This is a genomic window from Arthrobacter sp. Soil736 (assembly GCF_001428005.1).
Taxonomy (GTDB): domain Bacteria; phylum Actinomycetota; class Actinomycetes; order Actinomycetales; family Micrococcaceae; genus Arthrobacter.
Map to the genome: position 1 here is coordinate 60,011 of NZ_LMSB01000019.1, position 42,409 is coordinate 102,419.

At 65.8% G+C, this 42,409-nt stretch carries 38 protein-coding genes and 1 pseudogene; 8 read left to right on the forward strand and 31 right to left on the reverse strand.

Features of this window, described 5'->3' with window-relative positions:
* The 3 genes and pseudogenes from ASG92_RS29810 to ASG92_RS12530 all read left to right on the forward strand — a co-directional run.
* Positions 1 to 365 (forward strand): annotated as a pseudogene (locus tag ASG92_RS29810) (lipoyl synthase); the annotation flags it as partial.
* An 89-nt stretch (positions 366 to 454) separates the two neighbouring features.
* Entirely contained in the window at positions 455 to 1,201 is a 747-nt protein-coding gene (locus ASG92_RS12525) for a DUF4191 domain-containing protein (RefSeq protein WP_056628691.1), read from the forward strand.
* A gap of 107 nt (positions 1,202 to 1,308) precedes the next feature.
* Positions 1,309 to 1,713, forward strand: coding sequence for a DUF3817 domain-containing protein (locus ASG92_RS12530; protein ID WP_056628694.1), 405 nt, complete (start codon positions 1,309 to 1,311; stop codon positions 1,711 to 1,713).
* Positions 1,714 to 1,803: 90 nt separating this feature from the next.
* Here the strand turns inward: ASG92_RS12530 and ASG92_RS12535 are convergent, their stop codons facing one another.
* On the reverse strand, positions 1,804 to 2,241 hold the full coding sequence (locus tag ASG92_RS12535) for an RDD family protein (protein ID WP_056628696.1): 438 nt from the start codon (positions 2,239 to 2,241) through the stop codon (positions 1,804 to 1,806).
* Between the two features lie 272 nt (positions 2,242 to 2,513).
* Here ASG92_RS12535 and glnA (ASG92_RS12540) point away from each other — a divergent pair, with 272 nt between their 5' ends.
* Complete coding sequence (glnA, locus tag ASG92_RS12540) at positions 2,514 to 3,938, forward strand: type I glutamate--ammonia ligase (protein ID WP_056628699.1); 1,425 nt, start codon at positions 2,514 to 2,516, stop codon at positions 3,936 to 3,938.
* Positions 3,939 to 4,229: 291 nt separating this feature from the next.
* Here the strand turns inward: glnA (ASG92_RS12540) and ASG92_RS12545 are convergent, their stop codons facing one another.
* The 4 genes from ASG92_RS12545 to glnA (ASG92_RS12560) all read right to left on the reverse strand — a co-directional run bounded on the left by ASG92_RS12545 (position 4,230) and on the right by glnA (ASG92_RS12560) (position 9,684).
* Positions 4,230 to 4,745, reverse strand: a complete 516-nt coding sequence (locus tag ASG92_RS12545) for a GNAT family N-acetyltransferase (RefSeq protein WP_056628701.1) — start codon at positions 4,743 to 4,745, stop codon at positions 4,230 to 4,232.
* A gap of 73 nt (positions 4,746 to 4,818) precedes the next feature.
* Positions 4,819 to 5,247 carry a VOC family protein gene (locus tag ASG92_RS12550; protein WP_056628704.1) on the reverse strand — a complete coding sequence of 143 codons (429 nt, stop codon included), beginning with the start codon at positions 5,245 to 5,247 and terminating at the stop codon, positions 4,819 to 4,821.
* A gap of 75 nt (positions 5,248 to 5,322) precedes the next feature.
* The gene (locus ASG92_RS12555) at positions 5,323 to 8,334 is read right to left on the reverse strand and encodes a bifunctional [glutamine synthetase] adenylyltransferase/[glutamine synthetase]-adenylyl-L-tyrosine phosphorylase (protein ID WP_056628707.1); all 3,012 of its coding nucleotides are present in this window, start codon (positions 8,332 to 8,334) and stop codon (positions 5,323 to 5,325) included.
* 9 nt (positions 8,335 to 8,343) lie between these two features.
* Positions 8,344 to 9,684: a type I glutamate--ammonia ligase gene (gene glnA, locus ASG92_RS12560; RefSeq protein WP_056628710.1), complete on the reverse strand. Its 1,341-nt coding sequence runs from the start codon at positions 9,682 to 9,684 to the stop codon at positions 8,344 to 8,346.
* Between the two features lie 266 nt (positions 9,685 to 9,950).
* Between glnA (ASG92_RS12560) and panB the strand changes: the two genes are divergently transcribed.
* Positions 9,951 to 10,856, forward strand: a complete 906-nt coding sequence (gene panB / locus ASG92_RS12565; protein WP_056628714.1) for a 3-methyl-2-oxobutanoate hydroxymethyltransferase — start codon at positions 9,951 to 9,953, stop codon at positions 10,854 to 10,856.
* 27 nt (positions 10,857 to 10,883) lie between these two features.
* Here panB and ASG92_RS28315 read toward each other — a convergent pair whose 3' ends face one another.
* Positions 10,884 to 11,048 carry an SPOR domain-containing protein gene (locus ASG92_RS28315; RefSeq protein ID WP_157372206.1) on the reverse strand — a complete coding sequence of 55 codons (165 nt, stop codon included), beginning with the start codon at positions 11,046 to 11,048 and terminating at the stop codon, positions 10,884 to 10,886.
* Between the two features lie 125 nt (positions 11,049 to 11,173).
* On the opposite strand from ASG92_RS28315, the gene map reads away from it, so the two are divergent.
* Positions 11,174 to 12,052 carry a type I methionyl aminopeptidase gene (map, locus tag ASG92_RS12570; RefSeq protein WP_056628716.1) on the forward strand — a complete coding sequence of 293 codons (879 nt, stop codon included), beginning with the start codon at positions 11,174 to 11,176 and terminating at the stop codon, positions 12,050 to 12,052.
* 82 nt (positions 12,053 to 12,134) lie between these two features.
* On the forward strand, positions 12,135 to 12,938 hold the full coding sequence (ppgK, locus tag ASG92_RS12575; protein ID WP_056628717.1) for a polyphosphate--glucose phosphotransferase: 804 nt from the start codon (positions 12,135 to 12,137) through the stop codon (positions 12,936 to 12,938).
* 142 nt (positions 12,939 to 13,080) lie between these two features.
* Here ppgK and nrdR read toward each other — a convergent pair whose 3' ends face one another.
* The 3 genes from nrdR to ASG92_RS12590 all read right to left on the reverse strand — a co-directional run bounded on the left by nrdR (position 13,081) and on the right by ASG92_RS12590 (position 15,735).
* Complete coding sequence (gene nrdR, locus ASG92_RS12580) at positions 13,081 to 13,593, reverse strand: transcriptional regulator NrdR (protein ID WP_082579484.1); 513 nt, start codon at positions 13,591 to 13,593, stop codon at positions 13,081 to 13,083.
* A 120-nt stretch (positions 13,594 to 13,713) separates the two neighbouring features.
* Complete coding sequence (hisD, locus tag ASG92_RS12585) at positions 13,714 to 15,090, reverse strand: histidinol dehydrogenase (protein ID WP_056628724.1); 1,377 nt, start codon at positions 15,088 to 15,090, stop codon at positions 13,714 to 13,716.
* An 81-nt stretch (positions 15,091 to 15,171) separates the two neighbouring features.
* Entirely contained in the window at positions 15,172 to 15,735 is a 564-nt protein-coding gene (locus tag ASG92_RS12590; protein WP_056628727.1) for a hypothetical protein, read from the reverse strand.
* Positions 15,736 to 15,915: 180 nt separating this feature from the next.
* On the opposite strand from ASG92_RS12590, the gene ASG92_RS12595 reads away from it, so the two are divergent.
* Positions 15,916 to 16,374, forward strand: a complete 459-nt coding sequence (locus ASG92_RS12595) for a flavin reductase family protein (RefSeq protein WP_200951958.1) — start codon at positions 15,916 to 15,918, stop codon at positions 16,372 to 16,374.
* A gap of 79 nt (positions 16,375 to 16,453) precedes the next feature.
* Here ASG92_RS12595 and dnaE read toward each other — a convergent pair whose 3' ends face one another.
* The 22 genes from dnaE to ASG92_RS12705 all read right to left on the reverse strand — a co-directional run bounded on the left by dnaE (position 16,454) and on the right by ASG92_RS12705 (position 42,081).
* Positions 16,454 to 20,011: a DNA polymerase III subunit alpha gene (gene dnaE / locus ASG92_RS12600; RefSeq protein ID WP_056628733.1), complete on the reverse strand. Its 3,558-nt coding sequence runs from the start codon at positions 20,009 to 20,011 to the stop codon at positions 16,454 to 16,456.
* An 80-nt stretch (positions 20,012 to 20,091) separates the two neighbouring features.
* Positions 20,092 to 21,018 carry an RluA family pseudouridine synthase gene (locus ASG92_RS12605; protein ID WP_056628736.1) on the reverse strand — a complete coding sequence of 309 codons (927 nt, stop codon included), beginning with the start codon at positions 21,016 to 21,018 and terminating at the stop codon, positions 20,092 to 20,094.
* Positions 21,011 to 21,583 carry a signal peptidase II gene (lspA, locus tag ASG92_RS12610; protein WP_056628740.1) on the reverse strand — a complete coding sequence of 191 codons (573 nt, stop codon included), beginning with the start codon at positions 21,581 to 21,583 and terminating at the stop codon, positions 21,011 to 21,013. The genes ASG92_RS12605 and lspA overlap by 8 nt, the downstream gene beginning before the upstream one ends.
* Before the next feature lie 82 nt (positions 21,584 to 21,665).
* Positions 21,666 to 22,352 (reverse strand): DivIVA domain-containing protein, encoded by a 687-nt coding sequence (locus tag ASG92_RS12615; protein ID WP_056628742.1) that lies wholly within the window; start codon positions 22,350 to 22,352, stop codon positions 21,666 to 21,668.
* Between the two features lie 172 nt (positions 22,353 to 22,524).
* A complete protein-coding gene (locus tag ASG92_RS12620; RefSeq protein WP_056628744.1) occupies positions 22,525 to 22,812 on the reverse strand; it encodes a YggT family protein in 288 nt (95 codons plus the stop codon).
* 128 nt (positions 22,813 to 22,940) lie between these two features.
* Positions 22,941 to 23,471 (reverse strand): cell division protein SepF, encoded by a 531-nt coding sequence (sepF, locus tag ASG92_RS12625; protein ID WP_056628747.1) that lies wholly within the window; start codon positions 23,469 to 23,471, stop codon positions 22,941 to 22,943.
* A gap of 89 nt (positions 23,472 to 23,560) precedes the next feature.
* A complete protein-coding gene (locus ASG92_RS12630; protein ID WP_056628750.1) occupies positions 23,561 to 24,301 on the reverse strand; it encodes a YggS family pyridoxal phosphate-dependent enzyme in 741 nt (246 codons plus the stop codon).
* Entirely contained in the window at positions 24,294 to 24,983 is a 690-nt protein-coding gene (locus ASG92_RS12635) for a polyphenol oxidase family protein (protein WP_056628753.1), read from the reverse strand. The genes ASG92_RS12630 and ASG92_RS12635 overlap by 8 nt, the downstream gene beginning before the upstream one ends.
* A gap of 69 nt (positions 24,984 to 25,052) precedes the next feature.
* Positions 25,053 to 26,285, reverse strand: a complete 1,233-nt coding sequence (gene ftsZ, locus ASG92_RS12640; protein ID WP_056628757.1) for a cell division protein FtsZ — start codon at positions 26,283 to 26,285, stop codon at positions 25,053 to 25,055.
* Between the two features lie 187 nt (positions 26,286 to 26,472).
* Positions 26,473 to 27,447, reverse strand: a complete 975-nt coding sequence (locus ASG92_RS12645) for an FtsQ-type POTRA domain-containing protein (RefSeq protein WP_056628760.1) — start codon at positions 27,445 to 27,447, stop codon at positions 26,473 to 26,475.
* The gene (gene murC / locus ASG92_RS12650; RefSeq protein ID WP_056628762.1) at positions 27,440 to 28,819 is read right to left on the reverse strand and encodes a UDP-N-acetylmuramate--L-alanine ligase; all 1,380 of its coding nucleotides are present in this window, start codon (positions 28,817 to 28,819) and stop codon (positions 27,440 to 27,442) included. The genes ASG92_RS12645 and murC overlap by 8 nt, the downstream gene beginning before the upstream one ends.
* Entirely contained in the window at positions 28,816 to 29,916 is a 1,101-nt protein-coding gene (gene murG, locus ASG92_RS12655; protein ID WP_056628765.1) for an undecaprenyldiphospho-muramoylpentapeptide beta-N-acetylglucosaminyltransferase, read from the reverse strand. Before murG ends, murC begins: the two co-directional genes overlap by 4 nt.
* Positions 29,917 to 29,926: 10 nt before the next feature.
* Positions 29,927 to 31,267: a putative lipid II flippase FtsW gene (gene ftsW / locus ASG92_RS12660; protein ID WP_056628768.1), complete on the reverse strand. Its 1,341-nt coding sequence runs from the start codon at positions 31,265 to 31,267 to the stop codon at positions 29,927 to 29,929.
* A 2-nt stretch (positions 31,268 to 31,269) separates the two neighbouring features.
* A complete protein-coding gene (murD, locus tag ASG92_RS12665; RefSeq protein ID WP_056628771.1) occupies positions 31,270 to 32,859 on the reverse strand; it encodes a UDP-N-acetylmuramoyl-L-alanine--D-glutamate ligase in 1,590 nt (529 codons plus the stop codon).
* Positions 32,841 to 33,950 (reverse strand): phospho-N-acetylmuramoyl-pentapeptide-transferase, encoded by a 1,110-nt coding sequence (mraY, locus tag ASG92_RS12670; protein ID WP_056628775.1) that lies wholly within the window; start codon positions 33,948 to 33,950, stop codon positions 32,841 to 32,843. Before mraY ends, murD begins: the two co-directional genes overlap by 19 nt.
* The gene (gene murF, locus ASG92_RS12675; RefSeq protein WP_056628778.1) at positions 33,947 to 35,416 is read right to left on the reverse strand and encodes a UDP-N-acetylmuramoyl-tripeptide--D-alanyl-D-alanine ligase; all 1,470 of its coding nucleotides are present in this window, start codon (positions 35,414 to 35,416) and stop codon (positions 33,947 to 33,949) included. Before murF ends, mraY begins: the two co-directional genes overlap by 4 nt.
* A 6-nt stretch (positions 35,417 to 35,422) precedes the next feature.
* Positions 35,423 to 37,090, reverse strand: a complete 1,668-nt coding sequence (locus tag ASG92_RS12680; RefSeq protein ID WP_056628781.1) for a UDP-N-acetylmuramoyl-L-alanyl-D-glutamate--2,6-diaminopimelate ligase — start codon at positions 37,088 to 37,090, stop codon at positions 35,423 to 35,425.
* An 84-nt stretch (positions 37,091 to 37,174) separates the two neighbouring features.
* Positions 37,175 to 38,977, reverse strand: a complete 1,803-nt coding sequence (locus tag ASG92_RS12685) for a penicillin-binding protein 2 (RefSeq protein WP_056628801.1) — start codon at positions 38,975 to 38,977, stop codon at positions 37,175 to 37,177.
* Between the two features lie 50 nt (positions 38,978 to 39,027).
* On the reverse strand, positions 39,028 to 39,678 hold the full coding sequence (locus ASG92_RS12690) for a hypothetical protein (RefSeq protein WP_056628783.1): 651 nt from the start codon (positions 39,676 to 39,678) through the stop codon (positions 39,028 to 39,030).
* The gene (gene rsmH / locus ASG92_RS12695; protein ID WP_056628787.1) at positions 39,675 to 40,673 is read right to left on the reverse strand and encodes a 16S rRNA (cytosine(1402)-N(4))-methyltransferase RsmH; all 999 of its coding nucleotides are present in this window, start codon (positions 40,671 to 40,673) and stop codon (positions 39,675 to 39,677) included. Before rsmH ends, ASG92_RS12690 begins: the two co-directional genes overlap by 4 nt.
* A 165-nt stretch (positions 40,674 to 40,838) precedes the next feature.
* Positions 40,839 to 41,267: a division/cell wall cluster transcriptional repressor MraZ gene (mraZ, locus tag ASG92_RS12700; RefSeq protein WP_056628790.1), complete on the reverse strand. Its 429-nt coding sequence runs from the start codon at positions 41,265 to 41,267 to the stop codon at positions 40,839 to 40,841.
* 442 nt (positions 41,268 to 41,709) lie between these two features.
* Complete coding sequence (locus ASG92_RS12705) at positions 41,710 to 42,081, reverse strand: DUF3040 domain-containing protein (RefSeq protein ID WP_056628792.1); 372 nt, start codon at positions 42,079 to 42,081, stop codon at positions 41,710 to 41,712.
* Positions 42,082 to 42,409 lie beyond the last annotated feature (328 nt).

Sequence of the window (42,409 nt, forward strand, 5' to 3'; positions counted from 1 at the left end):
AGTCCAACCTGATCCTGGGCATGGGCGAGACCCGCGAGGAGATCTCCGCGGCGCTGCGGGACCTGCACGAGGCCGGCTGCGACCTGATCACCATCACCCAGTACCTGCGCCCGTCCGAGCGCCACCTCCCGGTGGACCGCTGGGTCAAGCCGCAGGAATTCGTCGACCTCCAGCAGGAAGCGGACGAGATCGGATTCCTCGGCGTCATGTCCGGACCGCTCGTGCGGTCCTCCTACCGTGCCGGCCGCCTCTGGGCCACCGCCATGCGCAAGAAGGGCTGGGAAATCCCGGCCGAACTCGCGCACATCGAAAGCTCCGGCAGCACCCGCCAGGAAGCCAGCTCACTGCTCGCAGCGCACTCCTAAAGAAACATATCTTTTCCTTGGCCGGGGGCCGGGGCCGGATCCCTCCGGCGTCCGGCCCTTTGTCGTAAATCACGTAGAATTAAGGCACTATGGCGAAATCCCCTGATTCCAGCAACTCACCGGCAGCTGACGCTCCCAAGCGCGGCCTCTTCTCGCGCAAGCCCAAAGAGGCAAAGGTCAAAAAGCCCAGCCGGCTCAAGCAGATCGGCGAAGTCTTCAACATGACCCGCCGCCACGATCCGATGGTTCCGTGGCTAATGCTGCTGGCGTTCCTGGGCGTCGTCGCCGTAAGCCTCATCATTGGCCTGGTGCTGGAAAACTGGATCACCGCCCTGATCATCGGCATCCCGCTCGGCTTCCTGGCCGCCACCCTGATCCTGTCACGGCGGGCTGAGCGTGCTGCGTTCGCCCAGATCGAGAACCAGCCGGGAGCATCGGGCGCCGCCCTGAGCACGCTGAAGCGGGGCTGGATCACTGAGGAACAGCCGGTTGCCGTCAACCCGCGCACGCAGGACGCGGTCTTCCGCGCCATCGGCCGTCCCGGCGTCGTCCTCGTCTCCGAGGGACCGACGCACCGCGTGAGGCCCCTGGTGGAAGCCGAACGGAAGAAGCTCGTCCGGATCCTGCCCAACGTCACGATCCACATCATTGAGAGCGGCCGCGGAGAGGGCCAGGTCCCGATTAGTCAGGTCGCGAAAAAGATGAACAAGCTGAACAACGAGCTCACCAAGACCGAGGTCAGCGCCGTTTCGAAGCGCATCTCGTCTTTGGGCGGCCGGCTTCCGATCCCCAAGGGCATCGATCCCTACAAGGCCCGCCCACAGCGCGGACGCTAACCCACACCTGAACCGCCCCGGCGGCCGCCGCACCAGCGCCGGCCCCGGGGCGCTTTTGTCAGGATTGCCAAGCCCGCCCAGCGACACCAACTGAAGCCGGAGCCTCTGTGAAATACCCGTCACCGCCTGCCATCATCCGCGTCTTCCGGCTTCTGGCCGTGGCCGAAGCCTTCAGCTGGGGTGCCCTGCTGACCGGAATGTACTTCAAGTGGGTCGCCCGGACCACCGAACTCGGCGTGGAAATTGCCGGGCCCGTGCACGGCGCACTGTTCATCGGCTACGGCATGGCCGCCTTGGTCCTGTGGCGGCTGCAGCGCTGGCCGTTCGCCGTGGCGCTGTTCGCCGGACTATCGGCCGTCGTCCCCTTTGTGACCGTGCTGTTTGAACGCTGGGCGGACCGCCGGGGCCACCTCTCTGCAGCCGATGCGCCTGCCTCTGATGTGACCGCGGCCCGAAAGCGCGGAGAGACTCCGGCTCAGGAACGGGCCGTGGAGGAGACAGCGGCCCGTTAGTCGGCGGGCCGAGCAGGAGCCGAGGCCCGGACCAGGGCCGGGACCAACAGGGCAGGCATGCAAGGGCCAGGGCCTTGCATCAGAGCTTTGTCACATCCGTACCAGCATGGTGTTCATGGCTTTGTCATGCAGCCCGCGCTGGTCGGGATCGAAAATTACCGCCGGAACCACCAGGCAGAGCAGCAGCGTGCGGACGAGCGCCGCGACGGGCCCGGCCGGCGTGCCGCCCAGCCGCACCACGTGGATGCCCAATACCCTGTGTCCGATGCTGTAGCCCAGCGTGCCGATCAGCAGGATCTGCTCGGCGGCGAAGACCCCGAGCGTGGCCCAGGAGTTGCCGGCGAAGAAAAAGTTGCTGATCAGCAGCGCTATGGTCCAGTCGATGGTGATCGCCAGGATTCTGCGTCCCGCCCGGGCGATGGACCCGGGGCCCGATTCGGGCAGGCCAAGGCGCTCCCCCGGGTACTTCGAAATGCCGGAAGTGTCCGGCCCACTGAGCCAGGAGCCGATGTCTCTGCGATCTACCATCGTCCCAGTTTAGCGAGCCGCCCGTCCGCCACGGACGCTCACACTGTGGATGCGGATGGACCACAGTGTGGACTCCGTATAGCGTTTACATATCAGGCGGTTCTGTAACCTGCCGGAAACAAAGCGGACACGGCCGGGAAATCCCGTGTCCCTAGGGTGGTAACAGTTGCTAGCGAGCTGGGAGCGGGGGCACTTTTGTGTTTTCGCCCCTTCTGATTGCGCTGGGCCACATGGCTTTCCAGCCAGTTATTACATATGCGTAAGGAGCATAGATGTTCAAGACTGCGGACGAAGTCCTCAAGTTCATCAAAGACGAAGATATTAAGTTCGTCGATATCCGCTTCACCGATCTTCCTGGCGTTCAGCAGCACTTCAACGTGCCCGCCAAGAGCGTGGACGCAGATTTCTTCGTCAACGGCCAGCTCTTCGACGGATCGTCCATCCGCGGCTTCCAGGGCATCGCAGAATCCGACATGCAGCTCATTCCGGATGTCACCACGGCGTTCCTGGACACGTTCCGTATGGAGAAGACGCTCGCGCTGAACTTCTCCATCGTGAACCCCCGCACCGGTGACCCTTACCACCGCGACCCCCGCGGCGTGGCCGAGAAGGCTGAGGCCTACCTCGCATCCACCGGCATCGCCGACACCGCATTCTTCGCACCCGAGGCCGAGTTCTTCGTGTTCGACAACGTCCAGTACCAGTCCTCCCCGCAGGGCAGCTTCTACAAGATTGACTCCGAAGAAGCCGCCTGGAACACCGGCCGCGAGGAAGAAGGCGGAAACCTCGGTTACAAGACGCCCATCAAGGGCGGCTACTTCCCGGTTTCTCCCACCGACAAGCAGGCCGACCTGCGAGACGCCATGTGTGTTGCCCTGGATGAGGCCGGCCTTGAGGTCGAACGCAGCCACCACGAAGTCGGTTCCGCCGGCCAGGCTGAGATCAACTACAAGTTCACCACCCTGACCCACGCTGCCGATGACCTGCAGAAGTTCAAGTACGTCGTCAAGAACACGGCCGACGCCTGGGGCAAGTCGGTCACGTTCATGCCGAAGCCGGTCTTCGGCGACAACGGCTCGGGCATGCACTGCCACCAGTCGCTGTGGAACGGCGGCGATCCGCTGTTCTACGACGAAAAGGGCTACGCGGGCCTGTCCGACACGGCCCGCTGGTACATCGGCGGCCTGCTGAAGCACTCCTCGGCCGTGCTGGCGTTCACCAACCCGACGGTCAACTCCTACCGCCGCCTGGTCAAGGGCTTCGAAGCCCCGGTCAACATGGTTTACTCGCAGGGCAACCGCTCCGCCGGTATCCGCATCCCCATCACCGGTTCCAACCCGAAGGCCAAGCGCATCGAGTTCCGCGCTCCGGACCCCTCCTCAAACCCGTACCTGGCGTTCGCTGCCCAGCTGATGGCCGGCATTGACGGCATCCGCAACCGCATCGAGCCCCCGGCTCCGATCGACAAGGACCTCTACGAGCTCCCCGCCGAGGAAGCCAAGGACATCCCCAAGGCTCCCGGCACGCTTGAGGAAGCCCTGGAAGCACTGGCCGAGGACAACGAGTTCCTCCAGGCCGGCGGCGTGTTCACCCAGGACCTGATCGACACCTGGATCGAGTACAAGTACGAGAACGAGATCCGCCCGCTGTCCCTGCGCCCGAACCCGTACGAGTTCGAGCTCTACTACGGCGTCTAGTCAGACCCCGACGCTAAACCCGGTTTAGCCACAGAAAGTCCGCCCGGGCTGCCAGCATCCGCAACGGCAGCCCGGGCGGACTTCTCTTTTTAACGCCGAAAGCTGGCTCCAGGCGTGCTGAGACCGTGGAGCCAGCCTTTTCCGGCGAGTGTCCCCGAGATGAAGACTCTTTCAAGCCTTCCCCCCAACAAGGTTTGAAGAACACTGCCAAGACACAGACTAGGCACGCAGCGGGCACCGTGCAATGGTTTCGGAGGCCCGCCTTCAACCGGTGTTGACGGACGCGCGGGCTCAGAAGGCGGCGTACATGATCCTCTGCGGCCCGGCGTCGCCGCCCAGATATGTGCCGGCATCCTCAAATCCTGCTTTGAGGTAGGCGGCTTGCCCTGCACTGTTGCGTTCGTTGACGGAAAGTACGACGCCGGCCTGGCCGCTTCCCGTTCTCGCCGTCAGTCTTGCGGCGGCCGCCACCGCCGCGGCAGCCGCCGCTGTCCCCAAGCCTGCGCCCTGCCGGCGCCGGTCAATCAGGAATCCCCGGAGCAGCCACACGGAATCGTCGTCCGGCCATCCGGCAAGCCGGGCGGCTCCCGACTGGAGCGTCAGCACCCCCACTGCTTCCCCGCCCGCTTCAATGACGTAGGGCCTGCGGGATTCTTCCTCAAGCCCCACCAGCATCATGCGCAGAGGATCGCCCACGAAATCCTCCTGGCCGGGCCCCACTTCCATCCCGGCCACTTCGCCGAGATGGATGGACCGGGCATCAGCATCTAGGTCCCGGAGGGAGATCAGCCATACCGTGGAAAGCATGACCTCAGCCTACCCGCGCGGCGCTGCCTCGATCCCGCTGGCGGCACCGCCTCTATCCGGCTGGCGGCCGTCTCTATCCGGCTGGCGGCGCCGGGGCGTCCGCCGGAGGTCCGGCCGGATCCATCCACATCACTTCCCACAGGTGGCCATCCGGGTCCTGGAAGCTGTGGCTGTACATGAAGCCGTAGTCCTGGACGGGCTGGGACTCCGTACCCCCTGCGGCGATCGCCTTCCGGTACATGTCGTCGACGCCCTCACGGCTGTCCACGGAGAAGGCCATGATCGCTTCGGTGCTGCTGTTGGCGTCCACAATGCTCTTGGACGTGAATGTCTTGAAGAAACCCTCGACGAGGAGCATGACGTAGGCGTCGTCGTTGATGATCATGCAGGTGGCATTCTCATCGGTGAAATCCGGGTTGAACGAGAACCCCAGGGACGTGAAGAATTCGACGGACCTGTCGAGGTCCCTAACGGGCAGATTCATGAAGATTTGGGTAGCCATGCGCCCCAACCTAGCACTTGGCCTACAAGGTGTCAGCCCTCCCCGGCCGCCGGAATTCCTTCCTGCGCCGGGCACCTACGGGCCGTAAAAAACCTTCTCAAAGACGCCCCGTGCGCGCCGGCTGACCCGCAGGTAGTCTTCCTCGAAAGCCGTGGCCATCCCCTCCTCGTATCCGCACCACCGGGCAACCGCCTCCAGGTCGCGCCGGGAGGAGGGCAACAGGTCCGATGCACGGCCCGTCCAGATCACATTCGCGGAGCGGATCCGGCTGGCCAGACGCCACGCGTCCGCGAGCAGCCCGGCGTCGCCGGCGTCGAGCAGCCCCAGTGATGCTGCGGCGTGGAGCGCTTCGAGCGTTGACGTCGTGCGCAGCTCGGGGTGTTTTCCGGCATGCCGGATCTGCAGGAGCTGAACCAGCCATTCGACGTCGCTGAGCCCGCCGCGGCCGAGCTTGAGGTGCCGGGCGGGATCCGCGCCGCGCGGCAGCCGTTCGGATTCCACCCGTGCCTTGATCCGCCGGATTTCACGGACGTCAGCTTCGGAGAGTGATTCCGGGTACCGGATCGGGTCGATCAGCCTGAGGAAATCCGCGGCAAGCTGGTCGTCGCCGGCGATCGGCCGGGCACGCAGGAGTGCCTGCGCTTCCCAGACCAGTGACCATCGCCGGTAGTACTCGGCGTACGACTCCAGCGACCTCACCATGGCGCCGCTCTTGCCCTCGGGACGCAGGTCGGCGTCGACTGCAAGCACCCGTTCGGCCATGATCGCCGGTTTAAGCGGCTGGGTCAGCAGGCTCGACAGATGCCCCACGATCTTCGCGGCCTGCTGCTGGGCTTCGTCGTCCGAGGCGCCCGGCAGGGCGCGGTGGACGTACAGGACATCGGCGTCGGAACCGTAGCCGATCTCGCGGCCGCCCTGCCGGCCCATGGCCACCACGAGTACGGACGTCTTCAGCGGGCCGGATGCAGCGACGATGTTCTCGGCTGCTCGCAAGGCCCCAAGGATGGCCGCCTTGTCGGTCTCGGCGAGGGCGTCCCCCACCTGGTCCTGGGCGAGCAGCCCGGCGCTGTCGGCTATGGCGATGCGCAGGATTTCCCGTCGGCGGATCAGCCGGATAAGCCTCATGGCGTTCTCCGGATCCGCGTGCCGGGACATCTTGGACGCAATTTCCTGCCACTGCGCCTCGAAGCTGAGCGGCGTCAGTTCCTTGTCCGTCCCCAGCCACGCCACGGATTCCGGTGACACCTCAAGAAGGTCGGCAATCAGCCGTGAGTTGGACAGCATGTGGCACAGCCGCTCCGCCGCCGCCGCGGAATCCCGCAGCATGCCCAGATACCAGTGCGTGGTGCCCAGCGCTTCACTGACCCGGCGGAAGGCGAGCAGACCGGCGTCGGGATCCACGCCTTCGGCGAGCCAGCCCAAAAGGATGGGCAGCAGCTGCCTTTGCAGGGCGGCGCGCCGGCTGACGCCCGCGGTGAGCGCCTCGATGTGCCGCATGGCGCCCTGCGGATCGCGGTAGCCCAGCGCCGCGAGCCTGCCCTGCGCGGCCTCAGGCGTCAGGCGGGCGTCCTCGCTGCTGAGCTTGGCGGCCGTGTTCAGGAGCGGGCGGTAGAAGATCCGGTCGTGGAGCTCCCGGACCGACCGCTTCGTTTTCTGCCAGGTCGCCATGAGCGCGTCCGGGTGGGGCCGGTCAAGGGAGAACGGCCCCAGCACCGCCTTGGCCAGGGCCCGGAGCGAGTCCTCCTTGACCGGCATGAGGTGCGTCCGGCGCAGCTGAAACAGCTGGATGCGGTGCTCGAGCAGGCGCAGGTAGCGGTAGGCGTGATCGAACTCGGCTGCGTCTGCGCGGCCGATGTAGCCGCCGGTGGACAGGGCGGCGATCGCCGACGTGGTGTCGCGGCGCCGCAGCGTCTCGTCGGACTTCCCGTGGACCAGCTGGAGGAGCTGCACCGTGAATTCGACGTCCCGCAGCCCGCCCCTGCCGAGCTTGATCTGGCGCTGTTCCTCCGCCGCGGGAATGTGTTCAGTGACGCGCCGGCGCATGGCCTGCACGGACTCGACGAACCCCTCCCGGCTCGCCGAGGTCCAGACCAGCGGCGCGACCGCGTCCTCATACCGCTTGCCAAGATCGGCGTCGCCCGCGATGGTCCGTGCCTTGAGCAAAGCCTGGAATTCCCAGCTCTCCGCCCAGCGCGCGTAGTAGCTCTGGTGCGAAGCGAGCGTCCGGACCAGGGGCCCGGACTTTCCCTCGGGCCGGAGGTTGGCGTCCACTTCCCACAGGCCCGGTTCCCGCGCCGGCGACGAAATGGCGCGCGAGATGCCCGAAGCCAAGGCCGTGCCGATGGTGTTCGCGCGGGCGTCGTCCAGCTGCCCCGTTTCCACGACGTAGATGACATCGACGTCGGAGATATAGTTCAGTTCGCGGGCACCGCACTTGCCCATGCCGATCACGGCCAGGGCGACGTCGGCGACCTCGGCAGCGTCGAACTGCCCGGCCGCCTCGGCCCGGGAGACAGCGAGGGCGGCTTCGATGGCCGCCCCGGCCAGATCGGCGAGCTCGGCTCCGACGGCCGGCATGAAGTCCAGCGGATCGGCGGCGCAAAGGTCCTTGACGGCCAGGTCCACCACGCCCCGGCGGTACGCCGTCCGCAACGCCTCGTAGGCTTCGGGGCCAGAGATACCCGCCACCGGCCGTGAGGCCTTCGGGTCTGCGCGCACCGCCCTGAGCAGCTGGGCCCGCAACTGGTCCGGCGCCGCCTGCAGCGGCTCCGGGCTGGCAGTCACATCGAAGGCGTCCAGATGCTCCGGATGGCGGATGAGGAATTCACCGAGCGCCTCGCTGGCACCGAGGACACGGTAGAGCGGCTCGCTCGTATCAGTGTCCGCCGCCGCCAGCTTTCTCAGGTCCGGGTGCTTCTCGATGAGCCGGACCAGGGACTGCAGGGCGGCATCCGGGTTCGCGGCCAACTGGAGCCCCGCGAAGAGCACGTCCTGGTCAATGCCCTCCAGCTCGCGGGCAGCCAGGAACCTTTCGCCCTTTTCCAGGTCGCTGAAGCCGGCCGATATGAGACGGCGGGCGAGGCTCACCGCGATCGCCTAAAGGATGGCGAGGTTGCGCTGCAGCTCATAGGGCGTCACCTGGAGGCGGTAGTCCTGCCACTCGGCCCGCTTGTTGCGCAGGAAGTGTTCAAAGACCTGCTCGCCGAGGATCTGCGGCATGAGTTCAGAGTCCTCCATGGCGCGGATGGCGTCATGCAGGCTCGCAGGGAGGGGATCGTGGCCCATGGCCCGACGCTCCGCCGAGCTCAGCGACCAGATGTCATCCTCCGCCGCGGCGGGGAGCTGATAGCCTTCCTCGATTCCCTTCAGTCCGGCACCCAGGAGCACCGCGTAGGCGAGGTAGGGGTTGGCCGCCGAGTCGATGCCGCGGTACTCGATGCGTGCGGACTGCCCCTTGCCCGGCTTGTACAGCGGGACACGGACCAGGGCCGAGCGGTTGTTGTGGCCCCAGCTCAGGTAGCTGGGTGCCTCTCCCCCGCCCCAAAGGCGCTTGTACGAGTTCACGAACTGGTTGGTCACGGCGGTGAATTCCGGTGCGTGCTTGAGGATGCCGGCGATGAACTGGCGGGCGGTCTCCGAGAGCTGGAACTCGGAACCGGCCTCATAGAACGCGTTGGTGTCGCCCTCAAAGAGCGAGAAGTGCGTGTGCATGCCGGAGCCCGGGTGCGCCGTGAACGGCTTGGGCATGAAGGTGGCGTAGGTGCCCTGCTGGAGCGCCACTTCCTTGATGACGGTCCGGAACGTCATGATGTTGTCCGCCGTCTGGAGTGCGTCCGCGTAGCGAAGATCGATTTCGTTCTGTCCCGGTCCGGCCTCGTGATGGCTGAACTCCACGGAGATGCCCACGGACTCGAGCATGGTCACCGCGGTGCGGCGGAAGTCCTGTGCCACGCCGCCGGGGACGTGGTCGAAGTAGCCGCCCTCATCCACCGGAATCGGTGAACCGTCGGGACCGGGCTCCTGGGACTTGAGGAGGTAGAACTCGATTTCCGGGTGCGTGTAGCACGTGAAGCCCATGTCCGCGGCCTTCGCCAGGGTGCGCTTGAGGACGTTGCGGGGGTCGGCGGCTGACGGCTCGCCGTCGGGCGTCAGGATGTCGCAGAACATCCGGGACGTCTGCTCCGTCTCGCCGCGCCACGGCAGGATCTGGAACGTGGAGGGATCCGGCTGGGCCAGCATGTCCGACTCGAAGACACGGGCCAGTCCTTCGATGGCGGAGCCGTCGAAGCCCAGGCCCTCCTCGAAGGCACCCTCAACTTCTGCCGGCGCCAGGGCCACAGACTTGAGTGAACCCACGACGTCGGTGAACCACAGACGCACGAACCGTACGTCACGCTCTTCGATCGTGCGCAGGACAAACTCTTGCTGGCGGTCCATGAAGGCCTCTTCTCCGGGTCAACGTCCATGCCCCGGGTCCGTTGATGACGAAGCCGTGGCAGCTCACGAATCACTTTACTAAGCATTTCCGCATGATGCTGGCGCAGCTGCCCCGCGTAACACAGCGTTAACACGACGGGCGGGCCGGACCAGTGGCCGGCAGGACCCGGCGAGGCGCGTGCGGACGGCCGGGTTGTGATGCGAATCACCCGCGCGCCCCTGCCGCCCGGTGGCTAGGACCGCGGGTATCGCATTACGCTCTTGCCATGGCCTCAAGCAGCAGTTCCGACTCAAGCATGTCCGCGGAAGTACCGGCACCTTACGGCAACGGCCCCGCGGGGGCTGCGGCGCCGCCGTCGGAAACTCCCAAGAAGGCCGTGTCCCGAATCCGCACGCACCACCTGCAGCAGGCAAAAACCAACGGTGAACGATTCGCCATGCTGACCGCCTACGAGCAGTACTCGGCCGAGATCTTCGACCAGGCCGGCATCGAGGTCCTGCTGGTGGGCGATTCGGCGTCGAACAATGTGTTCGGCAACGAGACCAGCCTCCCCGTCACCGTCGATGAGCTGCTGCCGCTGTGCCGCGCCGTCTCGCGTTCGGCCAAACGGGCGCTTGTGGTGGCGGACCTTCCTTTCGGCAGCTACGAGGTATCCCCGCAGCAGGGAGTTGCCACGGGCGTCCGTTTCCTCAAGGAGGGCCTGGCGCACGCTGTCAAGATCGAGGGCGGCAAGTTCTACGCCGAAACGGTCAGGGCCATGGTGCAGGCGGGCATTCCCGTCATGGCGCACATCGGCTTCACCCCGCAGAGCGAGCACTCCCTCGGCGGCTACCGCGTGCAGGGCCGCGGCGATGACGCGGCGCGGCTGATCGAGGATGCGGTGGCCCTCGCCGACGCCGGCGCATTCTGCGTACTCATGGAAATGGTTCCCGCCGAGACGGCAGCGGCCGTCGACGCGGCAGTGCAGGTGCCCACGATCGGCATCGGGGCCGGCAACATGACCACCGGCCAGGTCCTGGTCTGGCAGGACATGGCGGGGCTGCGCGGCGGCAAGATGGCCAAGTTCGTCAAGCAGTACGCGGATCTGCGGACACTACTGGGCGATGCCGCCAAGGCGTACGGCGACGACGTCCGCTCGGGCCAGTTCCCGGGTCCGGAGCACTCCTTCTAGGACACGTCCGCGGTCAGTCCTCGCTGGTCAGTCCTCGTCGCCCTTTTCCCAGGCTTCGTTGCGTGCCTTGACCTTCTCGAGGGCGTGTTCCGCTTCCTGCCGGGTCTTGTAGGGGCCAATCAGCTGGCTCCAGTCGGACATCGCGTCTTCTTCGACCTCGTGGGTATTCACGTTGTACCAGTACTCGGGCATCGACGTTCCTCGCTTCCGGTTGGCAGCCGGCCCCGCCGACGTGATCCACGTAACGTAACCCGCAACGGGGCCGGGATGCCGCATAAATTTACATGGCATTCTGCGGTGCCTTATATGATCAATCTATGCCTTCCTTAGCCTCGACCGCACCCACCGGCACGCTCACCCCGGGATCTGTCAGCCCGCAGCGGCCCGTACCCGCGTCGATCCCGCGGCCCGAGTACGTCGGCAAGCCCGGCCCGGCCAAATTCACCGGCTCCGAGGTGAAATCGGCCGAAACCATTGAGAAGATCCGCCTCGCCAGCCGGATAGCGGCGCAGGCGATCGTGGAAGTGGGAAAGCACATCGCGCCGGGCGTCACCACTGACGAACTGGACCGGATCGGCCACGAGTTCCTTCTGGACCACAACGCCTATCCCTCCACGCTCGGGTACCGCGGCTTCCCGAAGTCCCTGTGCTCCTCGCTCAACGAAGTCATCTGCCACGGAATTCCGGACAGCACGGTGCTTCAGGACGGTGACATCCTCAACATCGACATCACGGCGTTCATCGGCGGTGTGCACGGCGACACCAATTACACCTTCCTCGTCGGAGACGTGGATGAGGAATCGCGCCTGCTCGTGGAGCGGACGAAGGAATCCCTCAACCGGGCCATCAAGGCGGCCGCTCCCGGGAGGCAGATCAACGTGATCGGCCGCGCCATCGAGTCCTATGCCAAGCGCTTCGGCTACGGCGTGGTCCGCGATTTCACCGGGCACGGCGTCGGAGAGGCGTTCCACACCGGCCTCATCATTCCGCATTACGACGCCGCTCCGGCCTACAACACCGTGATCGAAGCGGGCATGGTGTTCACCATTGAGCCCATGCTGACCCTCGGCACCATCGAATGGGACATGTGGGCGGACGACTGGACGGTGGTCACCAAGGACCGCAAGCGCACCGCGCAGTTCGAACACACGCTCCTGGTCACCGAATCGGGCGCCGAAATCCTGACTCTTCCCTAACCTCTGCGGGCCGCCCCGGCCGCAATCCGGCAAGCCACCCTTGCCCTCCCAAGCCCCCTACCCTGCCACGAACGGAATTCCATTGGCCAAGAAGGACGAAAAGACCCGCAAGAACCCGCCGCTGATTGGCGTCGACATCGGCGGAACCGGAATCAAGGGCGGCATCGTCGACCTGAAGAAGGGCAAGCTGATCGGCGACCGTTTCCGGCTGGCCACGCCCCAGCCGGCAACTCCGGCAGCGGTCGCGGAAGTAGTGGCGCAGGTGGTCGAAGAACTGTCGTCGCGCCCTGATGCCCCCGACGCTGACAGCCCGGTTGGTGTGACGTTCCCCGGCATCATCCAGCACGGCGTGGTCCACTCCGCCGCCAACGTGGACAAGAGCTGGATCGACACCGACATCGACGCGCTGCTGACAGCCCGCCTGGGCCGTCCGGTGGAAGTTATCAACGACGCCGACGCCGCTGGCCTCGCGGAAGCCCGCTACGGCGCAGGCGCGGGAATTGGCGGCACGGTCCTGGTCATCACGCTCGGCACCGGCATTGGCTCGGCGTTCATCTTCAACGGCCAACTGGTACCCAACGCTGAACTCGGCCACCTCGAGATCGACGGCTTCGACGCCGAAACCAAGGCCTCCGCCGTGGCTCGGGAACGGGACGGCCTCAGCTGGGAAGAGTACAGCGTGCTCCTCCAGCGCTACTTCTCCCACGTGGAGTTCCTCTTCTCCCCCGAGCTGTTCATCGTCGGGGGAGGCATCTCCAAGCGTGCGGACGAATACCTGCCGCACATGAAGCTGCGCACGCCGATCGTTCCCGCCGTGTTGAAGAACGAGGCCGGGATCGTGGGCGCCGCCATCGAAATTGCACTGCAACACGACCTGGCGAAGTAGCTCCGGACAGGGCCGGTAGCGGAGGCTGCAACAGCACCCGACCGGCTACGCGGAAGGCGGCAGACACAATGTCTGCCGCCTTCGTTTGTCCTACTGGAGCCGGTGGCGGCCGCGGCTTCCCCTCCGCTGCCGCCACCGGAGCTTAGAGCGGGCTCTTTTCGGAGCTCTTGCCTTCGGAACGCTTGGCTTCGGCGCCCTTGGCTTCCACTTCGGCCTCGTGGCGAAGCAGCGCAATGGCGGACTCGAAGTCTTCCAGCGACTCGAAGGCCTGATAAACGCTGGCGAAGCGGAGATACGCCACCTTATCCAGCTTCTGCAGCGGGCCGAGGATGATCAGGCCCACCTCGTGGGCGTCGATCTCCGCCGCGCCGGAGGCCCGGATGTTTTCTTCGACTTCCTGCGCCAGCATGGCGAGGTCGTCCTCGCTGACCGGCCGGCCCTGGCAGGCCTTGCGAACGCCGTTGATGACCTTGCTGCGGCTAAAGGGCTCGCCCACGCCGGAACGCTTGATCACCGAGAGACTGGTTGTTTCGACCGTGGTAAACCGGCGCCCGCACTCGGGGCATTGCCGGCGGCGGCGGATGGCGGAGCCGTCATCGGCCATCCGGCTGTCCACCACGCGGGAGTCGGGGTTACGGCAAAACGGACAGTACACGCTGTTCCTTCCCCGGTGCGTAATGGCGCTCCCGGCTTCAGAGGTGCCGGAGTTTGTTCCGGATCCAGTTTACGGCTACATGTAGCTGAATAACAAGCCTGTAATTACTACATCTAGTGGTTAGCGACCGTTCCTGAAGCGGGCTGTCACGGCGTCTCCGTGTGCCGGGAGGTCTTCCGCGCCGGACAGGCTCACGATGTGTCCGGTGACCTGTTCCAAAGCGGACTCCGTGTAGTTGATGACCTGGATGGCCCGCAGGAACGTGGTCACGTTGAGCCCCGACGAAAATGCCGCAGTTCCGCTGGTGGGCAGGACGTGGTTGGAGCCGGCGCAGTAATCGCCGAGGCTGACGGGGCTGTAGTCCCCAACGAAGATGGCGCCGGCATTGCGGATCCGCGATGCCACCGCAGCGGCGTCCGCCGTCATGATCTCAAGGTGTTCTGCAGCGTAGGCATCACAGGCCGCAATCCCCTGCTCGAGGTCGTCCACGAGGACGACGCCGGACTGCGGCCCGGACAGGGCTTCGCGCACGCGCTGGCCGTGCTTGGTGGAGGCTGCCTGAAGCTCGAGTTCCTCCCGCACGTCCGCGGCAAGCCGGAGGGAATCCGTGATCAGGACGGACGCGGCCTTCGGATCGTGTTCGGCCTGGCTGATCAGGTCCGCGGCCACGAAGGCGGCCCGGGCTGTCGAATCCGCCAGAATGGCAATTTCCGTGGTGCCCGCCTCGGAATCGATGCCCACGACGCCCTTGACGAGCCTCTTGGCCGTGGCCACGAAGATGTTCCCGGGTCCGGTCACGACGTCCACCGGCTCCAGCGCCGGCTCGCCGTCCCCGCCGGGAACTCCGTAGGCGAACGCGGCGATGGCCTGGGCCCCGCCGATCGCGTACACCTCGCCGATGCCCAGCAGCGCGGCGGCGGCCAGGATGGTGGGGTGCGGGAGCCCGCCGAAGTCCTTCTGCGGCGGCGACGCGAGTGCGATGGACTCCACGCCTGCAGCCAGGGCAGGAACCACGTTCATGATGACCGACGACGGGTAGACGGCTAGGCCGCCCGGCACGTACAGGCCCACGCGGGCCACCGGAACCCACTTTTGGCTCACCACGGCGCCGTCACCGAGGGAGACGTCGACGTCGGCCGGCCTCTGGCCGTCCGCGAACCGCCGGGCGCGGCTGATGGACTCCTCAAGCGCTGAGCGCACGGCCGGGTCCAGGCCGTCCAGGGCTGACTGGAGCGCCTCCGCCGGAACGCGCGGATGCGCCTGCTCCACGCCGTCGAACGCTTGTGCAAATTCAGCGAGGGCGGCAAAGCCGCGCTGGCGGACGGCGGAAATGATGTCCGTGACTTTCTGCTCTGCGTCGGCCATCGTCTGGTGCCGTGCCCGCGGCACGGCCTCGCGGAGTTCCGCGAGGCTCAGTCGCCGGCCGCGCAGGTCAACGGTGCGGAATTCGACGGCGGGGGATGTCGGGCGTACGGAGCTGTCCGGAGAAGTGGTCACCCGTTCATTTTACGCGCCGCGGCACCGGCCCCTGCGGTGTTACGGGATGCGGTCCGGTCAGCGCGCCGGACGGCGGCGCTGTCAGTAGTCGTGCCCTGCGTCTTGCCCTGCGGCCGGGTCCTTGGACTTGCCCAGCAGGCTGATCACGCGCAGGGCGAAAAAGCCGGCCGCGACGGCCGCCGGCCAGAGCAGCAGGACGGTGTGGGACCTCAGCGAGAATGCGACGCTGGCATTGGCCGACGTGTCCTGGGGCTGCCCCAGCCAGAGGCCCGCCAGCACTCCGATCTGCCAGGCGAGGACGGCTGCCGCCCCGCCGGCGGCCACCGACAACACCAGCATCCGGCGCGTTCCGCCGTCCTTGCGACCGGCCAGCAGCACGGCCACGAGGCTGCCGGCGAAGACGAACAGCCCGGCCAGGACCAGGTCCCGCGGGAGCCAGCCCTCGCTGTTGGTCCCGGATGCCAGCTCGGCGTTGCCGGAGAGTAGGTTCATTCCGCCCGGCGCCAGGAGCCACCACAGCAGCCCGGCCGGGATGCCCGCTCCGATGATGCCCGCGACCCACGGCCAGCTCCGCCGGACGCTTTCCGGGGCGCCATCCGGCTGGTGGTGGTGGCGGACCGGAGGCGCGGTTGCAGGCTGTGTCATGAAGAAACGTTAACAAATGTTGGTCCGCGTTGCGGAAACCGGACTGCGCTGCGGCCGAATGATGCAACACCCGGGAAGCCCAATAGTCTTGTAGTAGAGACACAACCACCGACAGGTTCAGCAGGGAGATCGATCACAGTGGCCTCAGATGACGGCGCCTTCGAGGGCACGTTCAAGGAAATGTTCCGCCGCCACGCAGCGGGCGTGGCCATTATCACGGTGAACTACGACGGCGTGCCCTACGGGTTCACCGCAACCTCGGTGGCATCCCTGTCCGCCAAGCCGCCGCGCTTCACTTTCAACATGGCCCGCAGCTCGAGCTCATGGCCGGCCGTTGCCAACACCACGTACATCGGCGTCCACATGCTGGGGCTGGACAACCAGGAGCTGGCTGACCGCTTTGCGCGCACCAAGGAGAGGTTCGCCGGGGACCACTGGGCCCTCGGGCCCTACGATGTGCCCGTACTCAAGGATGTGGCCGGGTGGCTGATCGGAAAGATCCAGATGCGGCTGTCCTTCGAAAACAACGCCGTGGTGGTAGTGGAAGTCGTGGAGGGGGAAGTGGGCGAGGACGGCTCACCGCTGCTCTACCACTCCGGAGCCTACGGGCAGCCGGTTCCGCTCGATTACGAAATCTAGGCAGGCGCCCTGGCACGCCCGCGGCCCCAGGGCCCGGGGCGCCGGCACGGCGCCCCGGACACCCTGCAGGCCGGACGGCTCAGGCGTCCAGGCAGGCAGGACCGAGCAGCACTTTGAGGTCGCCGAAGAGGGACGGGTTGGGGTTGACCCGCAGGTGCACGGGCAGGCCCATGACCTCGACGCGGGTGTCGCCCTGCAGGTGGACCCGAACCTCCGAGTTTCCCCGGTGGTTGCGCAGCACGTCCCCGAGTTCGGTGACCACGGCCTCCGTGGCCTTGTGCGTGGGCATCGTGATCACGACCGGCCCGTTGGTGCCTTCGCTGAGGTCCGGCACGGAAAGTTCCATGCAGTTCAAGGCGATGGCGCCGTCGTCGCGGCGCTGGAGGCGGCCCTTGACCACCACAATCAGGTCCTCGGCGAGGACCGACGCGATGGGGCCGTACACCTGGCCGAAGAACATCACTTCCATGGAACCGCCGAGGTCCTCGATCTCCGCCCGGGCGTACGCGTTGCCGCTGGCCTTGGCGATCCGTCGGCTGAGCGAGGTGATCATGCCCGCAATGGTGACGATCGCGCCGTCGTGCGGGCCGTCCTCGGCGATGATCGAGGTGATGGACTGGTCGGCGTGCTGGCTCAGGAGCCCTTCCAGCCCCTGCAGCGGGTGGTCGGAGACGTAAAGCCCGAGCATGTCGCGTTCGAACGAAAGCTTGTCCTTCTTCTCCCACTCGGGAAGGTCGGGAATCTCGATGCTCAGTGACGCTTCGGATTCGGCTTCTTCGAAGCCGGCGAAGAGGTCGAACTGCCCGATGGCCTCGTTGCGTTTGAGCGTGATCACGGAGTCGATGGCCTCTTCGTGGATCATGGCCAGGGCCCGCCGGTGGTGGTTCAGGGAGTCGAACGCGCCTGCTTTGATCAGGGATTCGATGGTGCGCTTGTTGCAGACCACCGCGGGGACCTTCATGAGGTAGTCCTTGAAGGACGTGTAGGCGCCTTCTTTTTCGCGGGCCGCCACCATGGCTTCGACGGCGTTCACGCCGACGTTGCGGATGGCGCCCATGCCGAAGCGGATGTCGTTGCCAACAGGGGTGAAGTTGAGGGCTGACTCATTGACGTCGGGCGGCAGCACCGTGATGCCCATCCGCCGGCACTCGTTGAGGTAGATCGCCGACTTGTCCTTGTCATCGCCGACCGAAGTCAGCAAAGCGGCCATGTACTCCGGCGCATAGTGCGCCTTCAGGTACGCGGTCCAGTAGGAGATCACGCCGTAGGCGGCCGAGTGCGCCTTGTTGAAGGCGTAGTCGGAGAACGGGAGCAGAATGTCCCAGAGGGTCTTGACCGCGGCCATCGAATAGCCGTTGTCCTGCATGCCCTGGGAGAAGCCGGCGAACTGCTTGTCCAGCTCGGATTTCTTCTTCTTGCCCATCGCGCGGCGCAGGATGTCGGCCTGGCCGAGGGTGTAACCGGCGAGCTTCTGCGCCACGGCCATGACCTGCTCCTGGTACACGATCAGGCCGTATGTCCCGCCGAGGATTTCGGAGAGCGGTTCCTCGAGCTCCGGGTGGATCGGGATGACTTCCTGGATCTTGTTCTTGCGCAGCGCGTAGTCGGTGTGCGCGTTGGCGCCCATCGGGCCGGGCCTGTACAGGGCCAGAACAGCGGAGATGTCTTCGAAGTTGTCAGGCTTCATGAGCTTGAGCAGCGACCGCATGGGTCCGCCGTCGAGCTGGAAAACGCCCAGCGTGTCGCCCCGGGCCAGCAGCTCGTAGGACGCCGCGTCGTCCAGGGCCAGGGTCTCAAGATCCAGGTCCACGCCGCGGTTCATTTTGATGTTTTCCAGGGCGTCGGAAATGATCGTGAGGTTCCGCAGCCCGAGGAAGTCCATCTTTATCAGGCCAAGGCCTTCGGACGTCGGATAGTCGAACTGGGTGATGACCTGGCCGTCCTGGAAGCGGCGCATGATCGGAATCACGTCGATGATGGGGTCCGAAGACATGATGACACCGGCGGCGTGCACGCCCCATTGCCGCTTCAGGCCCTCGATGCCCAGTGCGGTCTCGAAAACCTTGGCGGCCTCGGGGTCGGTGCTGATCAGCTGGCGGAAGTCACCGGCTTCGCTGTAGCGCTTGGCTTCCTTATTCTGGATGTCGGCCAGCGGAATGTCCTTGGCCATCACGGCCGGCGGCAGCGCCTTGGTCAGCTGCTCGCCCATGCTGAACGGGTAGCCCAGCACGCGCGAAGAGTCTTTGAGGGCCTGCTTGGTCTTGATGGTGCCGTACGTGACGATCATCGCCACACGTTCGTCGCCGTATTTGCGCGTGACGTAGTCGATCACTTCGGAGCGGCGCCGGTCATCGAAGTCGACGTCGAAGTCAGGCATGGAGACGCGGTCCGGGTTGAGGAAGCGCTCAAAGATCAGGCCGTGGTGCAGCGGATCAAGGTCGGTGATGCGCATGGCATACGCCACCATGGAACCTGCACCCGAGCCACGTCCGGGACCCACCCGGATGCCGTTGTTCTTGGCCCAGTTGATGAAGTCGGCCACCACCAGGAAGTAGCCGGGGAAGCCCATCGAGGTGATGACTTCCAGCTCATAGTCGGCCTGCTTGCGGACCTTGTCCGGGATGCCCTGGGGATAGCGGTAATGAAGTCCCTTGTCGACTTCCTTGACCAGCCAGGACGTTTCGTCCTCCCCCTCCGGGCAGGGGAACCGGGGCATGTAGTTCGCGCCGGTGTTGAACGAAACTTCGCAGCGCTCGGCGATCAGTAGCGTGTTGTCGCACGCCTCCGGGTGGTCGCGGAAGAGTTCACGCATTTCCTGCGGTGACTTCAGGTAGTAGCCGCTGCCGGAAAACGCGAAGCGGGAGCCGCCGTTGTCGTAGGTCGGCTCCAGGAGGGTGGAACCCGACTGGATGGCCAGCAGGGCCTCGTGCGCCTTCGCGTCGTGCTCGTGCGTGTAGTGCAGGTCGTTGGTGGCCACCAAAGGCAGGTTCAGGTCCTTGGCCAGGCGCAGCAGATCGCCGGTGACCCGCCGTTCGATGTCCAGGCCGTGGTCCATGAGCTCGCAGAAGTAGTTCTCCGCGCCGAAGATGTCGCGGAACTCTGCGGCAGCCTCAAGCGCTTCGCGGTACTGGCCGAGCCGCAGCCGGGTCTGGACCTCACCGGAGGGGCAGCCGGTGGTGGCGATGAGCCCTTCCGAGTAGGTGTTCAGCAGCTCCCGGTCCAGCCGGGGCCATTTGCCGAAGACCGAGTCCAATGAGGCGATCGAAGAGGCACGGAACAGGTTCCGCATGCCCACGTTGTTGTAGCTCAGCAGGGTCATGTGGGTGTAGGAGCCGCCGCCGGAGACGTCGTCCTTGCGCTGGCTTTCCTCGCCCCAGCGGACCCGGCTCTTGTCACCGCGGGCGGTCCCGGGAGTCACGTAGGCTTCGACGCCGATGATCGGTTTGATGCCCTTGTCTGTGGCCTTGCGCCAGAAATCAAACGCGCCGAACAGATAGCCGTGGTCCGTCGTGGCCAGGGCGGGCATCCCCAGGCGTTCGGTTTCGTCGAACAGCTCCCCCAGGCGGGCCGCACCATCCAGCATGGAGTATTCGGTATGGGTGTGCAGGTGGACGAACGAGTCATTGCTGGAAGTCACCGGACCATTCTAGTGCCGCCCGCAGACATTCACCGCGACCACGCCGCCCGTCCGGGGACGGGCAGGCGGCCGCCGGGCGTTCAGGCCTTGCCGGACTCCAGGACTTCGAGCGCGTACGCCAGGTCCTCGGGGTAGTCGCTGGTGACCGTCACGCGCTCCCCCGTCCGCGGGTGGTCGAAGCCGAGTTGGCGTGCGTGCAGCCATTGGCGGGTGAGGCCGAGCGTGGCGGCCAGCCGGGGGTCGGCCCCGTAGGTCAGGTCGCCGGCACACGGGTGCCGGAGCGCGGCGAAGTGGACCCTGATCTGGTGGGTCCGGCCCGTCTCCAGGTGCACTTCCACGAGGCTCGCTTTCCCGAACGCCTCAAGGACCTCGTAGTGCGTGACCGACGGGCGGCCGTCCTCGATGACGGCGAACCGCCAGTCGTGGCCCGGATGCCGGCCGATGGGTGCGTCGATGGTTCCCTGCAGGGGGTCCGGGAGGCCCTGGACAACGGCGTGATAGACCTTGTCCACGGTGCGCTCCTTGAAGGCCCGTTTGAGGGCCGTGTACGCCTGTTCCGATTTGGCCACCACCATGACGCCGGATGTTCCGACGTCGAGCCGGTGGACGATGCCCGCCCGCTCCGGGGAGCCGGACGTCGAGATGCGGTAACCGGCGCCGGCAAGTCCGCCGACGACCGTCGGCCCCACCCAGCCGGGAGACGGATGGGCCGCGACCCCTACCGGCTTGTCGACAACCACGAAGTCGTCGTCGTCCAGCAGAATCTTCAGGCCTTCCACTACTTCCTCCACTACTTCCAGGGGATCCCGCCGCTCCGGGACCGTCACGTGCAGCACGGCGCCGGACGTGAGTTTGGCGGACTTCCCCACAGGTTTGCCGCCGCTGAGAACGTTCCCTTCGGCGATCAGCGTGGCCGCGAGAGACCGCGACATGCCCATCAGCTTGGCCAGGCCGGCGTCCACCCGGCTGCCGTCAAGCTCGTCGGGCACTACGAGGCGCTCAGACATCCTTGGCTCCGTCCCGCTTGGCCACCAGGTGGTGCGACCCGTCCAGGGCAATGCCCCGCAGCGTCAGGAGGCAGATGATGACCACCGACGAGACAACAGCCGAGTCTGCAATGTTGAAGATCGCGAAGTTGGGCAGCTGAATGAAGTCGACGACATGCCCCATGGCGAAGGACGGCTCCCGGAAGAGGCGGTCGGTCAGGTTGCCCAGCGCGCCGCCCAGCAGGAGGCCCAGGGCCAGCGCCCACCAGGCCGAACCGAGCTTGCGGAGCTGGAACAGGATGGCGACGGCCACGGCGACCATGATGATCGTAAACACCCAGGTCACGTTCTCGCCGATGGAAAAGGCGGCCCCGGAGTTCCGGATGAAGTACCAGTGCAGCACCGGCGGGAGCACGGGGATCCGTTCGCCTTCGACCATGTTGCTGGTGACCCACAGCTTGGTCAGCTGATCGAAGATGTACGCGAACGCCGCGAAGCCCGCGAACAGGAACAACAGCACGGCGCGCCGTGGCCGCGGTGAAGATGGGGCTGGGTGCGCTGCGTCAGCGGCAAGTTCGTCAGTCATGGTGCTTTCATTCGGGAACCGTTGTTAATCACAAAAGCCGGTGGCCGAGGAATCCTCAGCCACCGGCTTTCAAGAATACGTGCTAAACGGCAGCGCTGCTTTCGCCGACCTCAGGGGCAGCGACAGAACCGCGGGCGTCCAGGTCGCGCAGCTGGCCCTCGATGTAGGCCTTCAGGCGTGAGCGGTAGTCGCGCTCGAAGCCGCGGAGCTGCTCCACCTTGCGCTCCAGGACGGACCGCTGCTGCTCCAGGGCGCCGAGGATCTTGCGGGACTTCTCCTGGGCATCGTTGACGAGGCTGCTTGCCTCGATCTGTGCTTCGGCGATGATTTTGTCGCGCTGGTCCTGGCCGTCCGCAACGTGGCGGTCGTGCATCTGCTGCGCCATGGCCAGCAGGCCGGCGGCCGACTCGGAGGCGTTCTGGCCCGCGGCGGCGGGAACCTGTGCGGGGACGGCCTGCTCGGCTTCCTTCTTCTTGGCCAGTTCAGCGGCCTTGGCCTCAGCTTCGGCCTTGGCACGCGATTCGTCCTTGTCCGACTTGGCGGGCGCCGGGACCTTTTCAACCACGGGTGCGACCGCTGCGGCGGCTGCGGGCGATCCCGAACTGACCTCGGCGAGCTTCTTGCGAAGTTCGTCGTTCTCCTGGTTCAGGCGCCGCAGTTCGACGACGATTTCGTCCAGGAAGTCATCAACTTCGTCCTGGTCGTAGCCTTCGCGGAACTTGGTCGGCTGAAAGCGCTTGTTGACAACGTCTTCTGGCGTCAAAGCCATCTGGTCACCTCGTTGGTCTAGTTAGTCAGTAGGCCTTCCGGCCGTCAAAACTACGGTACCTAAATATGGTCTGGTTCCTCTAATTCAACACGGTGATGTCAAACCGGAGATTCTCCGCGCGGGCGGCGCTCCAGTTCAGGAACGGCCGTTGCGCTGCAAGCTGATATGAAAATTATGCGAATGTCTTGGTGAAGGCCATGGCCACGCTGAGGGCGATGAACAGCACCAGGAAACCAAGGTCAAGCGAGACGCCCCCGAGCCGCAGCGGCGGAATGAGCCGCCGCAGGACCTTCAGGGGCGGGTCCGTGACGGAGTACACCGCGTGGGCCGCCACCAGGGCAATGCCGCGGGGACGCCATTCGCGGGCGAACATCTGGACCCAGTCAAAGACCAGCCGGACAATCAGGGCCACGAAGATAAACAGCAGCACGATATAGACGAGCCCGAATACTATTCCCATGAGCTAACCAATATCTCCATGATTCATTCCGGATACCGCGGTGTCCTGTGGATCTTGCCTGTTTGTGCTCCCACTATTTCAGCACGGATGCCAGGCAGGTGTCCCTGCCTGGCATCCGGAGAGCCTTCTTAGCTTTGGTTGAAGAAGCTGGCGGTGGTCTCGCTGGCCTTCTTGTCGTCTCCGATGACCTCGATGTACGACGGCGACAGCAGGAAGACCTTGTTGGTCACGCGCTCAATGCTTCCGCGCAGGCCAAAAACCAGGCCGGCGGAGAAGTCAACGAGGCGCTTGGCGTCGGCCTCACCCATATCGGTGACGTTCATGATGACGGGGATGCCGTCCCGGAAGCTTTCACCGATAAGTTTGGCGTCGTTGTAGGACCGCGGGTGGATCGTGGTGATCTGCCGCAGGCCGGTCGTCTCTTCGCGGCTCGAAGCCGCTCGCTTGATGGGTGTCACGGGTGCGCGGTATTCCTCTTCGGCAGCTGGTGGCACTTCACGGACGACCTCGCGGACCGGCGCCGGTGCGCGGCGTTCCTGACGGTCATGCTCCATTGAGTGGTCCTCGTCTTTTTGCTGGGTGGAAAGCTCAGACTCGTACTGTTCATCGCCATCGGCGAGCCCAAGATAGATCATTGTCTTGCGCAGAGCGCCGGCCATGGTCGACTCCTAATCGTGTCCGTAAGCGGGCCGCCCAAAGGTCCTGACAGCATTGGAAATGCCCGCCATTCACTTCCAATACTCAGACGCTACCGCACGGCAGGGCGCGAACCGAGAATATCCGAGCCAATTCTGAGGTGTGTCGCACCGAACCGCACGGCCGCTTCGAGGTCCTGGCTCATGCCGGCGGAAATCCCCGTCGCCGCGGGGTAATCGTCCCTCAGCCGTGCTGAAATCGCCGACAGTTTCTGAAACGCCCGGTCCGGATCGGCACCCAGGGGCGCAACCGCCATGAGGCCGGCCAGCCGAAGGCCGCCGGCTTCTTCCAGCTGTTCGGCCAGCAGCGGAACGTCAGCCGGGGCTGCACCGCCCCGGTGGGCACCGGCGTCGTCCTCAAGGCTCACCTGGATAAAGCAATCGAGGCTGCCCCGCCCGGACCTTTCCTGTTCGGCTGCCATGGCCCTTTCAAGCGCCGCCACGAGCTGCGGCCGGTCCACCGAGTGGACGGCATGGGCATACCGGACCACGGTCTTGGCTTTTTTGCTCTGGAGCTGGCCGACGAAGTGCCACCTGAGGTCCAGCTCCACGAGCATGGACGCCTTCTCCGATGCCTCCTGGTCGCGGTTCTCGCCGAAGTCAGTCACTCCGAGCCCGGCCAGCCGGCGCACGTCCTCGGCGGGGTGGAACTTGCTGACAACGATCAGCCGCGGAGGATCATCGTTGCGGTCCGCTGCCGCCGTCGCCTGGGAGATCCGCCGCCTGACGGCCTCCAGACGTTGCCGGAGCTGGTCCGTCCGCGGATCGTCCCGCACCTGGTCCGCCTCAGTCATGTGCCCAGACCAGCCCGGCGAACCGCCCCGATTGGGTATCCCTGCGGTAGCTGAACAGGGTGTCGTTTTCGAGGGTGCACGGGCCCCGGTATTCGATGGGCACCCCCAGTGATTCGAGCTGGCTCGCGGCGCCAGCGGGCAGGTCGAGTGCCGGCGTCCCCCAGGATGTGGTGGACCAGGCGGAAGGCACGACGGCGGCAACGTCCGCGCGCAGCTCCGGCGGCACCTCGTAGCACCGTCCGCACACGGACGGCCCGAGCCAGGCACGGACTTCCGTGGCCCCCGCGGCGCGCATCTGCTCCACGGCGGCCGGGATGACCCCGGCGGAAACCCCCGGACGTCCCGCGTGGACGACGCCCAGCACGTGGCCGGCAGCACCGGCGCCTACGAGAACGAGGGGAATGCAGTCAGCCACCATGACAGCCAGCGGCAGGCTGCGGGACACCATGGCATCCGCCGTCGGCGCCTCACAGCTGGCGTCAACGACGGAGACATGGTTTCCATGCACCTGGTTCATGTACTGGAACCGGCGGGGCGCGATGCCCGCCGCGTGCTCCAGCTCCACCCGGCGGCGAAGGACCGACGGTGCGTCGTCGCCCACGTGCAATGCGAGATTGCCCGCCCCGGTGTCCGTGAACCCCACAGACACACCGGGCAGGACTTCAGCACGCCACAAAAACAATCAGAACACCGACAATCAGGAGAGCAACAGGCAGAGGACGGGGGGACGGCAGTGCCGTCCGGCGGCCTCCTACTTCAGGAAGTCCGGGACATCGAGGTCGTCCGAGCGGCTGCCGGACAGGTCAGGCTCAACAACCGACGGAAGGTCGACGTCGAATCCCGAGTCCGCGGGGACCGCTGACTGACGGTGCTGGCCCCAGTTGCTCAGGCCGGCCGCGCCGACTCCGGCGTGCACGGGGTGGACATGGACCTGCTGGCTGTTCGACGGCGCCTGGCTGGCCGGTGCGCTGGCCGGCACTGCCGGGCGCTGCGGGGCCGACTGCGGCAGCGACTGGTCCATGGACGGCGACGTGGCCTTGACGTCGTCGAATCCGGCGGCGATCACCGTAACCCGCGCCTCGTCGCCCAGGGCGTCGTCGATCACGGCACCGAAGATGATGTTGGCCTCGGGGTGGGCTACTTCCTGCACCAGGCGGGCTGCTTCGTTGATCTCGAACAGGCCCAGATCGGAACCGCCCTGGATGGAAAGCAGGACGCCGTGGGCACCGTCAATGGAAGCTTCCAGCAGCGGCGAGGCGATGGCCAACTCGGCGGCCTTGACCGCCCGGTCTTCGCCCCGCGCCGAACCGATGCCCATGAGTGCGGATCCCGCACCCTGCATGACCGACTTCACGTCGGCAAAGTCGAGGTTGATCAGGCCCGGCGTAGTGATCAGATCCGTGATGCCCTGGACACCGGACAGCAGGACCTGGTCCGCGGAGCGGAACGCATCCAGGACGGAGACGTTGCGGTCACTGATGGACAGCAGGCGGTCGTTGGGGATGACGATCAGGGTGTCCACTTCGTCGCGCAAGGCGTCAATGCCTGCCTCGGCGGAGCCCGCGCGGCGCCTGCCTTCGAAAGTGAACGGGCGCGTCACAACGCCGATGGTCAGCGCCCCGAGGGAGCGGGCGATACGGGCAACAACCGGCGCGCCGCCCGTTCCCGTTCCGCCGCCCTCGCCGGCAGTCACGAACACCATGTCGGCTCCGCGGAGGACTTCCTCGATCTCGTCGGCGTGATCCTCGGCCGCCTGCTTGCCGACCTCGGGGTTCGCCCCGGCACCAAGGCCGCGCGTCAGTTCGCGTCCGACGTCAAGCTTCACGTCGGCATCGCTCATCAGCAGGGCCTGGGCATCGGTGTTAATGGCGATGAATTCGACACCGCGGAGACCCACCTCGATCATGCGGTTGACTGCGTTCACGCCACCGCCGCCGATGCCGACGACCTTGATGACGGCCAAGTAATTCTGCGGAGCTGCCACGTTACGTGTCCCTTGTTCGTGTCCTATTGCGAAAACTGATGGAGTCGAGCTTGAAGTTCCGAACCTTAACCTTCGAGTTGAAGGTTATAGTTATGTCAAGTAACTCATCTGTGACGCTATTTCCTATGCTTCGTACATTCAATAACCGCCGCCGCGTGTCGTGCTAATCACCGCGAAATAGAGCGGTTCAGCGCGTCACCGGATGCCGCGGCACACTGACGTCGTAGATGTTGACGGGATTTGCCGGATCGGCCGGAACCTTGAGGAGGGCCTCCAGCACGCGTGCCTTCAGCTCCCTCTCCCCCGCATTGCCCCAAATGATCGTTTGGCCGTCCACGAGCTTCAGTTCCACGGCGTCCACCGACTTGGCCGAAGCGTTGGAGAGCCTGGCAAGGACAGTGGCGGGAAGCGCGCCAAGAACCGCGGTGGTCGCCTGGAACAGATCCTTGCCGATCGTGCCGGCTCCGCCGTCGATGACCGGCAGCTTCACCGATTCCGGATCGGCCGTGGCGCCGAGCCGCACGCCGTCCACATCCACGAGCAGGTACTCTTTGCCGCGCTTGACCAGTGCCACAGGCACCCGCTCATGCACCTGGACCACGAGGACGGAAGGCGGGTGCGCCTGGGTGGTCACCGATTTGATCTGGACGAGCGGCTTCAGCAGTGCGTTGACGTCCTCATCGCTCACCTGCGGCAGCGGCGTACCCAGAAGCGGTTTGAGTGCCGCCTGGATCTGGACCGGTTTGAGCAGCTTGGTGCCGCTGACCGTCACCGTCCGGACGGCGAGCACCGGGGAGTAGACCGCGGCCAGCAGCAGGCCCGCAACAAGGGCGGCAACGATGCACGACGCCACGATGATATTGCGCCTGAGGCGTTTGCCCTTGGGCTCGGGAAAGGCGAGAACGTTGCCCGGTTCGGCTTTGCCGCCGGACGCCTGCCCGGCCGCCTGCTTCCCGGACGCCTGCCCCGCCGCCTGCTTCCCGGACGCCTCCCCCACCGCCTGCTTCCCAGGCGCCTGCCCGGCCGGCTGAGCGGATGGCTGCACGGGTGCGCTCTTGGACGCCGAGATCACGCCCGGCTGCGTCGCCTCGCGCGATTCCGGCGCCTTGTCCCGGCTCCCCGGCCGCACGGGCTTGTAGGTGGGGCGGCGGCTGCTAGCCACTGAGGGACTCCACGATGAGGGGCCCGTAGGCGGTCACGTCCCCGGCCCCCGCGGTGAGGATGATGTCCCCCGGCTGCGCGGCGGAGGTGACAGCCTCCACGGCCGGGGCGCCGGCTTCGACCAGGCGCCCGCCGGGACCCAGGTGTTGGGCGATGAGTGCGCTGCTCACACCGGGGATGGGATCTTCCCGGGCAGGGTAGATGTCCAGCACCAGGGCGGTGTCGGCTGCGTTGAGGGCGTCGGCGAAGTCCGCGGCGAATTCCCTCGTCCTGGAGAACAGGTGCGGCTGGAAGAGCACGTGGACCTTGTGGGTGCCGGCAACAGAGCGGGCGGCCGCAAGTGCCGCGCGGACCTCCGTGGGGTGGTGGGCGTAGTCGTCGTAGACCCGCACTCCCCTGCCCTCTCCCTTGAACTCAAACCGCCGGGACGCACCGGAGAAACCTGCCAGGGCCGCGGCGGCGGAGCCTGCCTCGACGCCCAGTTCAAGTGCCACGGCCATCGCCGCCGCAGCGTTGAGCGCGTTGTGCCGCCCCGGCACCTGCAGGGTGAGGGGAAACTGCCCGGCCGCCGTCGAAATCGCGACGTCGCCGGGGCCGCCGTCGTGCAGCCTGAGGTCGGCGGCATCAGAGGTGCCGTAAAGGACAACACGGGTGTTTCCGCGTTCACGTGTGCGGAGGGCCAGCGCCAGCGCTCCGGCGTCGTCCGCGCACGCCACCAGCACGCCTTCCGGGGGCAGCAGGGCCGTGAAGCGGTCGAACGATTCGTACACTGCCTCGGCCGTGCCGTAATGGTCCAGGTGGTCCGGTTCAACGTTCGTGACGACGGCGATCCGCGGGCGGTAGTTCAGGAACGACCCGTCGGATTCGTCGGCCTCAGCCACGAACACGTTGGTACTGCCGTTCGCGGCGTTGACGCCGAGCGCCGGGACGTTGGCGCCGATGGCGAAGGAGGGATCCAGGCCGGCGCCCTGCAGCAGCACGGTGATCATGGACGTCGTGGTGGACTTCCCGTGCGTGCCGGCCACGGTGACCACGAGGTCGTCGGCCATGGTGGCCGCCAGGGCCTCGGAGCGGTGCAGGACCGGAAGCCCGGCAGCCCTCGCGGCGGCAAGTTCGGGGTTGTCAGCGCGAATGGCGGAACCTGCCACGACGGTCTGGGCGTCGCCCAGGTTCGCCGCGGCGTACCCGACCGAAACTTTCGCTCCGGCTGCCGCGAGGTCTGCCATCACCGGCAGGTCCTTGGCATCGGATCCGCTCACCGGCACGCCGCGGGCCACCATAATCCTGGCCACGGCGGACATGCCCACCCCGCCGATCCCGATGAAGTGCACGCGGCCAAGCGCGTCCTGGCGAAGTGGGCCGTTGCTGGTCATTTGGATACCGCTTCCAGTACAAGATCGGCCATGAGCCGATCGGCATTCCTGATGCCGAGGTTTTCGGAGTTCGCCGCCATGGAGCCGAGCCTGGCCCGGTCCGTGAGCAGCGGAATGAGCTGGGTCCGGACCCAGTCGGGGGTGAAGTCCCGGTCCGCCACCATCAGGGCGCCCCCGGCCTTCACGAGTCCGTCCGCGTTCAGTGCCTGCTCGCCGTTGCCGATGGGCAGCGGCACGAAGACTGCAGGAACGCCGACGGCGGCCACCTCGCTCACCGTGGCCGCTCCGGCCCGGGCGAGCAGCAGGTCCGCCGCGGCGTAGACCGTTTCCATGCCGTCCACGTATTCGCGCTGCCGGTAGCCGTCGGCCTGCAGGGGATTGCCTCCGCTGTCCTCAACCGACTTTCCACGTCCGGTGATGTGGAGCGTCTGAATTCCTGCGTCCGCCAAGGCCTGGAGGGAGGCGGCCACCGTCCGGTTGATGCTTTGGGCTCCGGACGAGCCGCCGGTCACGATCAGCACCGGCTTGTCCGGCTGCAGGCCCAGGGCGCCGATGGCGTTGTCGCGCGCGGTGGCCCGGACCAGCGCGGAGATTTCACGGCGCATCGGCATGCCGACATGCCGGGCGTTCTTCAGCGGCGTGCCGGCGAAGGCCACGGCCACGTGCCTGCTCAGCCGCGCACCCACCCTGTTGGCCAGGCCGGGCCGGGTGTTGGCTTCGTGGATGACGATCGGAATCCTGCGCCTCCAGGCGGCCAGGTACATCGGCGTGCAGACGTAACCCCCGACTCCAACGAGGACGTCCGCCTTGGCGTCATCGAGGATGCGTCCGGCCTGCTTCACGGCACCGGCCAGGCGGCCGGGCAGGCGCAGGAGGTCCACGGAGGGCCGGCGCGGAAACGGGACACGGTCAATGGTGGCGAGCTCCAGGCCCGCGGCCGGAACCAGCCGGGTCTCCATGCCGGCGGAGGTTCCCACGGCCAGCAGCCGGGCATCGGGACGCGCATCACGGATGGCGGCGGCGATGGCCAGTAGCGGATTTATATGGCCTGCCGTTCCGCCGCCGGCGAGGACCACGGACAATGACTCGGTTTTCATCAGGTGCTGTTTACGCTTTCGTACGGGGTTTCTTGCGTCCGGGCTTCCGGAGCGGGCCGAGCAGTTTCCGGGGCCGAAGGTTGGGCGCCATCTGGACCCGGGCCAGTGACAACACTACGCCGATTGCGCAGAGCGACATGAGCAGGGCCGATCCGCCGTAGGAAATGAACGGCAGCGGAACACCAATCACCGGGACCAGGCCTGTGACCACTGCCATGTTGACCGTTGCCTGGCCCAGCAGCCACACCATGATGGTGCCTGCGAGGACCCGGTGGAACAGGTCCTCCTGCGCCACCACCACACGGTAGATCGCGGCGCCCAGGATGGCGAAGAGAATCAGTACGACGACGGTCCCCACCAGCCCGAGTTCCTCGCCGATGATGGCGAAGATGAAGTCGTTGTGGGCTTCGGGGATCCAGCTGTACTTCTGCCGGCTCTGCCCGAGCCCGACGCCGAACCAGCCGCCGGAGGCCAGCCCGTACAGGCCGTTGGTTGACTGGTAGTTGGCGTCGGTGCCGTCACCGCAGGACTGTCCCGTCCACCACGAGGTAATGCGGCACATGCGGTTTGAGCTGGTCATGGCCATGACCGCCGTCGCTGCCATGCCGGCGATCGCCGCGAAGCCGAACAGGTACAGCCGCACGCCGGCGAAAAACAGGGCCGCGGCCATGATCATCATGATGATCATGCCGGTGCCAAGGTCGTTGCCGGCAAGAACCAGTCCGATGACGCCCAGCGCGAGCGGGACCACCGGGATGACGGCATGCTGCCAACGCTGGAGCAGCCGCGATTTTTTGGCCAGCACCGTGGCCATCCACAGCGCCAGGGCAAGCTTGGCCGCCTCGGACGGCTGCAGGGTGAAGAACGGGCCCACCTCGATCCAGTTCTTGTTGCCGTTGACGCTGGTGCCGATCAACAGGACCAGCCCGAGCAGGCCGTACGCCAGGATGATGCCCGGCCACGCAAGGCGCTTCAGCCAGACCACGTTGATCCGGGACAGCATGAACATCAGGAAGATGCCGATCCCCGCGAACAGCCCCTGCTTGAGGGCAGCCGTGTAGGGCGACTCCCCCGCCGCGATGGCCTCCACGCTGGATGCCGAGAGCACCATCATGATGCCGATGGCCGTCAGGGCGAGGGTGGTGCCAAGGATGAGGTAGTACGTTGAGCCGTTGCGCGACTTCCCGGTTCCCTCAAGGGCTGACCAGAAAGTGCGGTACCAGCGCAGCAGCCCGGCAACCGCAGGAGGCTTCGGCCCCGGGTCTTTGCCGGCGGTCTTCACGGCAGCCCCACGAGCCGTGTCCGCGGTTCGCGCTCTGGCGGCCGCGGGACGTGTGGGCGTGCTGACCATTCTTACTCCTTGCCGGTCTGGGCCTGCCCTTCCACGAGCTCGCGGACTGCTTCGATGAAGGCGTCGCCACGGTGAGCATAGGAAGAGAACTGATCCATGGAAGCAGCCGCCGGGGCCATGAGCACAGTGTCACCCGAGGTGGCAAGCTGCGCCGCCGAAGCGACGGCCCGTGCCATCACTTCCTCACCGGTCTCTGGCGAAGCCGGCGCGGCGTCATGTCCGGTTCCGGCAGGCTGCACCATTTCAGTGTGGCCCGTGGCCGGCCGTATGACGGGGACATCGGGAGCGTGTCGCTGCAGGGAGTCTTCCAGTGCCGCCGTGTCGGTGCCGATGAGCACCACGCCCTTGAGCCGGCCGGAGTTGTCGCGCACGAGTTCGTCGTAGTTGACGCCCTTGGACAGGCCGCCGGCGATCCAGACCACCGGGTCGAAGGCGGACAGTGATGCGGCTGCGGCGTGCGGATTGGTGGCTTTTGAGTCGTTGATCCAGAGCACGCCGTTCTGCTTGGCCACGGGCTGGATGCGGTGGCTTCCCGGAATGTAGGCCCTCAGCCCCTGCCTGACATGCTCGGGCTTGAGCCCGTAGGCCCGCACCAGCCCGGCGGCCGCCAGCGCGTTGGCCACCATGTGGCGCGGAGCCACCGGTCCGAGATCCGACATCGACGCCAGCTCGGCAGCGCTGTCCTTGCGCTCGGCGATGAACGCCCGGTCCACCAGCAGGCCCTCGACGACGCCCAGCATGCTGATGGCCGGGGTGAGGGTGGTGAAGCCGACGGCGCGGCAGCCTTCCACGACATCCGCGTTCTCCACCATGCGTTCGGTTTCGATCTGCTCGGCGTTGTAGATGCAGGCTTTCTGGGTGTGTTCGTAAATCTTTGCCTTGTCGGCGAGGTACGACGTGTACGAGCCGTGCCAGTCCACGTGGTCCTCGGCCACGTTGAGGCAGACACTCGCCACGGCGGACACGGATTCGCACCAGTGCAGCTGGAAGCTGGAAAGCTCCACCGCCAGGACGTCGTATTCGACCGGATCCCGAAGGGCGTCGAGGATGGGGGTGCCCACGTTTCCGACGGCCAGGGCCTTGAGCCCGGCTGCGCGCAGCATCGATTCGGTCAGGCCGACCGTCGTCGTCTTTCCGTTCGTGCCGGTGATGGTCAGCCAGTCAGCCGTCTTGCGGCCCTCGCGGACGCGCAGGCGCCAGGCGAGCTCGACGTCGCCCCACACCGGGATGTGCGCGCGCTTGGCGGCCGCCAGCAGGGCCTGGTCCGGCCGCCAGCCCGGCGACGTCACGATCAGGTCCGGCTTCATTCCGTCGATCTTCGGCACGGAGCGGACGGCGCTTTCGCCCAGCAGAACATCCACGGCTCCGACGATCCTGAGGGTATCCGCCTTGGCGTTGGCGATGTCGGTGGCGGAGGCATCCACCACCACCACACGGGCTCCCAGCTCAATCAGTGTGTCCGCAGCAGCGAAGCCTGAGACGCCGATTCCGGTGACCACCACGCGAAGTCCGGCCCAGTCGGAGTCCCAGCTGACGAGGTCTTTGAGCCTGTCGGCGGCGGATTCGTTGCTGCTCACAGCAGGACCACCCATTCTGCGTAGAAGATGCCCAGACCCGCGGCCACGAAAAGTCCGGCCAGTATCCAGAACCGGACAACGACGGTGACTTCCGCCCAGCCCTTGAGTTCGAAGTGGTGCTGCAACGGAGCCATCTTAAAGAATCTCTTGCCCTTGGTGATCTTGAAGTAGCCCACCTGAATGATGACCGAGAGCGTGATGAGCACGAACAGGCCACCGATGAAGGCGAGCAGCAGTTCGGTGCGCGACAGGATGGCGAACCCGGCGATGGCCCCGCCGATGGCCAGGGATCCTGTGTCGCCCATGAAGATCTTGGCGGGTGAGGTGTTCCACCACAGGAAGCCGACCAGCGCCGCGCTCATGATGGCGGCAAGCAGCGCGAGGTCCAGCGGGTCCCGCACGGAGTAACAGCCGCTCCCGGCCTGGCGGGGCGAACCACACGCCTGGTTGCTCTGCCAGATGCCCATCAGGGTGTATGCGCCGAAGACCATCACCGCGGCGCCCGCGGCCAGTCCGTCCAGCCCGTCCGTCAGGTTGACGCCGTTCGTGGCGGCGGTGACGATCAGGTTGGACCAGAGCACAAAGAGGATCGCGCCGAGCACCGAGCCGCCGAAGGCGAGGTCCAGCCACGGGATGTCGCGGACCAGGGAAATCTTGGTGGACGCCGGGGAGAGCCCGTCCGGGTCCGGGAAGTACAGCGCCAGCACGGCAAAGATGACGCCCACGGCGGCCTGGAGAATCAGCTTGGCCTTGGCGTTCAGGCCGAGGCTGCGCTGGCGGGAGATCTTGATGAAGTCGTCCAGGAAACCGACCAGGCCCATGCCCACCATGAGGAACAGGAGGAGCAGGGCGGACGCCGACGGGCCCGCCGATCTGGGGTTCAGGAGCCACATGATGAGGTGCGTCAGTCCGTAGCTGGCCAGGACCGCCCCCACAACGACGGCGCCGCCCATGGTGGGCGTGCCGCGCTTTGTGTGGTGTGACGTGGGGCCGTCGTCCCGGATGAACTGGCCGTAGCCCTTGCGGACCAGCAGACGGATGAACAGCGGAGTTCCTACCAATGCCATCAGCAGGGCCAGGCCAGCGCCGATAAGAAGTGCAATCACAGCAGCTCGCTCCCTTCGTTGGCAGTTGCGCGGTTTTGTGGGGGCAATGCTATCCGATCGCCCAAATGGCGAAGTCCGATGCTGTTAGAGGATTTGAACAGCACCAGGTCGCCGGGTTCGAGCTGCGCCTGGAGCAGGTCATAGGCTTCGTCCGCGGTCTCCGCAAAGACGCATTCGTCGCCCCAGGACCCTTCCTGGACGGCCGATACGTACAGCGACCGCGCCTCCCGCCCCACTACCACCAGGCGTGAGATGTTGAGCCGGACCACCTGGGTGCCCACGGCGGTGTGCTCGCGGATGGAATCCTCGCCAAGTTCGAGCATGGCTCCGAGGACGGCCCAGGTCCGGCGCCCCTGGCCGAGGTCGGCAAGGGTCCGGAGTGCTGCCCGCATGGATTCAGGGTTGGCATTGTATGCGTCGTTGATGACGGTGACGCCGTCTGGCCGCTCCGTCCGTTCCATGCGCCAGCGGCTGGCGGCGGCCTGCGAGCTGAGTGAATCGCCGATGTGTGCGGCCGGGATGCCGGCAGCATGCGCGGCGGCTGCTGCCGCGAGCAGGTTTGAGACATGGTGTTCTCCGATAAGCCTGCTGCTCACCCGGACAGCCGCCTCCCCCGGCAGTTCAAGGTCGAACTCGGGGTGGCCGGACGCGTTCGTGTCCAGGTGTTCGGCACGGACAACGGGTCCGCTGGCTTCGGCATTCCGGGCAGAGAAGCCGAGCACGGCGGCGGGAGTGCGCTTCGCCATGGCGGCAACCCGCGGATCGTCCAGGTTCAGGACGGCGGTACCGGTGGCGCTTAGTGCTTCCACGAGCTCGCCCTTGGCGGCGGCAATATTCTCGACGCCGCCGAATTCGCCGGCATGTGCCGTTCCCACGCCCAGCACGACGCCGATCTCCGGGGCGACCATCTCGGCCAGGTACCGGATGTGCCCGATGCCGGTGGCGCCCATTTCGATGACGAGGAACCGGGTGTCGAAACCTGCCTGGAACACGGTGAGGGGAACTCCCACCTCACCGTTGTACGACCCCCGGGGCGACACCGTGTTGGCTTCCGTGGAGAGGATCCCGGCCAGCAGGTCCTTCGTGGTGGTCTTGCCTGCCGAACCGGTGATGCCGATGACGGTGAGCTGTTCGCCGGTGGCCTCGCGGCGGGCCCGGATCCGCCGGACCTGCTCCGCTGCCATGGCGCCCATGGCCAGTACGGCGTCGTCGACGATCACCGACGGATATATCCGGCCGGCGTCATCGGCGATTTCGCGTTCGGCGAGGGCCAGCACAGCGCCTTTGGCGAACGCCGCGCCCACGAACGCGTGACCGTCAGCGTTTTCGCCCGCCTTGGCCACGTACAGCGAACCGTTGATGGCTTCGCGCGAGTCGGTCACCACGGATCCCGGGGTGACGTCGGGGTCGGCAAGCAGGCGGCCGTTGGTGATTTCGGCGATTTCCGCCGCAGTTAGTGCAATCATGTCGGTCTAGGACTCTATCCGGTCGTCTTCAAGAACGGTGAATCCTCGTGCCGTCAAGGCGTTCCGGAGCTCCACCCTGTCGTCGAGGGCAAGGTTGACTCCCTTGACCTCCTGCCATACTTCGTGTCCGCGCCCGGCTATGAGGATGGTGTCCTCCGGAGCCGCCAATTCGACTGCCTCTCGGATGGCGGCGTCGCGGGGGAAGACCTCCATGATGCGGCAATCGAGCTGTTCTGCCTCTTTGGCGTCGGTTGCTCCGACCAGCACGTCCGCACGGATCGCCGCGGCGTCCTCATCGTGGGGGTCGTCGTCGCTGATGATCACGACGTCGGCAAGCCGGGCCGCTATGGCTCCCATGGCCGGCCGCTTCCCCTGGTCGCGCTGTCCGGTGGCGCCGAAAACCACGATGACCTTGGAGGCGGGGTCCGTGGACCGGACGGCCTCGAGGGCACGCGCCAAGGCATCGGGATTGTGCGCGAAGTCCACCACGGCTGCGGGCTTTGCGGACACGAGCTGCATCCTGCCCGGCACGGCCACGGTGAAGGGGTCGCTGGTGTCCAGCGCCGCCTGGACGTCTGCCGCATCCGCACCGCCTGCCAGCACCATGGCAAGCGCCAGAGCGGCGTTGGAGACATTAAATGCGCCGGGCAGCCCCGTGTGGACGCGCAGCTCCGTGCCGGTCCTGCCGCGGAGGGTGAATTCCGTGCCAAGGCCCCTTGGCCGCGGATCGGCCACGATCCAGTCGGCGTCGGGCGCCTCAACCGTGCCCGTCTGCCGGCCGCCCGGCTGCAGGGTGCCGAGGGTGGTGACCGGGAGCCCTGCCTCGGCGGCGAGACGGCGTCCCCATTCGTCGTCGACCGTCACGACGGCGGCGCGGGCGCGCTCCGCGGTGAAAAGCTCTGCCTTGGTCCGGAAGTAGTCGTCCATGGTGCCGTGCAGGTCCAGGTGGTCCTGGGTCAGGTTGGTGAATCCGACGACGTCAAAGACCACGGCGTCCACGCGGCGGAAGGACACGGCGTGCGAGGACACTTCCATGGACGCTGCATCCAGGCCGCGCTCCCGCATCAGGGCGAGCAGGGCATGGATGTCGGTGGACTCAGGCGTGGTGAGGAGGCTGGGAATCGGTTTGCCGCCGGCCACTATCTCTATGGTGCCGATCAGTCCGGTCTTCTTGCCCAGTGCCTGCAGCAGGGCGTTGACAAAGTACGTCGTGGTCGTCTTGCCATTGGTGCCCGTGACGCCGAAGAGCGCGGGGGAAGGGCTGTCAGCGGCCTGGCTTCGGTAGATCAGCGCGGAAAGCCGTCCCACCACCGCGCGTGGCTGGTCCACTACGAGCACGGGCACGGAGATATCGGGCGACAATGCGAGGAGCCGGGCGCCGGCGTCGTCCGTCAGGACGGCAACCGCTCCGGCTTCGATCGCCGGAGTGGCGAAGTCGGCGCCGTGGCGGGCCGCACCGGGCAATGCGACGTACAGGTCTCCCCGCTCCACCGTGCGCGAATTGAGCGAGATGCCGGTAACGGGGACTGACGCCGAGGCTCCGGCCACAGTGACACCGACCGACTGGCCGATGACACCCAGCTCGACTGCGGCGACGGCCGTGGGCCGGAATCCGCTGAGGGACTCCTCTCCGTCCGGGGCATCGGCAGTGCCGGGGGCATTGTGCTCTGACAAGTGGATCTCCGTTGGTACTAGTGGACCAACGGACACGACAGAACGGTTTGTTCAGGTGCGCCGCGGTCTTTGTTAGCGGGCGTGCTACTTGGCGTACTGCGGCAGCCTGGCCGGTTCACCGGTGGACGGCGGAACGTTGTACGTCCGCAGTACCTGGCTCATGACCGAGCGGAACACAGGCCCGTTGGTGATTCCATAAATGGATCCCTTGGGCCGCTGCAGGACCACCTCAACAATAAACCGCGGATCGTCCATCGGCGCCATTCCCAGGATAGAAGCGGTGTAGCCGCAGAACCCGGCTGTTCCGTCGTCGCATGGCGATTCGGATGTTCCTGTCTTGGCGCCGACCCGGTAACCGTCGAGGGCCGCTTCCTTGATTTCGCCCTCGGTCACGGCGCTTTCAAGCATGTCCCGGACCTGTTTGGCTGTGTTTTTGGAGACGATCTGGCGGGACGGTTTGGCCGGCACCTTCTCTTCGCTGCCGTCCGGACTGATGTAGCTATCGATAAGCCGCGGCTGCAGCATGACTCCGTCGTTGGCAATTGTCTGGTAAGCACGCACGGTCTGCAACGTCGACTGGGACACGCCCTGGCCAAACAGGACAGTGTATTGCTGTCGGTCATCCCACTGCGCCGCCGGAGTCAGAATGCCTTTCGCTTCAGCGGGAAGTCCGATGTCCGGCGCCTCCCCGATGCCGAACTTCTGCAGCCAGTCATGCCGCTGGTCCCTGGTCAGGCGGCTGCCCGCCATCACGGTTCCTGTGTTCATGGAGTAGCCGATGATGCCGGCGAGGGTCCGTTTCTCTGTTCCGTGGGAAAACGCGTCATCGAATTGCTGGCCGTCGATCACCAGGGACGGCGGGATCGTGAAGGTGTCCAGCGGGCTGGACTTGCCTTCCTGGATCAGCGCGGCGGTTGTGAGTGGCTTCTCCACGGATCCGGGCTCGTACGCTGCGGTCACGGACCGCACGCCCCGGTCCTTCGCCGCCACCTTGCCGGGATCGTTGGGATCAGGGGCGTTGGTATCCGCCATCGCAATGATGTTGCCGGTCTTCACGTCGGACACGATGATGACGCCCCATTCGGCGCTGAGCTTGTCCGACTGGCTCTGGATCGCCTGCTGCGCGAAGTACTGGATATCGGAGTTCAGGGTGAGTTTGACGTCCTTGCCGTCCTGCGCCGGTGTCAGCTGGTCCACTCCCACCGGGATGCGGAGGCCGTCGGCGCCGATCTCAAACAGGCGCTTGCCCGGAGTCCCCCTCAGGATTTCGTCCTGGGTCTGTTCCAGTCCGGCCTGGCCTGTGGTGCCGTTCTCCAGGAAGCCCACGATGCCGCCGGCCACCGAACCGTTGGGGTAGACGCGCTTGCTGGTTCCTTCGGAGAGGATGCCGGGGATCTGCAGATTGGACACGCGGTCCTCGACGTCTGGCTTGAGGTCCTTTGCCACGACGTAGTAGGTCCGCTCACCCGTGACGGCCTTCCGGACGTCCTGTGTATCCATGCCCAGGACGTCGGCGAGCTCGGAAATCCCCTGGTCCCGGGATACCGTAACCAGCTCTTCCTTGCCGTTTACCGTTTCAAGCCGCTTGAAGGATTCCGTCTTGGTGTTGACAGCCTGGTCAACCGTGATGTTGTAGCGGATGACGCTGTTGGCCAGCACCGTGCCGTTTTCATCGACAATGCTACCGCGCTCCGCGGGGAGCACGGTGGGCCGCAACCGGTTATCAAGGGCGGCTTCAGCCATGCCGCCGACGTCGAGGCCCTGGACCAGGAAGAGCTTTCCGCCGACCACGAGGAGCAGGGCCAGCATGATGCTCAGGCCGAGGCGGAGTCTCTTAGTGGCGTTTGGGACTTTCTGCCTGCCTGCCTTGCCGGTGCCTTGCGCCACGATCATCCCTTACTGCCTGCCTTGCCGGCTAGTCGCCGCATCCGTCCCAGTTACTGCCCCGGTGCTTTTTGTTCCGGCGCCGGGATGGTGCCTCCGTTGAGGACCGCCGCCGGCTTCGCTGCAGCCGCGGGGGTCTTAGCCTTCTTGCTGTCCGCGGACTTCTTGCTGTCCTCGGCCTTCCCGCTGCCCGCGGGCCTCCTGCTTTCCAGCGGATCGTTGGTGCTCGCCGGCGGGACAACGTTCAGCTGGCCCGGGACTGCCGGAGCGGCAATCACGGCACCTGCGGAGTCGCCCTTGACCGCCGGCTTGGCCTTTCCGCTGACAGTCAATGTGGACAGATCAATCTGGCCCTTGCCGGTGGAAGCAACCATGCCCAATTGTGAGGCCTTGGCAGCGAGATTCTGGGGAGCCTCGAAGTTTTGGACCTGCTGTGTCAGATCCTGGTTCTGCTTCGTGAGCGCCGTCTGCTCGCTGCGGAGCTTTACGAGCTGATACTGGGCCGTGGACACGGAGATATTGAGGACCAGGACCGCCATGAGCGCCACCGCGAGCATCCCAAAGCAGAGAACCACGAAGGGAGCACGGCGTTTCCTGGGCATCGAGCGGACCAGCGACAGCGGGGTCCGCGCCTTGCGTGCGCTTTCCTCCTGAACGCTCCGGCCGGACGTGAGGGTGAGGTTCTTGACAGCTGCGGTGCTCATGCGGCTCTCCTGGCTCTGATGCGTTCCACGGCGCGCAGCCGGGCTGAAGCTGCGCGCGAATTCTCCGCGATCTCGACGGCGGTAGGCACCTCGGTGCCTTTGGTCAGGGTCTTGAGTTCGGCTTTGTGCTCTTCGAGCTCCACCGGGAATCCGAGCGGAGCGGACGACTTGGAACGCGCCTGGAAGACGCTTTTGACGATCTTGTCCTCCAGGGAGTGATACGACATGACGACAATCCGACCGCCCAGGGCGATGGCTTCCACCGCCGCCGGGACCGCACGCTCGAGAACTTCGAGTTCCTCGTTGACCTCGATCCGGAGCGCCTGGAACGTTCGCTTCGCGGGGTGCCCGCCGGATTTGGCAGCCCCCGCCGGAACAACAGCCCGGATGGTTTCCACCAGTTCGCCGGTGGTGGCGAAAGGCTTCACGGCCCGGGCCGCGACAATCCGGTTGGCAATGCGGCCGGCGAACTTCTCCTCGCCCCACTTGCGGATGATCCTGACCAGGTCCTCTTCGCTGTAGTTGTTGACCACGTCCGCCGCCGTCTGCCCGCGGCTGGTGTCCATCCGCATGTCCAGGGGCGCGTCGAAGGAGTAGGCAAAGCCCCGTTCGCGCTCATCGAGCTGCAGGGAGGAGACGCCGAGGTCCATCAGGATGCCGTGGACCTCGGGAATGCCGAGGTCCGCCAGGACATCGGCGATTTCGTCGTAGACCGCATGGACAAGGTCCGTGCGGGCGGCGAAGGGCTTGAGGCGCTCACCGGCCAGGGCCAGCGCTTCTTCATCCCGGTCAATCCCGATCAGGTGGAGGTCCGGGAAGCGCTGGAGCATCGCCTCGGAATGTCCGCCCATGCCCAGCGTGGCGTCAATGGCCACCGGGGTCTCGCCCCGCTGGCGTGCTGCTTCGAATCCCGGTGCCAACAGATTAATGCACCGGTCCTTCAGGACCGGCACATGGCGTTCGGACGTAGGTTTGGCCTGGTCGTGTTCGTTCATACCTTCGTCCTTCCTGGAGCGCCTCGCGTGGTTTCTTGGGCCAGATCCCCATCCGCGCCTATCCTCATGGCGGCCTGGCTCCGGGGAAGTGAGCCAGGAAGTCGATTGGATGGGCGGCTGGAGATCTCGTCCAAGAAACAGGGTGGGATGTTTCGTGCCGGCATCTTAGAGAATGCCGGCGATGGGGTTGTCGGTTTCGGAGAAGGAGGTTTCCTTCTCCGCGAGGTACTCATTCCAGGCGTGGGCATCCCAGATCTCAGCGCGGGTGCCGGCACCGATCACTGCCAGCTCCCTGCCAAGCCCTGCGTACTCCCGGAGCGCGGGAGGGATAGTCACGCGCCCCTGCTTGTCAGGCACCTCGTCCGAGGCTCCAGAGAGAAAGACCCGGATGTAGTCACGAGCTTGCTTATTGGAGATGGGAGCCTCCCGGATCTGCTCGTGAACGTTCGCGAATTCCTGCTCGCTGAAGACGTAGATGCAGCGCTCCTGGCCTCGCGTGAGAACAAGTCCGCCGGCAAGCTCCTCACGGAACTTCGCAGGAAGAATGATCCGCCCCTTTTCGTCCAGACGCGGCGAGTGTGTCCCCAGGAACACGTCCCCACCGCCCGTCTGCCGTCAGAAGCCGAACAACCCCCGCGCTGCCACTACCCTCTTACCGGCTCCACTTTACTCCACTTCACCCCCCCGTCAACGCAACACGGGTATTTCTCTGTCGGTTGGACAAACTTGTTCCGCTAAATATCGCGGGTTTCGCGCGGGGGTGGGAAGTGGAGGGAAAATCGTCGCGCCGGCACGGAAGCGGCAGCAACGACCGGCCCCTTCCATTCCACGAGCCACAGGCCCGGCGACGGACCGGATGCGCCGGCCGGACGTCGCGGCAGTCCAGGGCCGGAAACTCCAGGGTTAAAAACGAAAGACCCGCCGGAAGCGGGTCTCTTGTTCAGGCCTGGTCGTGAACCGGTGACGCTAAGTGGAGGCTGCGCAGAAATCGAGGTGGTGCGAAGTGGAGGTGGTGCGAAGTGGAGTGCCGGAAGGCTCAGGACTCCCCGCGGCGCCTTTCGTCCCAGCGCTCTTCGAGGCTGTTCATGAAGGAACTCTTGCCTTTTGACTTCTTGCCCCGTCCGGCAGTCTTTGCCTTGCCCGCCGCAGCGCTGCGCATCGTGGCAAAGTAGACCCCGGCCCCCATGACGACAAATCCGAGGACACCGACGAAGATGTTCTGCAGGGAAACCCCCACGAGGAGGAGCAAAACTCCTACCAGCGTGGCCAGTACGCCAATCACAATGTGCCGGGTAGACCATGTGCGGCCCGGATCCGAGCCCATGGAATTGGCAAACTTGGGATCGTCCTCATGCAGTTGCCTCTCGAGTTGCTCGAGCAGCTTCTGTTCGTGCTCCGAGAGCGGCATCACGACCTCCTTAAGTAGGCCAACGTCCGGACTGGTCGGGACCAGTTCTTTCTGCCACGTCAACGACCGGCATGCTGTACAGGTTCCCGGCCTCCCGACATTGGCAGATCCATGGATCCAAGCATACGGACGCGGGCGGGTCAGGTGATCCACACATGTCCAGACGTTCGAAATCTTTGTATATCTAAGGATAGTTTGTTGGGCGCCGATCTGAAAGACGCCGACGAGACTCACCAATAGTGCTCGCGAAACGGGGTGCATGCCTCATTTGAGAAACGCTCGCGAAATCACGGGCCGCTACGGGCACGGCGGTGACGATGAGGGATGG

What these genes read in the sequence shown, in the direction of transcription:
- ASG92_RS12525 (WP_056628691.1), top strand. Translation starts at nt 455, where the DNA reads ATGGCGAAATCCCCTGATTCCAGCAACTCACCGGCAGCTGACGCTCCC.
- ASG92_RS12535 (WP_056628696.1), bottom strand. Translation starts at nt 2,241, where the DNA reads ATGGTAGATCGCAGAGACATCGGCTCCTGGCTCAGTGGGCCGGACACT.
- glnA (WP_056628699.1), top strand. Translation starts at nt 2,514, where the DNA reads ATGTTCAAGACTGCGGACGAAGTCCTCAAGTTCATCAAAGACGAAGAT.
- ASG92_RS12545 (WP_056628701.1), bottom strand. Translation starts at nt 4,745, where the DNA reads ATGCTTTCCACGGTATGGCTGATCTCCCTCCGGGACCTAGATGCTGAT.
- ASG92_RS12550 (WP_056628704.1), bottom strand. Translation starts at nt 5,247, where the DNA reads ATGGCTACCCAAATCTTCATGAATCTGCCCGTTAGGGACCTCGACAGG.
- glnA (WP_056628710.1), bottom strand. Translation starts at nt 9,684, where the DNA reads ATGGACCGCCAGCAAGAGTTTGTCCTGCGCACGATCGAAGAGCGTGAC.
- panB (WP_056628714.1), top strand. Translation starts at nt 9,951, where the DNA reads ATGGCCTCAAGCAGCAGTTCCGACTCAAGCATGTCCGCGGAAGTACCG.
- ASG92_RS28315 (WP_157372206.1), bottom strand. Translation starts at nt 11,048, where the DNA reads ATGCCCGAGTACTGGTACAACGTGAATACCCACGAGGTCGAAGAAGAC.
- map (WP_056628716.1), top strand. Translation starts at nt 11,174, where the DNA reads ATGCCTTCCTTAGCCTCGACCGCACCCACCGGCACGCTCACCCCGGGA.
- ASG92_RS12590 (WP_056628727.1), bottom strand. Translation starts at nt 15,735, where the DNA reads ATGACACAGCCTGCAACCGCGCCTCCGGTCCGCCACCACCACCAGCCG.
- ASG92_RS12595 (WP_200951958.1), top strand. Translation starts at nt 15,916, where the DNA reads ATGTTCCGCCGCCACGCAGCGGGCGTGGCCATTATCACGGTGAACTAC.
- ASG92_RS12605 (WP_056628736.1), bottom strand. Translation starts at nt 21,018, where the DNA reads ATGTCTGAGCGCCTCGTAGTGCCCGACGAGCTTGACGGCAGCCGGGTG.
- lspA (WP_056628740.1), bottom strand. Translation starts at nt 21,583, where the DNA reads ATGACTGACGAACTTGCCGCTGACGCAGCGCACCCAGCCCCATCTTCA.
- ASG92_RS12615 (WP_056628742.1), bottom strand. Translation starts at nt 22,352, where the DNA reads ATGGCTTTGACGCCAGAAGACGTTGTCAACAAGCGCTTTCAGCCGACC.
- ASG92_RS12620 (WP_056628744.1), bottom strand. Translation starts at nt 22,812, where the DNA reads ATGGGAATAGTATTCGGGCTCGTCTATATCGTGCTGCTGTTTATCTTC.
- sepF (WP_056628747.1), bottom strand. Translation starts at nt 23,471, where the DNA reads ATGGCCGGCGCTCTGCGCAAGACAATGATCTATCTTGGGCTCGCCGAT.
- ASG92_RS12630 (WP_056628750.1), bottom strand. Translation starts at nt 24,301, where the DNA reads ATGACTGAGGCGGACCAGGTGCGGGACGATCCGCGGACGGACCAGCTC.
- murC (WP_056628762.1), bottom strand. Translation starts at nt 28,819, where the DNA reads ATGACCAGCAACGGCCCACTTCGCCAGGACGCGCTTGGCCGCGTGCAC.
- murG (WP_056628765.1), bottom strand. Translation starts at nt 29,916, where the DNA reads ATGAAAACCGAGTCATTGTCCGTGGTCCTCGCCGGCGGCGGAACGGCA.
- ftsW (WP_056628768.1), bottom strand. Translation starts at nt 31,267, where the DNA reads ATGGTCAGCACGCCCACACGTCCCGCGGCCGCCAGAGCGCGAACCGCG.
- murD (WP_056628771.1), bottom strand. Translation starts at nt 32,859, where the DNA reads ATGGGTGGTCCTGCTGTGAGCAGCAACGAATCCGCCGCCGACAGGCTC.
- murF (WP_056628778.1), bottom strand. Translation starts at nt 35,416, where the DNA reads ATGATTGCACTAACTGCGGCGGAAATCGCCGAAATCACCAACGGCCGC.
- ASG92_RS12690 (WP_056628783.1), bottom strand. Translation starts at nt 39,678, where the DNA reads ATGAGCACCGCAGCTGTCAAGAACCTCACCCTCACGTCCGGCCGGAGC.
- rsmH (WP_056628787.1), bottom strand. Translation starts at nt 40,673, where the DNA reads ATGAACGAACACGACCAGGCCAAACCTACGTCCGAACGCCATGTGCCG.
- ASG92_RS12705 (WP_056628792.1), bottom strand. Translation starts at nt 42,081, where the DNA reads ATGCCGCTCTCGGAGCACGAACAGAAGCTGCTCGAGCAACTCGAGAGG.